The organism is Bacillus sp. Brlt_9, assembly GCF_051948935.1.
Classification (GTDB): Bacteria; Bacillota; Bacilli; order Bacillales; family Bacillaceae_G; genus Bacillus_A.
Genome location: NZ_JAYJLO010000003.1, coordinates 686,345 through 743,381 on the forward strand (window position 1 = coordinate 686,345; position 57,037 = coordinate 743,381).

Annotated in this window: 63 protein-coding genes (1 of these 63 only partly in view); 25 read left to right on the top strand and 38 right to left on the bottom strand. The window is 31.7% G+C overall.

Annotation, left to right across the window (positions count from 1 at the left end):
- From VF726_RS16175 to VF726_RS16190, 4 genes are all read right to left on the bottom strand, one after another.
- A protein-coding gene (locus VF726_RS16175) for a lytic transglycosylase domain-containing protein (protein WP_440170019.1) crosses the window boundary here: on the bottom strand, window positions 1–646 show its 5' portion. 182 nt of this gene lie to the left of the window's left edge; 646 of the gene's 828 nt are visible here — the first part of the coding sequence; it begins with the start codon at window positions 644–646; the stop codon falls past the left edge of the window.
- A gap of 81 nt (window positions 647–727) precedes the next feature.
- On the bottom strand, window positions 728–1,534 hold the full coding sequence (locus VF726_RS16180) for a flagellin N-terminal helical domain-containing protein (RefSeq protein ID WP_440170021.1): 807 nt from the start codon (window positions 1,532–1,534) through the stop codon (window positions 728–730).
- Window positions 1,535–1,744: 210 nt separating this feature from the next.
- On the bottom strand, window positions 1,745–2,575 hold the full coding sequence (locus VF726_RS16185) for a flagellin N-terminal helical domain-containing protein (protein ID WP_440170024.1): 831 nt from the start codon (window positions 2,573–2,575) through the stop codon (window positions 1,745–1,747).
- 176 nt (window positions 2,576–2,751) lie between these two features.
- On the bottom strand, window positions 2,752–3,558 hold the full coding sequence (locus VF726_RS16190; protein ID WP_440170027.1) for a flagellin N-terminal helical domain-containing protein: 807 nt from the start codon (window positions 3,556–3,558) through the stop codon (window positions 2,752–2,754).
- Window positions 3,559–3,781: 223 nt separating this feature from the next.
- On the opposite strand from VF726_RS16190, the gene VF726_RS16195 reads away from it, so the two are divergent.
- Window positions 3,782–4,120 (top strand): hypothetical protein, encoded by a 339-nt coding sequence (locus tag VF726_RS16195; protein WP_440170029.1) that lies wholly within the window; start codon window positions 3,782–3,784, stop codon window positions 4,118–4,120.
- Between the two features lie 28 nt (window positions 4,121–4,148).
- Here the strand turns inward: VF726_RS16195 and VF726_RS16200 are convergent, their stop codons facing one another.
- Window positions 4,149–4,985, bottom strand: a complete 837-nt coding sequence (locus VF726_RS16200) for a hypothetical protein (protein ID WP_440170031.1) — start codon at window positions 4,983–4,985, stop codon at window positions 4,149–4,151.
- Between the two features lie 224 nt (window positions 4,986–5,209).
- Here VF726_RS16200 and VF726_RS16205 point away from each other — a divergent pair, with 224 nt between their 5' ends.
- From VF726_RS16205 to VF726_RS16240, 8 genes are all read left to right on the top strand, one after another.
- A complete protein-coding gene (locus VF726_RS16205; protein WP_440170034.1) occupies window positions 5,210–7,618 on the top strand; it encodes a transglycosylase domain-containing protein in 2,409 nt (802 codons plus the stop codon).
- A gap of 106 nt (window positions 7,619–7,724) precedes the next feature.
- Window positions 7,725–8,108, top strand: coding sequence for a hypothetical protein (locus tag VF726_RS16210; RefSeq protein ID WP_440170036.1), 384 nt, complete (start codon window positions 7,725–7,727; stop codon window positions 8,106–8,108).
- 29 nt (window positions 8,109–8,137) lie between these two features.
- Complete coding sequence (locus VF726_RS16215; protein ID WP_440170038.1) at window positions 8,138–9,160, top strand: M23 family metallopeptidase; 1,023 nt, start codon at window positions 8,138–8,140, stop codon at window positions 9,158–9,160.
- A gap of 84 nt (window positions 9,161–9,244) precedes the next feature.
- The gene (locus VF726_RS16220) at window positions 9,245–10,654 is read left to right on the top strand and encodes a PhoH family protein (RefSeq protein WP_440170041.1); all 1,410 of its coding nucleotides are present in this window, start codon (window positions 9,245–9,247) and stop codon (window positions 10,652–10,654) included.
- A gap of 172 nt (window positions 10,655–10,826) precedes the next feature.
- Window positions 10,827–11,864 (top strand): type IV pilus twitching motility protein PilT, encoded by a 1,038-nt coding sequence (locus tag VF726_RS16225; protein ID WP_440170043.1) that lies wholly within the window; start codon window positions 10,827–10,829, stop codon window positions 11,862–11,864.
- A gap of 33 nt (window positions 11,865–11,897) precedes the next feature.
- The gene (locus tag VF726_RS16230) at window positions 11,898–13,583 is read left to right on the top strand and encodes a glycoside hydrolase family 13 protein (protein ID WP_440170046.1); all 1,686 of its coding nucleotides are present in this window, start codon (window positions 11,898–11,900) and stop codon (window positions 13,581–13,583) included.
- Window positions 13,584–13,671: 88 nt separating this feature from the next.
- Complete coding sequence (locus tag VF726_RS16235) at window positions 13,672–14,058, top strand: hypothetical protein (RefSeq protein WP_088363972.1); 387 nt, start codon at window positions 13,672–13,674, stop codon at window positions 14,056–14,058.
- 130 nt (window positions 14,059–14,188) lie between these two features.
- Complete coding sequence (locus VF726_RS16240) at window positions 14,189–15,475, top strand: glutamine synthetase family protein (protein ID WP_440170049.1); 1,287 nt, start codon at window positions 14,189–14,191, stop codon at window positions 15,473–15,475.
- A 304-nt stretch (window positions 15,476–15,779) separates the two neighbouring features.
- On the opposite strand, the gene VF726_RS16245 is transcribed toward VF726_RS16240, so the two are convergent.
- Window positions 15,780–16,640 (bottom strand): S8 family serine peptidase, encoded by an 861-nt coding sequence (locus VF726_RS16245; RefSeq protein WP_440170052.1) that lies wholly within the window; start codon window positions 16,638–16,640, stop codon window positions 15,780–15,782.
- A 93-nt stretch (window positions 16,641–16,733) separates the two neighbouring features.
- Window positions 16,734–17,468: a S1C family serine protease gene (locus VF726_RS16250; protein WP_440170055.1), complete on the bottom strand. Its 735-nt coding sequence runs from the start codon at window positions 17,466–17,468 to the stop codon at window positions 16,734–16,736.
- A 63-nt stretch (window positions 17,469–17,531) separates the two neighbouring features.
- Here VF726_RS16250 and VF726_RS16255 point away from each other — a divergent pair, with 63 nt between their 5' ends.
- Window positions 17,532–18,014: a VanZ family protein gene (locus VF726_RS16255; RefSeq protein WP_440170057.1), complete on the top strand. Its 483-nt coding sequence runs from the start codon at window positions 17,532–17,534 to the stop codon at window positions 18,012–18,014.
- Window positions 18,015–18,040: 26 nt separating this feature from the next.
- Here the strand turns inward: VF726_RS16255 and VF726_RS16260 are convergent, their stop codons facing one another.
- The 11 genes from VF726_RS16260 to VF726_RS16310 form a co-directional block, all read right to left on the bottom strand.
- Window positions 18,041–20,053, bottom strand: a complete 2,013-nt coding sequence (locus VF726_RS16260; RefSeq protein WP_440170060.1) for an HD family phosphohydrolase — start codon at window positions 20,051–20,053, stop codon at window positions 18,041–18,043.
- A gap of 48 nt (window positions 20,054–20,101) precedes the next feature.
- Window positions 20,102–20,539, bottom strand: coding sequence for a hypothetical protein (locus VF726_RS16265; protein ID WP_440170063.1), 438 nt, complete (start codon window positions 20,537–20,539; stop codon window positions 20,102–20,104).
- On the bottom strand, window positions 20,526–21,602 hold the full coding sequence (locus tag VF726_RS16270) for a glycosyltransferase family 4 protein (protein ID WP_440170066.1): 1,077 nt from the start codon (window positions 21,600–21,602) through the stop codon (window positions 20,526–20,528). Before VF726_RS16270 ends, VF726_RS16265 begins: the two co-directional genes overlap by 14 nt.
- Before the next feature lie 2 nt (window positions 21,603–21,604).
- The gene (locus VF726_RS16275; RefSeq protein WP_440170068.1) at window positions 21,605–22,306 is read right to left on the bottom strand and encodes a WecB/TagA/CpsF family glycosyltransferase; all 702 of its coding nucleotides are present in this window, start codon (window positions 22,304–22,306) and stop codon (window positions 21,605–21,607) included.
- Window positions 22,307–22,410: 104 nt separating this feature from the next.
- The gene (locus VF726_RS16280) at window positions 22,411–23,667 is read right to left on the bottom strand and encodes an oligosaccharide repeat unit polymerase (RefSeq protein WP_440170071.1); all 1,257 of its coding nucleotides are present in this window, start codon (window positions 23,665–23,667) and stop codon (window positions 22,411–22,413) included.
- An 18-nt stretch (window positions 23,668–23,685) separates the two neighbouring features.
- Window positions 23,686–24,981 (bottom strand): nucleotide sugar dehydrogenase, encoded by a 1,296-nt coding sequence (locus tag VF726_RS16285; RefSeq protein ID WP_440170073.1) that lies wholly within the window; start codon window positions 24,979–24,981, stop codon window positions 23,686–23,688.
- 11 nt (window positions 24,982–24,992) lie between these two features.
- Complete coding sequence (locus VF726_RS16290) at window positions 24,993–26,057, bottom strand: glycosyltransferase family 4 protein (protein ID WP_440170075.1); 1,065 nt, start codon at window positions 26,055–26,057, stop codon at window positions 24,993–24,995.
- A gap of 59 nt (window positions 26,058–26,116) precedes the next feature.
- Window positions 26,117–26,551: a hypothetical protein gene (locus tag VF726_RS16295; RefSeq protein ID WP_440170077.1), complete on the bottom strand. Its 435-nt coding sequence runs from the start codon at window positions 26,549–26,551 to the stop codon at window positions 26,117–26,119.
- Window positions 26,552–26,626: 75 nt separating this feature from the next.
- Window positions 26,627–29,347 carry a hypothetical protein gene (locus VF726_RS16300; protein WP_440170080.1) on the bottom strand — a complete coding sequence of 907 codons (2,721 nt, stop codon included), beginning with the start codon at window positions 29,345–29,347 and terminating at the stop codon, window positions 26,627–26,629.
- Window positions 29,348–29,352: 5 nt separating this feature from the next.
- Complete coding sequence (locus VF726_RS16305) at window positions 29,353–30,036, bottom strand: hypothetical protein (RefSeq protein WP_440170082.1); 684 nt, start codon at window positions 30,034–30,036, stop codon at window positions 29,353–29,355.
- Between the two features lie 83 nt (window positions 30,037–30,119).
- Complete coding sequence (locus VF726_RS16310; RefSeq protein WP_440170084.1) at window positions 30,120–30,575, bottom strand: hypothetical protein; 456 nt, start codon at window positions 30,573–30,575, stop codon at window positions 30,120–30,122.
- A 32-nt stretch (window positions 30,576–30,607) separates the two neighbouring features.
- On the opposite strand from VF726_RS16310, the gene VF726_RS16315 reads away from it, so the two are divergent.
- Window positions 30,608–31,180 carry a hypothetical protein gene (locus tag VF726_RS16315; protein ID WP_440170087.1) on the top strand — a complete coding sequence of 191 codons (573 nt, stop codon included), beginning with the start codon at window positions 30,608–30,610 and terminating at the stop codon, window positions 31,178–31,180.
- Window positions 31,181–31,189: 9 nt separating this feature from the next.
- On the opposite strand, the gene VF726_RS16320 is transcribed toward VF726_RS16315, so the two are convergent.
- Complete coding sequence (locus tag VF726_RS16320) at window positions 31,190–31,495, bottom strand: hypothetical protein (RefSeq protein ID WP_440170089.1); 306 nt, start codon at window positions 31,493–31,495, stop codon at window positions 31,190–31,192.
- 100 nt (window positions 31,496–31,595) lie between these two features.
- On the opposite strand from VF726_RS16320, the gene VF726_RS16325 reads away from it, so the two are divergent.
- A complete protein-coding gene (locus VF726_RS16325) occupies window positions 31,596–33,239 on the top strand; it encodes a putative polysaccharide biosynthesis protein (protein ID WP_440170091.1) in 1,644 nt (547 codons plus the stop codon).
- Window positions 33,240–33,279: 40 nt separating this feature from the next.
- On the opposite strand, the gene VF726_RS16330 is transcribed toward VF726_RS16325, so the two are convergent.
- The gene (locus VF726_RS16330) at window positions 33,280–33,843 is read right to left on the bottom strand and encodes a hypothetical protein (protein ID WP_440170094.1); all 564 of its coding nucleotides are present in this window, start codon (window positions 33,841–33,843) and stop codon (window positions 33,280–33,282) included.
- Window positions 33,844–34,037: 194 nt separating this feature from the next.
- On the opposite strand from VF726_RS16330, the gene VF726_RS16335 reads away from it, so the two are divergent.
- Window positions 34,038–34,430 carry a hypothetical protein gene (locus tag VF726_RS16335; RefSeq protein ID WP_440170096.1) on the top strand — a complete coding sequence of 131 codons (393 nt, stop codon included), beginning with the start codon at window positions 34,038–34,040 and terminating at the stop codon, window positions 34,428–34,430.
- Window positions 34,431–34,439: 9 nt separating this feature from the next.
- Here the strand turns inward: VF726_RS16335 and VF726_RS16340 are convergent, their stop codons facing one another.
- From VF726_RS16340 to VF726_RS16365, 6 genes are all read right to left on the bottom strand, one after another.
- Window positions 34,440–34,646: a hypothetical protein gene (locus tag VF726_RS16340; protein WP_088362783.1), complete on the bottom strand. Its 207-nt coding sequence runs from the start codon at window positions 34,644–34,646 to the stop codon at window positions 34,440–34,442.
- Window positions 34,647–34,759: 113 nt separating this feature from the next.
- Complete coding sequence (locus VF726_RS16345; protein ID WP_440170099.1) at window positions 34,760–35,164, bottom strand: hypothetical protein; 405 nt, start codon at window positions 35,162–35,164, stop codon at window positions 34,760–34,762.
- Window positions 35,165–35,190: 26 nt separating this feature from the next.
- On the bottom strand, window positions 35,191–35,952 hold the full coding sequence (locus VF726_RS16350) for a hypothetical protein (RefSeq protein WP_440170102.1): 762 nt from the start codon (window positions 35,950–35,952) through the stop codon (window positions 35,191–35,193).
- A 101-nt stretch (window positions 35,953–36,053) separates the two neighbouring features.
- Window positions 36,054–36,500 (bottom strand): hypothetical protein, encoded by a 447-nt coding sequence (locus VF726_RS16355; RefSeq protein WP_440170104.1) that lies wholly within the window; start codon window positions 36,498–36,500, stop codon window positions 36,054–36,056.
- Window positions 36,501–36,536: 36 nt separating this feature from the next.
- Window positions 36,537–37,493, bottom strand: coding sequence for a tetratricopeptide repeat protein (locus tag VF726_RS16360; RefSeq protein ID WP_440170106.1), 957 nt, complete (start codon window positions 37,491–37,493; stop codon window positions 36,537–36,539).
- A gap of 63 nt (window positions 37,494–37,556) precedes the next feature.
- Complete coding sequence (locus tag VF726_RS16365; protein WP_440170109.1) at window positions 37,557–37,940, bottom strand: hypothetical protein; 384 nt, start codon at window positions 37,938–37,940, stop codon at window positions 37,557–37,559.
- A 225-nt stretch (window positions 37,941–38,165) separates the two neighbouring features.
- On the opposite strand from VF726_RS16365, the gene VF726_RS16370 reads away from it, so the two are divergent.
- Window positions 38,166–38,903 carry a GDSL-type esterase/lipase family protein gene (locus VF726_RS16370; protein ID WP_440170112.1) on the top strand — a complete coding sequence of 246 codons (738 nt, stop codon included), beginning with the start codon at window positions 38,166–38,168 and terminating at the stop codon, window positions 38,901–38,903.
- 8 nt (window positions 38,904–38,911) lie between these two features.
- On the opposite strand, the gene VF726_RS16375 is transcribed toward VF726_RS16370, so the two are convergent.
- On the bottom strand, window positions 38,912–39,268 hold the full coding sequence (locus VF726_RS16375) for a toprim domain-containing protein (RefSeq protein WP_440170114.1): 357 nt from the start codon (window positions 39,266–39,268) through the stop codon (window positions 38,912–38,914).
- 166 nt (window positions 39,269–39,434) lie between these two features.
- Between VF726_RS16375 and VF726_RS16380 the strand changes: the two genes are divergently transcribed.
- Both VF726_RS16380 and VF726_RS16385 read left to right on the top strand, forming a co-directional pair.
- Entirely contained in the window at window positions 39,435–39,722 is a 288-nt protein-coding gene (locus tag VF726_RS16380; protein ID WP_440170117.1) for a hypothetical protein, read from the top strand.
- A 118-nt stretch (window positions 39,723–39,840) separates the two neighbouring features.
- Window positions 39,841–40,026 (top strand): hypothetical protein, encoded by a 186-nt coding sequence (locus tag VF726_RS16385; protein WP_440170119.1) that lies wholly within the window; start codon window positions 39,841–39,843, stop codon window positions 40,024–40,026.
- 100 nt (window positions 40,027–40,126) lie between these two features.
- Here VF726_RS16385 and bacA read toward each other — a convergent pair whose 3' ends face one another.
- A complete protein-coding gene (gene bacA, locus VF726_RS16390) occupies window positions 40,127–40,921 on the bottom strand; it encodes an undecaprenyl-diphosphate phosphatase (RefSeq protein ID WP_440170121.1) in 795 nt (264 codons plus the stop codon).
- A 381-nt stretch (window positions 40,922–41,302) separates the two neighbouring features.
- Here bacA and VF726_RS16395 point away from each other — a divergent pair, with 381 nt between their 5' ends.
- Both VF726_RS16395 and alr read left to right on the top strand, forming a co-directional pair.
- Window positions 41,303–42,091, top strand: a complete 789-nt coding sequence (locus VF726_RS16395) for a hypothetical protein (protein ID WP_440170124.1) — start codon at window positions 41,303–41,305, stop codon at window positions 42,089–42,091.
- A complete protein-coding gene (gene alr, locus VF726_RS16400) occupies window positions 42,084–43,232 on the top strand; it encodes an alanine racemase (RefSeq protein WP_440170126.1) in 1,149 nt (382 codons plus the stop codon). The genes VF726_RS16395 and alr overlap by 8 nt, the downstream gene beginning before the upstream one ends.
- 101 nt (window positions 43,233–43,333) lie before the next feature.
- On the opposite strand, the gene VF726_RS16405 is transcribed toward alr, so the two are convergent.
- Window positions 43,334–43,594: a hypothetical protein gene (locus VF726_RS16405; protein ID WP_440170129.1), complete on the bottom strand. Its 261-nt coding sequence runs from the start codon at window positions 43,592–43,594 to the stop codon at window positions 43,334–43,336.
- Window positions 43,595–43,712: 118 nt separating this feature from the next.
- On the opposite strand from VF726_RS16405, the gene VF726_RS16410 reads away from it, so the two are divergent.
- On the top strand, window positions 43,713–44,033 hold the full coding sequence (locus VF726_RS16410; RefSeq protein ID WP_440170131.1) for a hypothetical protein: 321 nt from the start codon (window positions 43,713–43,715) through the stop codon (window positions 44,031–44,033).
- A 110-nt stretch (window positions 44,034–44,143) separates the two neighbouring features.
- Window positions 44,144–44,365, top strand: a complete 222-nt coding sequence (locus tag VF726_RS16415; RefSeq protein WP_440170133.1) for a hypothetical protein — start codon at window positions 44,144–44,146, stop codon at window positions 44,363–44,365.
- An 89-nt stretch (window positions 44,366–44,454) separates the two neighbouring features.
- Here the strand turns inward: VF726_RS16415 and VF726_RS16420 are convergent, their stop codons facing one another.
- Both VF726_RS16420 and VF726_RS16425 read right to left on the bottom strand, forming a co-directional pair.
- Window positions 44,455–45,057 (bottom strand): hypothetical protein, encoded by a 603-nt coding sequence (locus tag VF726_RS16420; protein ID WP_440170136.1) that lies wholly within the window; start codon window positions 45,055–45,057, stop codon window positions 44,455–44,457.
- 36 nt (window positions 45,058–45,093) lie between these two features.
- A complete protein-coding gene (locus tag VF726_RS16425; protein WP_440170139.1) occupies window positions 45,094–45,630 on the bottom strand; it encodes a hypothetical protein in 537 nt (178 codons plus the stop codon).
- 125 nt (window positions 45,631–45,755) lie between these two features.
- On the opposite strand from VF726_RS16425, the gene VF726_RS16430 reads away from it, so the two are divergent.
- The 3 genes from VF726_RS16430 (at window position 45,756) to VF726_RS16440 (ending at window position 46,971) form a co-directional block, all read left to right on the top strand.
- Entirely contained in the window at window positions 45,756–46,106 is a 351-nt protein-coding gene (locus VF726_RS16430; protein WP_440170142.1) for a PilZ domain-containing protein, read from the top strand.
- A gap of 121 nt (window positions 46,107–46,227) precedes the next feature.
- Window positions 46,228–46,515, top strand: a complete 288-nt coding sequence (locus VF726_RS16435; protein ID WP_440170145.1) for a hypothetical protein — start codon at window positions 46,228–46,230, stop codon at window positions 46,513–46,515.
- Window positions 46,516–46,623: 108 nt separating this feature from the next.
- Window positions 46,624–46,971 carry a hypothetical protein gene (locus VF726_RS16440; RefSeq protein WP_088362802.1) on the top strand — a complete coding sequence of 116 codons (348 nt, stop codon included), beginning with the start codon at window positions 46,624–46,626 and terminating at the stop codon, window positions 46,969–46,971.
- Window positions 46,972–47,043: 72 nt separating this feature from the next.
- Here VF726_RS16440 and radA read toward each other — a convergent pair whose 3' ends face one another.
- Window positions 47,044–48,426, bottom strand: coding sequence for a DNA repair protein RadA (gene radA / locus VF726_RS16445; RefSeq protein WP_440170148.1), 1,383 nt, complete (start codon window positions 48,424–48,426; stop codon window positions 47,044–47,046).
- A gap of 111 nt (window positions 48,427–48,537) precedes the next feature.
- Between radA and VF726_RS16450 the strand changes: the two genes are divergently transcribed.
- Window positions 48,538–52,413, top strand: a complete 3,876-nt coding sequence (locus VF726_RS16450) for an exonuclease domain-containing protein (protein ID WP_440170151.1) — start codon at window positions 48,538–48,540, stop codon at window positions 52,411–52,413.
- A 45-nt stretch (window positions 52,414–52,458) separates the two neighbouring features.
- Here VF726_RS16450 and VF726_RS16455 read toward each other — a convergent pair whose 3' ends face one another.
- The 6 genes from VF726_RS16455 to VF726_RS16480 all read right to left on the bottom strand — a co-directional run bounded on the left by VF726_RS16455 (window position 52,459) and on the right by VF726_RS16480 (window position 56,403).
- Window positions 52,459–52,854, bottom strand: a complete 396-nt coding sequence (locus VF726_RS16455) for a hypothetical protein (protein WP_440170154.1) — start codon at window positions 52,852–52,854, stop codon at window positions 52,459–52,461.
- Window positions 52,855–52,879: 25 nt separating this feature from the next.
- A complete protein-coding gene (locus VF726_RS16460; RefSeq protein WP_440170156.1) occupies window positions 52,880–53,257 on the bottom strand; it encodes a hypothetical protein in 378 nt (125 codons plus the stop codon).
- Window positions 53,258–53,363: 106 nt separating this feature from the next.
- Window positions 53,364–53,915, bottom strand: a complete 552-nt coding sequence (locus VF726_RS16465) for a hypothetical protein (protein ID WP_440170159.1) — start codon at window positions 53,913–53,915, stop codon at window positions 53,364–53,366.
- 192 nt (window positions 53,916–54,107) lie between these two features.
- Window positions 54,108–54,860: a hypothetical protein gene (locus tag VF726_RS16470; protein WP_440170161.1), complete on the bottom strand. Its 753-nt coding sequence runs from the start codon at window positions 54,858–54,860 to the stop codon at window positions 54,108–54,110.
- Between the two features lie 260 nt (window positions 54,861–55,120).
- A complete protein-coding gene (locus VF726_RS16475) occupies window positions 55,121–55,507 on the bottom strand; it encodes a hypothetical protein (protein ID WP_440170164.1) in 387 nt (128 codons plus the stop codon).
- Window positions 55,508–55,659: 152 nt separating this feature from the next.
- A complete protein-coding gene (locus VF726_RS16480; RefSeq protein ID WP_440170166.1) occupies window positions 55,660–56,403 on the bottom strand; it encodes a hypothetical protein in 744 nt (247 codons plus the stop codon).
- A 236-nt stretch (window positions 56,404–56,639) separates the two neighbouring features.
- Here VF726_RS16480 and VF726_RS16485 point away from each other — a divergent pair, with 236 nt between their 5' ends.
- On the top strand, window positions 56,640–56,870 hold the full coding sequence (locus VF726_RS16485) for a hypothetical protein (protein ID WP_088362811.1): 231 nt from the start codon (window positions 56,640–56,642) through the stop codon (window positions 56,868–56,870).
- Window positions 56,871–57,037 lie beyond the last annotated feature (167 nt).

The following is a 57,037-nucleotide window of genomic DNA, read 5'->3' on the forward strand; positions in this document are numbered from 1 at the left end:
ATGAGTTGTTCACACCTAACCATTTAGCTGTTTCAGGCATAAGTTGCATCAAGCCTGTAGCTCCGCTGTGAGAAACATCATTAGGATTAAAACTAGACTCTGTATTAATAACTAATTTGATAAGATCGAATGGTACATTATACTTGTTAGACATTTCATAAATAATTGAATCATACTGACTGTATTGTTTTAAGTGGCTGGAAGAGGGGACTTTTGAATTCGTATCTATGCTCTTATTTGTAGATGTAGGAATTACAGTTTGTGAATCAACAACATTTGTTTCTTTATTGTTGGATGTAGTTGTAGGTTGAGTAGTGGGTTCAGTAGTTTTTTCACTATTGGAATCAGTTATTGGAGGTATAGTGTTTTCTATATTTTTATTATCTGTAGTTTTGTTATCTCCATCTGAGTCAGTGGTTGTATTTGATTGAAATTCGTTAATTAATTGTTGGTATGCTATTTGTTGAAAATCGTGCTGTGGAAAAATATTTTGGTCCGATTTATAACTTGACTTAAGCTCTTTTGCTCTAGCCTCTACAATTTCCAAAAACTTTTCTAATTGTTCATCATCTGGTTCTGAAATAGGTTCACTTTTATCATTATTTGAAGTTTTATTTAGTAATTTGATATCATCTGAGATTTTCATAAATTCCTCCTTGTTCATATAGTCTTTACGTCTATTAGAGGTAAATAAAAAACGCCCTTCTTAGAAGAGCGTTTTTCACAATTAACCTTGAAGTAATTGCATAATGCTTTGTGGTTTTTGGTTAGCTTTTTGAAGCATAGCCATTGAGCTTTGGCTCAGGATTTGAGCACGAGTTAAGCTACTTGATTCAGCTGCCATATCTGCATCAGAGATACGAGATTTAGAAGCTTCAGTGTTTTGAATAGATAATTGTAAGTTATCAACAATGAAGTCAAGACGGTTTTGGTTAGCACCAAGCTCACCGCGACCTTTTGAGATTTTATCTAATGCGCCATCGATAGCTTTAATTGCAGCTTTTGCATCAGTTCCTACATCGATAGAATCAATGCCTAAAGCAGCAGTTTGTACGTCAGTTAAGTTAACTGCTAATGTGTCATCGAATTTATCAGAGATGTGAAGAGTAACTGATTGAGTGCTTCCTAATAGAGTAATACCGTTAAAAGTAGTAGTAGTTGCGATATGATCAATCTCTTTAGCTAATTTTGTCATTTCGTCTTTAACAGAACCTTTGTCTGTTGCAGAGTATGTATCGTTATCAGCTTGGACAGATAATTCACGCATACGTTGTAAGATATCAGCGATAGTACCCATTGCACCCTCAGCTGTTTGAATTAATGATACGCCATCTTGAGCGTTACGTGTTGCTTGTTTCATACCACGAACTTGGCTGTTCATTCTTTCAGAAATCGCTAAACCTGCTGCATCATCAGCAGCTGTATTGATACGTAATCCTGAAGATAAACGCTCCATAGCTTTAGATAAATCATTATCGTTAATACGCATTGCATTACGTGCTACAAGTGAACTAGTGTTAGTATTAATATACATAAGAAGGATCGCCTCCATTGATTTGGAAATCTGTATTAAGTTAACGGAGGCTTTTTGAAATACTTAAGAAAAAAAATAAAAAATATTAAAGCGAGCAAATTATTTGGGTTTGTAAAGGCGCGGTAAAGCTTGTTGTATTGCTATTTAATAATGAAGATTTTTATCTAATAAAATGAAAAAATACCACCGGAGTGGTATTTTTCTTCTTCATTAACCTTGAAGTAATTGAAGAACTGATTGAGGCTGGCCATTAGCACGAGCAAGCATAGCCATAGTAGTTTGTTGAAGAACTTGAGACTTAGTTAAGCTGCTCATTTCTGAAGCCATATCTGCATCAGCAATACGTGATTTAGATGCAGCTGTATTGTTTTTAGCGGAAATTAAGTTATCGCTAATGAAGTCTAAGCGGTTTTGAGTAGCACCTAAACCACCACGAGTTTTAGAAATTGAATCTAAAGCTTCATCAACAATTTTAATTGCTTTTTGAGCACCATCAGCAGTGCTAACGTCGATAGCGTTAACTTTTCCAGTTGCTCCGCCTAATGCTGTTGAACGAACATCAGTAAGCGATATTGCTAAAGTGTCGTCTGCTTTATCAGAAATATGTAGAGTAATGGTAGCGTTTGTACCATCTAGTAATGAAATACCATTAAATGAAGATGTATTTCCGATATGATCAATTTCTTTGATTAATTGACCAATTTCACCTTGGATAGATGTTTTGTCAGTACCAGAGTTAGTACCGTTATCAGCTTGAACAGCTAACTCGCGGACACGCTGTAAAATGTCAGAGATAGTACCCATAGCACCTTCAGCTGTTTGAATAAGGGAGTTACCGTCTTGGGCATTACGATATGCTTGCTCCATACCACGAACTTGAGCACCCATTCTTTCAGAAATCGCTAAACCTGCTGCGTCATCTGCTGCACTGTTAATGCGTAGGCCAGAAGATAAGCGCTCCATAGTTTTAGATAAATCGCCTGAAGCTTTTGTTAAGTTGCCACGAGCAACTAAAGAAGAATAGTTAGTATTAATAAACATTCAATAAACACCTCCTAAAAAGAGTGAAGTCAGAAGACTTCTAGTTGATTTCTGAAGTGTTTATAAATAGTTAAAAAGGAAAGTCAAGGGAAAAAGACAAATTAAAAACTCTATAAAATTCTGTCGTTTAAAGGTAAAAAAGTACTTTAGTCTTTTTAGACTAAAGTACTTTTTTATTAACCTTGAAGTAATTGAAGAACTGATTGAGGTTGGCCGTTAGCACGAGCAAGCATAGCCATAGTAGTTTGTTGAAGAACTTGAGACTTAGTTAAGCTGCTCATTTCTGAAGCCATATCTGCATCGGCAATACGTGATTTAGATGCAGCAGTGTTGTTTTTAGCAGAGATTAAGTTATCACTGATGAAGTCTAAGCGGTTTTGAGTAGCACCTAGAGCACCACGAGATTTTGAGATCGTGTCGATAGCGGTATCAACTGCTGTGATTGCAGCTTTAGCGTCTGCTTTTACATCAAGAGTAGCACCTAATAAAGTAGCAGAATCTGCTTTTACTAATGAAACGCCTAGAGTATCATCAGCTTTATCAGAAATATGAAGTGTAACAGTAGCATCTGCACTTAATAATGAAATACCATTGAAAGATGCAGTTTTAGCGATGTGATCGATTTCTCCAACTAATTGTGTAATTTCACCTTGGATTGAATCTTTGTCAGTGCCAGAGTTAGTACCGTTATCAGCTTGAACAGCTAATTCACGAACGCGCTGTAAGATGTCTGAAATAGTACCCATAGCACCTTCAGCTGTTTGAATTAATGATACGCCGTCTTGAGCGTTACGGTAAGCTTGGTCCATACCACGAACTTGAGCTCCCATTCTTTCAGAAATCGCTAAACCTGCTGCGTCATCTGCTGCGCTGTTAATGCGTAGACCAGAAGATAAGCGCTCCATAGTTTTAGATAAATCGCCTGAAGCTTTTGTTAAGTTGCCACGAGCAACTAAAGAAGAATAATTTGTATTAATAAACATTCAATAAACACCTCCTAAAAAGAGTGAAGTCAGAAGACTTCTAGTTGATTTCTGAAGTGTTTATAAATTTGTAGATATAAAAGTCAAGTAAAAATAATAAAAAGTGGATCTATAAATTACTTATAAATTAGCTCTTATAGTGAATTCACAAAAATTTATTCAAAAAAATTGATTTTTAAATCACTATTTATTAGCATCGTTCTCGTGAAGGGGTGGTGGAATAATGATAGTCACCGGATTTAAACCAAATGAAGAAAGAGCATATAAAGTGGTCAGAGATTATTATACATATTTTCACAAAAGGGAAGGTGTGTTGTTTGTTCTTTCTAACGAGGATGCACAACAAACATTTTCTAGATTCTTACCTAGGGATCAAATGAATAGTAATTATGAATGGAAAAGAGTAAATTCAGGAGACGTACATTATGTTACGGCGGGAATTGAAAGTGGCAGTGAATCTAAGCTAATAGTAGAAACGGGTTTTATCAAAGTTAAAAGTCGATTTTCTCAAAACGAAAAAACTTATACGTATCGCAGATATAGATTTATACTAAAAAAGTAGTCTCGAGGTAAATCCGAGACTACTTTTTTTACGCAGAAATTTCTTGTTCGTTAGTTTGATAATATAGATAGGCACCTGTTTTTAATTTCTTTGTTTTAGCATCTACTGGAGCACCAAGTTCTTCAAAGAACTCAATATCTGCATTGCTTTCTAAACGGAAAATGTAGGAACTATCAATATATTCTTTCAAACGCTTAGGGAAATTTTCTGTTTTATTAAATGAAAGGAAAATGTCGTGTTTTGCAAAATCGAAAATCTTGGAGAATAAGAATAGGTGACCATCTCTCCACAAATAGTTAATATTAGCGGATACAACGGTTAAAGAAGGGAATTTTTGTTGGAGTCTATTTAAAAGTAAGAACGTAAGGACTCGAGTCTGTATACTATGTAATCCTTCGGTTTTTACAATAACAATATCATTTTCTTTAATTTTATTAATTTCATCTTCAAGTACGTTTTCTTGTTTTGACTTTTTGAAGTTTAAGAAGCGTCTAAGTTCTTTTACTTTCCCGTTTTCATTAGCGTTCCACCCGTTTGCTGCACGTTTTAAAGCTTCTTCAACTAAATCTTTCATTTTAAAATTTTTCCAATGATCCATACCGGCCGTATCTTTTAAAACTTCGGTACTACGAGTGGCTAGAAATTGACTATATTCGATTAAACCAGCGTTTATCGCAATTGTGTCAGTATAATCCATAGGCGATAAGAAGGGATCTATTAATCCTATGTTTAAGGTGTTTGTGCCCACGTCATCAAATTCGTTTTTATAGTCCAAAATGATAATAGGTTTATTCATTGATTGTAATTCATCTTTGATTAGTTTAACTTTACCAGATTTCGTTTTTCCTACGGCTAGTTTTATCATCGGAATGCACCTCACGTATATTAGTAAAAGAATTATATGATTCTTTATTTAATAGAAACAACAGAAGATATTTTTATTTTTAGCAGGTATGAAAATTTTTTTTGTAAATGATATAGGGATTAAAATTTCGGTAGTCCTGGTTAAACGGATTTAAGGAGAGTTGATTGACGTGAAAAATAATGATAAATTCCCTTAAATTTATTGTAATTGGAGGAAATACATAAATGGGTATTCGTAATACCACAGGCAACATTTTTAAAGCCGCAATTACTGGTGTTTTAGTAACGGGTGTTGTCACATTTTTGGCAACAGCCATAGTAGATCATCGTTTTGCGTCTGTTAAATTAGATCGAGAAAAAATGAGCATTGAACCAAAGCCTACAAGAATTTTTGATGCTTCTGGAAACAAAATGGCTGAGTTTGAGAAGGATAGAAAAGAAATGACTCCCTATAGTGAAATTCCAAAGGAAATTATAGAGGGTGCGGTATCAACAGAGGATAGAGAATTCTTTAATCACTCTGGTGTGAATGTCCGAACTATTTTTCGTGCACTCTTAGTTAATATTAAATCTGGTTCTTTTGCTCAAGGGGGAAGTACAATTACCCAGCAGCTTGTTAAAAGGGTTTATTTAAATCCCGGAAAAACGCTAGATCGTAAATTACAGGAAGCGGTTTATTCTACAGCTGTTGAGAAGGAATACTCTAAACAAGAGATAATGGCTCTTTATTTGAACCATATCTTCTATGGGGAACGTGCATACGGAATTAAAAATGCAATTAAAACTTATTTTGGTCAAACTTTAGAAGAGTTTAATAAACAAGATAGAATTGATAAAATTGCAAAATCTGCATTGTTAGTAGGTATTCCAAATGCTCCAAGTCTATTTGATCCATATTTACAGCCTGAAAATTCAATGAAGAGAAGAAATACTGTACTTACCAATATGTATGTAGAAGGTTATATTACTCAGGCAGAATATGAAGCAGCTAAGAAAAAGGATTTCCTAGTATTAAAGAAAGCAAATCTTGATACAGGTAATGAGAAGATTAGATATCCTGAATATGTGAGTTATGTTTTATCGGAAGCTGGTAAATCATTAGAAATGCCTGTTGAAGAAGTAATGTATTCTGGATTGACAATTTATACTTCTTTTGAACCTGAAGTATATAAAGCAATGCGTAAACATATGGAGGATGGTAGCTTATATCCTTCTAATGCTGGAGATGGTAAAAAAGTAGAGGGAGCAGCAGTACTGGTTAACCCTCAAAATGGAGAGATTTACGCGTTAACAGGTGCGAGAGAAAAGGTAGACAACTTCTTATCCTTTAACAGAGCTTTCCAAGCAAAAAGACAGCCTGGTTCAGCTTTTAAACCTTTAATTGCTTATGGTCCTGCCTTAGAGACAGGTAGATATAGTCCGTATTCAACTGTTCCTTGTAATGCTTCATTCCCTAATTATAGCGTAAGAGATCACTCTTGTTGGGGGCCGAAATCAATGGCTGAAGCTTTAAGGGTGTCAAATAACGTACCAGCAGTATGGATGCTACAAAAAGTAGGTATAGATTATGCTAGATCATATGTTGAACGTCTTGGAATTAAATTAAGTCCTAATGACAAATATCTTCCTATTGCATTAGGGGGTATTGATAATGGTGTTACTCCTTTAGAATTAGCGGATGCTTTTCAAGCTTATGCAAATGGTGGGAAACGAGCAGAAGCACATACGGTTCGTAGAATTGTAAACACTGTTGAAGAAGTAATATATGAGCCATCATTACCTAAACAAGTAATTAAAGAAAAAGGCGCAAATCAAATGAAATCTATGCTGAAAAGTGTAGTAACGAGTGGTACTGGTAGAAACGCTTACGTTCCAGGATACAGTATTTCTGGTAAGACCGGAACAAATGAATTACCGGGCGGTGGCGGAAATAAAGATATTTGGTTTGTAGGTTTTACAGAAAACCTTGTTGGTGTAGTATGGATGGGATTCGATCAATCTGATAGAAGTCATTATATTGCTACTGGACAAACATCATATATTTCTGCAACAATGTTCCAAAAAATAGCGAAAGATACATTAAACATTTTACCTAAGGTGAAGGTAAAGGAGAAAGATTTAGAGAAGATTTCAATCAACTTATATCATAATACTGAAGGAAATGAAGTCTCTATTGAATGGAAAGATCAACCTGGAATTAAATACGAAGTTTATCGAGATGGTTTGATGATTGGTGATAGTTTAGATGGGAAGCATAAAGATGCTGATGCCCAACCGGGAAAAAAACATAATTACAAAGTGTACGGATTTGACGAAGAATCAGGTGAAAAAGTAATAGAAAGTAACGAAACTACAATTGAATTACCAAAGGTTGAAGTGAAAAAGCCTGAAGAAGAAACGATAAATGAAAATGAGAATAATCAACAAGAAGAAAAAAATAATGAAAAAGTGACACCTGAAGGCAAGGATACTGAAAAAGTACAATCTAATGATAATGAAGTAAACAATCCGGAAAACAAACCAGAAAACAAACCAGAAAATAAACCGAATCCAGAAGAAACTTCCAAAGAAAATAAGACAGAAGAAAATAAAGTCCAACAAAATCCTGAGCAACCAGCCGAAATTAATCAATAGTAAGAAGAGAAATAAAAAGCCTAGCTTAGATAGAAGCTAGGCTTTTTGTTTTTAGAAAAGGGTTATGTAACAAAACAAGTAATAGCAAAATAAAGGGAGGCAAATTATGAATAAAAGTGTAGAGGTACTGAAAAGGTGGCATATAAAAGAACCGAAAAACTACCAAGCTTCGGTACCACTTAATAAAATCAACCAATTTTTTTGTATTAAGGAAAAGAGTGTTCCTGTTAATGAAAAACGAATTGAGTTTCTTTCTAATTTAAATAAGGAATGTAGTAGTTCTATAAGAGTGGATAATAGAGGATCGGGACGATATTTCTTCAAAGCCGGACGTTCTGCTTTAGAAATATTTGTGCTTGTTGAAGACAATGAAATTAAAATTGAACCTTTTATCTTTTACAATGAACACGAAATTAAGAATGATATTCAAAAAATAATATACAAAGAATACATCATATTTTGTCTTTTAAAAAAGTGGGGACTACAGTAGTACGTTTTTAATAACAAAGTGGTGATAGTATGAAGAAATTAAGTATTCTCCTAACTAGTATTTATGTAATTATTTATCTAATTTATCCAATTGATATGCAAGTGAAAACAAAGAATCAAGAACATATAAAAACAGATGAAGTTCCCTTGAAAATAGTTGATGGATACTTTGTATTGGAAGATGGCAAAGTAGACAGTAGTGATCGCGAATGGGGAGATATAAATAATTTGAATTATATGGTGTACAAGGATTTAGATGGGTACATATATATTGACGGTATTTTTCATAAAGTAGATGCTCATTGGAAAAATGGTGAGTTTTATATAAAAGAAAAAGATGGTCTTGATTTATTTAATCTTAAAAAAGTTAAAGACAAATATTTTAATAGTAAAAAAGATATTGTAGGAAGTAATGTTTGTAGACAAGTAGATAAATTAGATGTTCTTGAAAAGTTAAGTAACCCTAACTTACCTATAAAAAATGCATATATCACAAAAGAACCTGGCCAGCTACCTGGTGCAAATCGTGACTATAGAAATGGAAAGCACGAAGGTTTTGACTGGTATCCGGGAGCAATAGGTACTGAAATATCAAATAAAACAAAAGTATATCCTATATATGAGGGTACTGTTGTAAGGATAGCAAAAGATTTTAAAGAGTTAGATTCAACTTATAGAGAAAATTTATTAAAAGAAGCTGCAAGAATTAAGCATACTCCTCAATCTACATTAGACTTATTGAGAGGTAGACAGGTATGGGTCCAAAGTGAAAATGGTGTCCTAATTCATTATGCTCATTTGAGTAGTGTAAATAATAATATTAATGTAGGCGATAAGGTTACTGTTAAAGACTCTATTGGTACTGTAGGTAACTCTGGAACAAGTAACGGAGCGTTACACACTAACGAAGATTTACATTTACATTCTGATCTGGTTGTTTGCGGAAAGAATTTTTGGGAATATGGAGAAAAAAGTGAAATGATAAATTCACTAATAAAAATATTTGATGTAAAAAGTAATAAAGTAAGCAATCATACAAAAAGCGAAGCCTAAGCTTCGTTTTTTTTCGTTTTCTTTTAGAAAGGGATACTTATAAAAAAATATAAAGAATTGTGTGAAAAGAGAGGAGAGGATGAATTGAAAAACTACTTTTTAGATACAAATGTAATTTTACACGATCCAAGCTCTGTGTTTCGATTTCCAGATGGTAATGTCATTATTCTAGATACAGTAATGGATGAGATAGATAGTAAAAAGGGTTTATTTACTGAGGCTGGCAATAATGCTAGAGAATTTTTCAGGTTTTATACAAGTATACGGAATAAAATAATTGAAAATACAGACTCGGATGTTATTGAGTTAGAAGCGGGTGGAACATTCCAGGTATTATCTAATATGTCCTTAGATAAAGGGGATTTAGATTATGGATATAGTAAAAATGATAATATAATTCTTTCTTCAATAATTAAAATCACAAGAGATAATCCAAGTAATGAATATGTTTTAGTTACTAATGATGGTGGATTATTAGCAAAAGCTGATGCGGTAAATAGATTGTTTAGAAAGAATGGGCATAAAAACTTTTCAGTTGATATCTATGATAATGATAGATTAATTGAAACGGTTGACTATATCCATAGAGGTTATCACGAAGTATTTGTTGACCAAGACATATTGAATGAATTATATAAGAATAAATTTATGGACTATACAGAATTTAAAAAAGGGATTTATCAAGGTGAAGGTATGTCTAATTTAAAGGATGTATTTGTTGGGGATTTCTTTATTTGTAAAAATGCAATGAAAAGTGAGGGGCAATTTACTGGAAGATTGGTTTTACATAATGAAAAGAAAGTAATTAGGAAAATAACAACAGATGGGCCAATAGCAGTAAAGAATATTGAGCCACGAAATATTCAACAAAAAATGTTCCTAGATTTATTACTGGATACTGAAACAAAAGTAGTTTGTTGCATAGGTAAAGCAGGAACAGGGAAGACATTAGAAGCGATAGCTGCTGGGCTTTATCAGATTGAAGAGTTAGGAATATATAAAAAAATGCTTGTTGCTCGTCCTGTAGTGGCTATGGGAAAAGATATTGGATATTTGCCTGGGGAAAAAGAAGATAAATTAAAACCTTGGATGCAGCCGATATATGACAACTTGGAGTATATATTTACGCAATCCAATAAAGGTAAAGGCGGGGTAAATGTTGATGAAATCGTAGAGGGGATGAATCATTTAGAAATTGAAGCCCTTACGTATATTAGGGGAAGAAGCATACCTGATTCATTTATTATTATAGATGAAGCGCAAAATTTAACTCGCCACGAAATAAAAACAATCCTTACTAGGGCGGGGAAAGGAACTAAAGTTGTGTTGTTGGGTGATCCAGAACAAATTGATAATCAATACTTAGACTCTATAAATAATGGACTTACATTCGCTACAGAAAGAATGAAAAATCAGCCTATTGCAGGAATTATTAGATTAGAGAAAACTGAGCGTTCTGAACTTGCTGAATTAGCAGCTGAGTTGCTTAAATAAAAAAGAATTGTACATATCCTTGCGCGAAAGCGGTCATATCATTATGGTGCGAAAAGTTAAGGACTACATAAAAGGAGGAGGCTTATATTAATTAAGCCTTCTCCAATTAATATGTATGTTTTTGGAACACTTCAGTTACGGAGTGGCTTTTTTCCCTAGTGGAGGTAATGGTATGACTAAAACTAAATTATCCGAACCGAAAAATATGTTCGAGGAACTATTAAAAACAATGGTAGAAATCAATGCAAGTGATTTGCACTTAATACATAATAACCCTGTGTGCTATCGAGTAGATGGTGATGTAATAAAAACAAAAACATTCATTAAAGGAAAAGATGTATTTAAATTGTTAATTGAGAGTAAAGCAATTAATGATTACCACATTAATAACTTTCACGAAGAGAAGGCGGCTAACTTTGCATACACGTATTCTGGAATTAGATTCCGTGGGAACTTATCGCAATCTAGAGGGGAATACACTGCTGTTATACGTCGATTAAGTGATAAAGTTATTCCGGTAGATGCTATCGGGTTACCTGATAAGGTAAAAGAAGAAATTAATCGTTCATTTGGATTAATACTTGTTACTGGCCCAACCGGAAGTGGTAAAACTACTACGTTAACTTCTTTAATTGACCACATAAATGAAACTAGAAAAACTCATATTACAACTTCTGAAGATCCAATTGAGTTTGTGCATAGACCTAAAAAATCAATAATTACTCAAAGAGAAGTAGGTATGGATACACCGGATTTCGCTTCAAGTATGAAAGATAGCTTACGTAGAGATCCAGATATCATTCTTATAGGTGAGATGAGAGATTTAGAAACTATTGAAAATGCTTGTGTAGCTAGTGAAACAGGGCACTTAGTATTCGGAACGTTACATACAAATACAGCGATGTCCTCTATAGATAGAATAGTAAGCGTTTTCCCGGTTATGCAACAACAAAATATACGCTCACAGCTAGCAACTAATATAAGAATGGTTGTGAATCAGCGATTATTCCCGAAAATCGGTGGAGGACGTGTACCTGCATATGAAGTTATGTTTCTAAATAAAGAGATGAGAAGGGCGATCAGACAAGATCGATTAGAAGACTTAGAGGACTTAATGGAGAAATACAAGGATGAAGGAAACATATTAATGAAAGATTCTATTCAAGAATTAAAAGATAAAGGTATTATCGATCCTGACCTAGTTTATTAATTTGTAAAATATATAGCATTTAGGAGGCAAGTGATGAAAAGACAATGGTGGAAAGAAAGTGTGATTTATCAAATATATCCAAGAAGTTTTAACGATTCTAATGGTGATGGAATAGGTGATATTAAGGGAATAACAGAGAAACTAGATTATTTAAAATTACTAGGTATTGATGTGATTTGGTTATCTCCTGTATTTAAATCACCTAATGATGATAATGGATACGATATATCAGATTACAAAGATATAATGACTGAATTCGGCACAATGAAAGATTTTGATGAAATGTTAAAAAAAGCTCATACAAATGGGATAAAAATAATGATGGATTTAGTAGTTAATCATTCCTCAGATGAGCATAGTTGGTTCGTTGAATCTAGGAAATCTTTAGATAATAAATATAGAGATTATTACATTTGGAGAAAAGGGAACGAAAATGGTGGTCCACCTAATCGATGGGGCTCTGCATTTGGTGGCTCTGCTTGGAAGCTTGATAAAGAAACCAATGAGTACTTTCTTCATTTATTTAGCGAAAAACAACCTGATTTAAATTGGGAAAACCCTAATTTACAGCAAGAGATTTTTGATATGATGAAATATTGGTTAAATAAAGGTGTAGACGGATTTAGAATGGATGTAGTTAATTTCATTTCAAAAGATCAACGTTTTCCAGAGGGGAAAGGTACCGGTGAATTTACAGATGGTTCTCCATATTTTATGAATGGACCTAGAATTCACGAATATCTCAATAAAATGAACAAAGAGGTATTAAGCAACTATGATACTATTACAGTGGGGGAAATGCCTGGTGTAAATATAGAGGAAGCAAAGAATTATACTGGCGAACACAGAAATGAATTAAATATGGTATTCCATTTTGAACACGTAAATTTAGGTGACGGCAAATATGGAAAATGGACACCTGAGCCTTGGAGACTAACAGATTTAAAGAAAATATTCACAGAGTGGCAAAAAGGGTTGGAATCTGAAGGTTGGAACAGCTTATATTGGAGTAATCACGATCAACCTAGAGCAATTTCAAGATGGGCAAATGATTCTGAAGAGTATAGGGTGATATCAGGTAAAATGATAGCAACTTGTTTACATATGCTGCAAGGTACTCCTTATATTTATCAAGGTGAGGAAATTGGTATGACTAATGTTTCGTTTAGTAATATTAAGGATTATAGAGATATCGAAACCTTAAATGCATATGAAGATTTAGTTACAAATAATAAGCTATCTAAGAAAGAAATGATGGCCGGTATACATAAAAGAAGTAGAGATAATGCACGCACACCGATGCAATGGACTAATGAACAAAACGCAGGTTTCACTACAGGTGAACCTTGGATTAATGTGAATCCAAATTATAAAGAAATAAATGTTGAGCATAATATAGAAGATAAAGACTCTCTATTTTACTATTATCAAAAATTGATTAAAATACGCAAAGAACACCCAATTGTTACATACGGGATATACACTCCGATAATGGAAGAAAGTAATCAGATTTTCGCCTACGAACGCCAACTAAATAATGAAAAGCTATTAGTTATTTGTAACTTTACAGAGAATGAATGCGAGTTTATTTCGGATAGAAGAATAGCGTATCAAAGTAAAAAACTATTAATTTCTAATTATACCGAAATTGATGGGAATGAAATTGATAATATTATTTTAAAACCGTATGAAACACGCGTATATATATTGAATATTTAAGGGCTCATTTATTGAGCTCTTTTTTTGTGTGGAAATCCTTTTAAATCATTCGAAAATCAATATAAGGATGTTTAGGAGGTGGGTATTAATGAGCTCAGATTACATACAAGAACTAACTGATATATATGAAAGATATGAGGAGAAGAGAACAATCATAAAAGCTAATCAAGATGAAGCGAAAGACCTTAAGAATATGATGATAGAAATTATGCAAGAAAAAGGTGTAGACACTGCTGTCGTAGCTGGTTTAGACGATGATGCTGTTGAATTAACTCTTCAAATAGTTGAAAGAGAAGTTATAGATAAAAAAATGATTGCTGAGAAATTGGGTGTCCCTATGAGGGAACTAAGTAAATTAGAACAGTGGGTAGCTTTAACGAAAGAAGGTAAAATTACCCCTGAAATGATAGAGGATGCAAAATTTACGGAAGAGAGAGAGCAATTTTCTGCGAAACCATTTAAAGAAGAAGTTTAAAAAACTTCTTCTTTTTTCTATGTCAGGTTTTCTTACATAAGAAAAAAGGGAACTGATCAAATCTTTAGAACAAATAGATAATCAATTAGAAGTAAATAATTTTATATAAATTAAGAAGGGTAGACTTATTATGAATCAAAAAGAAGCGTTAACTAAATTACAAGAAGCAGAATTTATCCGTTTGGTGTTTACAGATTTAAAAGGAAATTTAAGAGAAGTAGAGTTATCTAGTACACAGGCACAAAAGATTATTGATGGAGAAGTGATGTTTGATGGTTCTTCTGTAGAAGGATTTTCAGGTATAGAGAATAGTGATTTGTATCTGATACCAGATTTAAGTACGATTAAAGAATTGCCAATCACATTAGAAAGAGGAAGAAATGTCGTACTTGTTATATGTGATGTCTATTCTCCAACTAAAAAACCAGACTTAAATGATTCCAGAGTTGTTTTAAAAAAGACGCTTGAGAGAGCAAAAGAATTAGGTTATGTAGTGAATGTGGGCGCTGAGCCTGAATTTTTCTTGTTAAAAGAAGATCGTACACCAGCGGATGACGCTGGATATTTTGAATTGTCCTCTTGCGAAGATGCTGAAGATTGCAGAAGAGATATTGTTAAAAATCTAGAAAGTCTAGGATTTAACATTGAAACTTCACATCACGAAGTTGCTCCAGCTCAACACGAAGTAAATTTTACATATTCTGAAGCTTTAAAGGCAGCAGATAACATTCAAATTTTTAAAAGTGTTGTGAAACGAACTTCTAGACAGCATTCATTAAATGCAACGTTTATGGCTAAACCAATTCAAGGGGTAAATGGTTCAGGTATGCACTGTAACATTTCATTATTTAAAAACGGTGAAAACATCTTCAAAGGTGACAAGGAACAATTATCACTAACAGCTAAACAATTTATTGCAGGTGTATTAAAATATGCAAGATCCCTTGCTGCAATTACTAATCCAACAGTTAACTCGTATAAGCGCCTTGTACCGGGATATGAAGCGCCAGTATATGTAGCTTGGTCTAGTAGTAACAGAAGTTGTATGATAAGGGTACCAGCTTCAACAGGAAATGCGACACGTATTGAAGTAAGAAATCCAGATCCTACATCTAATCCATACCTAACATTAGCTGTTTTAATAGATGCTGGTATTAAGGGGATTATTGAAGGATTAGAACCACCAATTGAACAGAAAGAGAATATATTTAAATTATCAATTGATGAAATAAAACGTTTAGGAATAGATATTCTACCTGAAGATTTAAGAGAAGCAGTTAATGAATTTAAGCAAACTTATCCTTCAAAAGAAATAATAGGTGAAAATCTATTTGAATCTATTATTAAAAGCAGAGAGAAAGATTGGACCGAATATCGTTTAGCGATTTCGAAATGGGAATTAGATCGATATATGTAACAATACAGGGCCACTCTAGTGAGTGGTCTTATATTGTTTTCAGGGAAATCTGTTTTTCTCGACAAATATATTATAAAAGGGGTGAAGATATAGTGGATACTGTAATTAACATTGGGCTAACTGTACTAGGGGTTCTTGGAACAATTCTATTAATTATGGGTATAGTTTTAACGAGCATTATGAGTATAATGTTTATAAAATTTTATAAGTTTATAAAAAAACAAAGCAAAATATTTGATATAGTAGGTAAGTTAGCAAATATAACGTTTCGTAGAAAATAAAAAAATAGCAGAAATATATTCTGCTATTTTTTATCGCTATTTGTAGTAATGAATGTATCAACAATCAAGGTGAATTCATCCAAACTTACCTTATCTTTTGAAGTGAAATAATAGTAAAAATCTTTACCCTGAATTAAAGCTCTAGGTAGTAGTGAATTTCCTTTTTTCATTATCCATTTGGTAATAATTAAATCTCCTTGTTCGTATTGATCTAGTTCGCCGTCTTTAGTGTAGCCCTTTTGTTTATCCTCATTTATATAGTTATTTATTTCATTTTCGAATAAGAATAATGCAGATTTTTTATGAATGTAATTTACCTCTTTGTGTTCTTTTTTATTAATTAGAATACCTTCTTTTGGCATTTCCCATTCTTCTGGATATAGAAATGTTAATCCATCATTAGAATGATATATGTTAACAGGTTTATTATAGTTAGCTAGTGCGGTATCCTGTATTTTGTTATTATTGATATTAGAACTATTAATATCATTGATATTCTTATCATTATTTTTTAAGTTTTCTCCTAAAGATGCTAGCGTAACTTCATTTTTCAAATTGATTTTCTCCAGTAAATTTAGTGTTTCTTCTGTATTCATCTTCTTATTAATTCGTATGCGGTAGTTATTGATATCGGGTAATTTATCTATAATTTCACCGTTAATTTCATTTGTAATTTGTCTAATTTGGTCTTCACTCGTTCCATCCTTAAACACAATTACTATCTCATTTGTATTATGTGTCGAATTAATCTCCTTAAGAGGATCGGCAGTATTATTTTCCGAGATGGTTGATAAAATCTGAATTGGACCAAAATACTTATAAAAACAAAAAGCTGTAAGTATTAATAACATAAGTACGATTAATAATAATATTTTATCTTTCATAATTAAGCTCCTAAAATTTTTTTCTATTTGTTATTTCAAATAATTGAAAGAAAATCATTTAAAAAAGAACAGGAAATCCTATTCTTTAAAGGTTTACCTGCTCATCTTTTCTAAATGTTTTAATATAAATTCACTAGGAACTGCGAATGAAATACCTGTTGAATCTTCTAACATAGAAGAAATAATCCCAATTACTTCACCTTGTTGATTAAGTAGGGGACCACCGCTATTTCCGGGATTAACATTAATGTTTGTTTGTAATAAGGTTTCATCATAATCTCCACTTTGGAAAATTACATTTTTATCAATATTAGAGATGATTCCGTTACTAAATGAAAATAAGAAATCATAAGGGTTTCCAATTGTATACACTGATTGGCCAATGGAAGTTCCTCTAGAGCTTAATTTAATCTCTAACCCAGGAATGTCTACTTTTTCTTTTAATTTAAGAAAAGCAATGTCGTCATCTGTGTTTGAATATACTGTTTTTGCTTCGAATTTTTCTTTTTTATTATTAATTAAGGTGTAAACCATTTTCTTAGAAGGGACAACGTGTTCATTAGTAACTACAAATTGTTCATTGTTGTAATTTACTACAAACCCAGTTCCGCTTGCACCAGCACTTTTGTTTTTCGAGTCAGTATAAATTGCTAAAACCGATTTAACAGAATTGTTATATAGACGATTAATATTGTTTGATGTGACTTTTGTATTATCTTGAGGGGTTACAATGTTAGTAATTGATTCTTCTATACCTGTGTTGCTAAATATAATGCTACCAATAGATAGAGCGGCAAGCATTCCTACGGTTACATAAAAACTTTTCACTGAATCACCGCCTTTCAATATGAGCACCATACTTATTTATAATGAAAAAATCAACCAAACTGTTTGAAAAAGGAGGCGCTTAAACTGAGAGTAATTGCTTTTTTTATTGTATGTATTATTACTTACCTTTCAAATACCTCAGGGTTAATCATTTCAGACATTTCGACTTGGCTAAATCCAGCAAGTTATGAAAATGTCACAATATATGATGTTTTTAAAAAGGGGAGTGTGTTCTATTCTCCTTGGTCAGATGTAAGGGATCTAGAATTCTATTTACATAAAATGAGCCATTTTATCTTCTTTGGTATGTTAACGCTTTGTTTGTTTTGGGGTAACAAAGGTGTTAAAAAATTTATATTAAAGTTTGTCTTAATTTTTGGATTTGCTTTAATAGATGAAATCCATCAATTTTTTATCGTTGGAAGAAGTGGGAGATTAGCAGATGTTATATTTGATATGTTCGGGGTAATGTGTTTCTTATTCTTAATAACAATCGTGTTAGGGATAAGAACTCTGACGTATCGAAAATTAAGTTATAGAAAATAAAAAGCAGCATAATTAAATGCTGCTTTTTATTTTTCTACTTTATCCGTTTGGTATTTAACTCTTTGATGGTGCGTTGCGTATATAGCTGAAGAGAACTCTTCAATACATATTTCAATATCTTTTGTACTCAATTCACAGTCTTTTAACACACCTTGTTTAATTTTTTTATAAATAAAATCTCTTATTTGTATTTCTAACTCTTCAATAGATTTAAAATTTAAAGAACGAGAGTAGGCTTCAGTAGAATCAGCGAGTAATAAGATACCTTGTTCTTTTGTTTTTGGCGTTGGTGTTTTATATCTAAAATCATCAATTGTAACATCTAGGTTAAGTTCTAACGCCTTTTGATAGAAATGGTATAGAACTGTATCCCCGTGATGAGAATAGATTACATCTATTACCTCTTGTGGTAAATTATATTTTTTACATAGCTTAACGCCTTTTTCTGAATGTCCAAGAATTATTTTTGCACTTTCGAGAGGATCTAAGTTGTTGTGGATGTTGTTAGTAGGACTAGAATTCTCTATAAAGTATTCCGGATTTTCCATCTTACCAATATCGTGGTATAAAGCACCTACTTTTAAAAGTAAGGTATTTGCTCCTATTCTTTTTGAAGCGGACGAACAAAGGTGTCCTACATTACGAGAATGATCATAAGTACCTTTAGCTTTTCTGTATAATTCCTCTAGAATTGGATGATCATATTTATTAAGTTCAGTTAATTTATATATTGTTGCCATTCCAAGCATATTCTCAAGTAAAGGTATTAAGCCGTTTGCAATAATACCTGAAATTATACCGGCAGAGATTAATTGCAAGGAATCCTCTAAAATGAAACGTTGCTCAAAGGAATAGAATAATATGATGTGTGAGAATGATACAATAACTCCAAGAATTGAACCAGTTTTAATAGCGTCAGTAAACCTTCTAAAGTCGTGATACAAGAATGATAGACTTAAACCAACTATTAAGCTTAGTAGCATATAAATGAAGTCATCACCGTTAATTAAAAATCCAATGAATATGGATGCCGCGATAACAAACTTACGACCCCAAAAAACTGCAAATACAATAAGTGAAGTAATAAATGGCACTAACAGCCAAAAAGTACCCTGTAGTAACTGAGATAGGAAAGTAACACCTGCAATTAATAATAGGGTGAAGACGTATTTACGCATAGATGAAAATTGTTCACCTAAGAATCTTGCACAGTATAGATGGAATAATAGCGTAAATAGTAGAATGTTAGGATACTTTAATAGGAAATCCGACCAATTGAATTTCTTATTTATTAAGTCGAGTGCTTCTAATTTTTGAATATGCTCTTCAGTAATTTTATCGTTTTCACGAGCAATAACTTCTCCTTTTGTTATTTTTTTATAAACAGGAGTCAATTTATCAAGAGTTTCCTTTTTCTGCTTAGTAGTTTCATCGTCGTTCAATACTTCGTTAACGATTATTTTCTCGCTGATTTTAGGAACTAAATCTTCCCTTATCGCTGAATTAAATAAATAAAGGCTTGAATCATTGATTAATTCTTCTTTAATACCTTTTAAGTTTTCTTGTCTTGTTCCTAAATCATAAATTCTTTTAAGTTTATTTGCTAAATATTCTCTTGAACGAGTTAAATCGTCTTTTGAAATTTTTAATATTCTTCTAAGTTCGTTTTCAGAGAGACTGTAGGGGTTCTTTAATGATTTTATTACTCCCTTGAAATCAAACTCTTTTGACTCCTCCATTTTGGTTTTTACATCTAATAGTGAGTCATAAAAACTATTCAGTTCTTTAAGTTGTTCATCAGACACTTTTAAATCACGATCATATACATTTTTTATTTCTTTTAATGCTTCTTCTTTTAAATCTTGTGTCGCCTTTTTATCGATATAAGTTGCTGATTTTGGTGCAATTATATCATTTTGTACAATACTATCTAATTGTACTTTTGAATAAAAAAAGCTAGAGGGCTGTGAACAAGCTAGAATTAACAAAGAAAATAAAAAAAGTACAGTTAAGTGTCTAAAATTCATTAATTTTTTCAATTTGACACCACCCAAAAAAATAAATAAGAGAGGTAATTCCTCCCTTATTTATTCGTAAGTTTTTTTAGTTTTCCCATTATTTATTGAAAAAGTAAAATCATTTATCACTTTTTCTAATTCCTCGTTTGAGATCTTTTTGTTAGGGATCACAATTGTTTTACCGATTGATATTTCCTCGTTTGATAGTAATTTAAAGGTAGAAGAGGAATTAACCCCATTTTTTTGTTCGACTGTTTGAGTACCAATTATTTTTCTAAGTTTTTCATCCTTAGGAGTAAAGGTTACCGAAACGTCGTAACTATCATCACGAGAATTTGTAATTTTGAAACCAACGTATACTGAGTTTTCATCCTTATTAAGTTTAGTGATTGATGTAAATGGTTTGATATCGATTCCGTCGAATTCACTTTCCTTATGTAGGATATCACACCCCGTAAATACAAATAATAGAGTAGATATTAATATAAGAGTTTTAATTATTTTCATTTTTTATTCTCCTATTTGAGGGAAACATACCGATTCTTCTTGCAATTAATTGGAAAAATACTAAGTAGAAAACTAGTATAAATATACTAAATTCTAATACCAATTTAGTTGAAAGAAAAGCACCTATAGCAAAGAATAGGCAGAAGGAATATATAATCCAAACAGTTACTCTATGACTAAAACCCATTTGTAGTAAGCAATGGTGTAAATGGAATTTGTCAGGCTGGAAGATAGGTTGTTTCTTTAATTTTCTTCTAACCATTGCATATAGAGTGTCTGAGATTGGGATAAAGAAAATTAGAATAGGGGTAATAAAAGAAGTTACAGCAACCTGCTTCAATTCTAAAACTGATAATGTGGCCATAAAGAATCCGATAAACAGAGATCCAGAATCCCCGAGGAAAATTTTCGCAGGGTGAGAGTTAAAGAAGAGGAAGCCGAAAAGTGTACCGCTTAGCATTAAAGACAGAAACGCGACTAAAGTATTTCCGATTGATAGCGAAACTATAAAGAATGTAAGTGAAGATATAGCTGCAACACCGCTTGCTAATCCATCAAGGCCATCAATTAAATTAAAGGCGTTTGTAATCCCTACGATCCATAATACAGTGAAAGGTACTGCTAATATACCTAACTGCAAGTGTTCTTCAACGAATGGTATATTAATAAATTGAATGGAATGTACATTTATCGCGAAGTAAGTTGCTATTAGAATCTGTACAATAAACTTTTTCTTTGCAGAAAGGTTAAAGCGGTCATCCATTAGTCCTAAAGAAAATATTAATGCGCAACAAATTAACAGGTGGATAAAGATAGGATTTGTAGTCGGATCGTACATATACTCCATAAATAAATAGGTAAAACAAAAAGTTAAAAATACAGAGATTCCACCGGAACGCGGCATTATTTTCGTATGAACTTTTCGAGGGTCAGGTTTATCAATTAACGAAAATTTCAAACCTAATTTAATAGCAAGTGGAGTTGTTAAAACTGATAATACTAAAGACATTAAAAATACGGATATGTAAGGGACTATATTTATATCATTTATCATAAATGTCATATTTATTTATTCCCCGCTAAGAATTTAACTAACTTTAAAATACGAACAATTCTTTTCGGTTCGATTAGTACTCTGTATAGCCATTCTAGGCCAATTTTCTGCATCCATTTTGGAGCTCTTTTTAAGTTACCTGATACCACATCGAAAGATCCACCTACACCCTGGAAAATTGAAACGTTCAATTTCTTCATATTCTCTTTAATCCAAAGCTCCTGTCTAGGGCTACCTAAAGCAACGAATAGAAAATCAGGATTTGCTTGATTAATGGTATCTATAATTATTTGATTATCTTTTTCATATCCATCGATTGTTCCTACAATGTGAAGACCGGGATAACGTGACTCTAAGACTTCTTTCGTTTGCATAGCTACACCAGGTTTTCCGCCATATAAGAAGACTTTTTTGTTATTTAGTGAAGAGAGTTCACATAGTTGCTGGAATAAGTCACAACCTGTTACTCGTTCTTTAATATTTCCGTTTTGCTTCTTAGAGAGATATACAACTCCGTATCCATCAGGAATTTGGTATGTTGCACTATTTAAAAGCTCTTTTAGTTCTGGATCCTTTGTCCCGTGCATTATTTTCTCTGGATTAATAGCAACAATAAAGGATTGTTTTTGTTGCTCGATATCCTGTAATAACTGTTCTTTTAATTCAACGTATCCAAGTGTGGTTACGTTAAATCCCCTAATATTCTCTTTCATAAAAGCTCCTCCTAGTTACAAATAAGAATTCTTTATGTTTATTTTTCTAAAAAAATAAAAAGCCTTTAAAAACATAAAAAAGAAGCGGTGTAATCCGCTTCTTTTTAAATAGTATTTTTTTGTTTGATAATGCTGTGTGCAATCATTGCGATAAAGAATGCAAAGAAAATGACATCTAAGAATCCAGTGTGGATTGAGATTACTAACAAAACAGTTAAGAAGGAATAAGCAATTTTATAATTAGATTCACCAGTAGATTTTAAGCGATTATAAATTGTGCTTAATAAGAATGAGCAGAAAGCTACACCGATCACTAAAAGAACATAGCCGCCATCAAGGAACAACTGTCCTAATAAACTAGGAGTTGTAGTTCGACCTTCTCTTGTAACAGGGATACCGTTATTTGATAAATGGTTTACTTTCTCAGTAACAATTGTACGTGGTGATTTGTTTTCTCCAGGTAGAATTGTTTTTAGTGCAGCTAAATGAAGTTGACCTTTTAAAGTACCGTTTTCGTCTGTGGATTGAACTATTCTACTAAGAACTATTTTTCCGTTTACAAATTCTGCGGTAATTACTCGGTACCATTCTGGCATCTTATTTACTTTTTTAATGTTTGTCTTTGTTTTTGTGTCTAACTTTACTTCTTCAACGGGGTTATTGTTAAAAGCGACTGTTTTATCTTCATTCACAACTCTCATATGTCCGAAGAGGGAGAACGAAACAGAAACGATTGTTAAGAACAGTACAACCCATTTAATATTGAAACGTTTAAAGTGGTAGTGGAAGAATAGAACTAAAGTAAAAACAATCATAAACAGGTTGGTTCTATATCCGATTAATACATATAAAGATAAAACTACTAAACTTGATATAAGTAATAGGATAATTGATTTCTTTTTACTTAAATTTTTCCTCGAAATGTATTCTGTAATTAGGATTAAATATCCAAACCAGAAAAATGCAGAAAGAAAATTTAATTTTGGATTGATATTTCTTCTAATAGATTCATCTAAAAGCCCAATTTGTCCAGTTAACAACATATAGCTTAGACTTGCAAATCCAATAACCGTTACAGCAATTACACCAAGGATAAAGAATTTAGAAATCCAAGAAACAGAAATGCTTGGTAACATAACATTTTTCTTGTTAACAAAATACCAAACAATATAGTAAGTGATTACTGCTGTAAAAATTAAAGGGTATGTCGAAAACTCTAAATCAAATAATTTTGAACGATGTCCATCAAATATATTCCCAAAGAAATGATAGAAGAATAACACAAGTGGGAAAAAGATTGAGGGAGAGAAGAAGTCGATCTCTGATAATCTTTGATGGAATGTTTTAATCTTTTCAGTCAAAAAAATTCACCCTTTATATTAAAAATAGTTGATTTCGATATCTTCAATGTGATTTTTTTTGAAGAAATGTTTTGTGTCAAAAATGAAAGCATCTTCTTTCATTGAGTTACGTAATTTTTTAAAATCTAAATGTTTCATTTCCTCTTGAACGCAAAGTACAATCAGCACATCTGCGTCTTTAACTGCTTCGTATGCATCATTTTCTTTAAAAGGGTAAACAGTAGGTACGGCAGGGTCAAAAGCTTTTGTTTCTTTAGCTTTTTTGTGGAATAGCTCTGTAACAAATACAGGAGGGCTTATTCTGTCATCATTTGAGAAGTCTTTCATTGCTAATCCGAAAACTGCAATCTTAGCTTCAGAAAGTGCTTTACCTTTCTCGGTCAGTTTCTGTTCGATTGTCTCAACGATTCTTGTAGGAATTTGGTCATTATAGAATCTAGCTTCTCTAGTAATAGATAAATCATCTAGAATACCAAGTTCTTTTGCTTTCGGTACTAAATAATGAAAAGCGTTTGGTAGGCAATATCCACCGACACCAGGACCTGGTGTTAATAAATTCACTCGTTTATGAGTATTTGCCATTTGAATTAATTCGTGTGAATCAATTCCCATTTTTCTAGCCATCGTTGCATATTGTTGAACCATAGCAATATTCACATCGCGTTGAGCATTCTCTATAACTTTAGACATTTCAACGATTTCAATAGAAGAAGCGATGAATGTATCAGCCTTTGTGACAATCGTTAAAACTTCCTCTGCTTTTTGAGCGCTTTGTTTGTTTACGCCGCCGATAACTAGTGGCATTTCAATAAATTCTTTAAAGGCTTTACCTTCAGCAATTCGTTCTGAAGCATAGGCAAGATAGAAATCTTCTCCAGCTTTAAGGCCTGAACGTTCAAGAATAGGTTTAAAGTATTCATTTGTGAAGCCTGGAACAACTGTACTACGTAAAATTACAAGGTCGCCTTTTTTTAGGCGTTTTGATAGATCGTTAGCAACAGAGTCAATTGCTCTTGTATCAAGGACAGAATCTTTAACTGGGATACCTACTGTAATAATATATGTACTAACGCTTTCTGGTAGGTCTAATAGATTAGAATGTGCTGAATAGCGCTCGTTTCTAATTTCAGTCTTTAAAATTTCTTGGATAGATAAATCATCAAAACCTTCTTTATGATGTGTTAATCCTTGATTAATTTCTTTTACTAAATTTTGATTTACATCTACACCGTAAACTCTAGTATTGTTCATAGAAAAGCTTAGGGATAAAGGTAGACCAACAAATCCTAAACCAATGACAGAAATCTCTTTCAAGAAAATCACTCCTATAATTTTTTATATACATTAAGTATTTTATTTATTTGTTTTTCAAGAGTGTGGCCCTTAGATTTTTCAAAACCTTTAATAGAAAATGAGTTTTTTATACTTGGGCTATTTTGAAGTTCCAAAATTTTTGTAACAAATTCATTTGAATCGTTTAAATCGATTAGAAAACCATCTTGATTGTCTTCAATAATTTCAGGTACACCGCCAACGTTATGTGATAATACGGGAGTTCCTGAAGCAATACTTTCTAATGCTACTAAACCGAAAGCTTCTCTTTTTGTTGGGAAAACAAAGATGTCTGCTGCATTAAACCACAGTGGTACTTCGTTTTTAGGAATAGAAGGATGTAAATACACATTTTCGTATTCCTCATATTTTTGTTGAATACGTTCTTGTTCTTGACCTCCACCAACAATAATGAATCTAATTTCTTTATTGTCTTTTAATTTTTCTACAATATCCTCGAATACATCGATACCTTTATCTTTTATTAATCGCCCTAAATACAGCACATTAAATTTATCTGTTGGAAGGTGAAGCTTAGTTTGTGATTCGTATCTATCTCTAGGTTTAAACAATTCTGTATTTACGCCACAATGAATTGAATGTACTTTGTCCTTGTGTTCTGGGAATCTATTAATGAATTCTTTTTTCATATAATCACTTACTAAAATAATTTCGTCGGCGAATGGGAGTATTTTTCGAAGTAACTTATCTTTTCTTTTACCGCCCTTTAATAAATCGCTACCGTGGAATGTAAAAACTATTTTTTTCTTGAAAATAAGTTTTAGTATCGGGGCAACAAATGCAGTAGGGAAGACATAGTGGAAATGATAAATCTTATTTTTAAAATTAAATGCTGAAAGGACTGTTCTGCTCCATAAAGACAGGTACTTGAAAAGCGCTCTCTTTTTGTTACCTTCAGCTCTATCGTAAGAAACGATTCTATTAATTTTTAAACCCTTTTTTTCTAACTCTTCGGTCTGTTCTTTAACAAATGAACCATACACTGGATCCTGAAGAGAGGGATACATATTTGATATAACTACAATTTTTTTATTCATTTTTTCCTCCAAAAAAAACACTCAATAATAGAGTGTTTTAAAATTTTCATTCTAAACCTTTATTTATTTTGTGTTTGTTCAATTTGTTGTTGAATGAAACCTTTTAAGAAGGAAACGTCAATTGTATATGAATTATCTTTAAACCAAATTGTTGCCTTGTTTTCATTAGAAACGCCTTCTAATTTAAATGAAGTACTCTTTATTGTGTATTTTTTAGTCTTTTGATCATATGTAAAATCAGCATCTTTTAATTCTTCGTTAATAGTTGGCTGAATAGTATTTTCAACAAAAGTTTTTGTTGCGGCTATCGGTTTTTGTACATTATCAACAAAGTTTGGTCCAAAAATACCTAAGAAACCAAGAACTGCTACTACTACAACTATAGTGATAATCGTAGAAAAAATATCAAGTACAAATGGTAAAATAACAAAAATTACTATGCAAATAAGAATTATCACAAGCAAATGGTCCAATATAAAGCTAAGCATCTGCATCACCTCTTTTCTTTAAAGATTATATTTACTTTTTTAATAAATACAAAAAGAGAGGAGAATTTCCTCTCTTTTAGCTTATTTGAAAATTGGTTTGCCCCAAGTGTAGCCTGTTCTTGATTCATTAGATTGGTAATAATATTTGAAGTTTTCGTTTGCTTTAAATTCAAAGGTATATTTACCAGGATTCAGATATGGGATTTTAGTGTTTTTGATAGGATATGTTACTTTAGAAACATTGTAGCTTGAAGGTTTTTCGTGTTTTTTAATAGTGTCTACGTTTGGTAGGAAGAATAGTATTTCATCACAACCATATTGATGCTTCATATCTAATTGAGTATTACTGTAGCAGGTATTAGGAATGTTGTAAGAAACAGTTCCAAGTGCTATAGTTTCTCCTTTAGATCCATTTGTTTTGTTTTTATAAACTTCAAAATCAAATGTTCCACCAGTTGGCATATATCTACCTTTTTCTAGATATAAGGAACCGCCATTAGCTGTAGATGCTGGATAGATTGCTGAATCGAAATCGGGAACAGAATCTTTGTTTTCGTTTAGTGTGAATAATTGTGAGAAGTGATTAGGATTTTTAATATTTGCTTCTGGTGTGTTAACAGAGTATCTTGGGATAGGAGTAGGGAAGAAGCGGTATAACACATAGTGGTAAGCTTGCATTCCGCTTTCTACAGTAGTAGAAGGATAAGTAGGGTAGTGTCCATAACAAGCTTTAATTGGATTGAATCCACCGTTTGTATTAAAGTAGTTGGATAAGCTGTGATTCACGTTTTGACATTGAGTTGCTGCTACACCAGGACGTGGAGGGAAATATGCAGTTGTATTTTCATCACTATTATCAGTATATTTTGGGTTTCCTTCGAAATCTACTTCTGTGCCGTAATGTGGAATATCAGCAGTGATTCGGAATTGTACTAATTGATAAGTATCCTTGTATTGATTTCTAACCCATTCTAGGAAAATACTACGGTCGATATTGAAGTATTGGTTATCATTATGAGGAATGTTATAGTTAAACGTTAGTGTTTTCACTAAAGCATCATCACTAGTTGAAGTTGTGAATTTTGTATCATAGATATTCACCTTGAATTCTTTAGGATAACTTCCGCTTCTGCAATCGGAACCTGAGCAAGTATTAGAAATTGTTTTAAACATCATATTTTCTACTTTTACTTTCACGTTACCAAATTCGTTATTTGAGCTATCGTTTGAAACAATGATGTCAACAGCAGCATTAGGGTTTCTTACAGTTACATTGTAAGTATCACTGTTATCTGATGGATCTTCATCGTCATCAAATCCTCCTGTGACTTCAGCGATATAAGGTACCTTGCCTTCATAATTTTTAACGACAGGTGTTTTTACAGTATCGCTTCTAGTAGCACATTCGCCTACATCAAGTGAAGAGATGGTTCTAATATCTTTAGGGGAATTAAATCCTGTTTCAATTCGCACGTTTTCTGCCTTAACATTGCTGTAATTACATACACGGTATGTCATAACAACATTTTGGTTGGAATGTGGGTAAACCGGATCGGAACCAATGATTTTGATGGAACCGTTAATAACTCTTTTGATAATCTTGAAGTCGCGATAAGAAATATTGTTAGACCAGTTATTTTCATCTCTTGGGTTTGTTTTATCTTTATTCACTTCAACATTGTAAGTTGTATTAGTGTCCCTAGAAACTTTTTTCGCTGTTTCTGTGATTGTATCGGAATAACAATCTCTTTCTTGTAGTGTTTTGTTAATAGTTTTGCTTTTCATTGTACTACCGGCTTCACCATAATGGATTACTGGGTTTTTTACAGGTAATTGACCTAGATTACATACTTTATAGTGGACATCGTATTTTTCTTCTGCCATCACTTGATCAGGATTTATACTAGTAATCTCTACAGATAAATCTCTAGTTTCTTGTAAAAATGCTTTATAAGGTGGTAAGTAGTATGATGCGTACCACCATTTACCCTTAGGGTAGCTAGCAGAAGGGCCTTTATAGTATTGAACTGAAAAAATACCAGCTGAATATGCATTCGGGAATTGAATTACGTTTGCATAATATTGTAGATTTGTACCAGTCATATTATGACCAAGAGCTGTATTATTTTGTGTGAAATATCCTCGTTTACCTAATACACAACCATCTACGCTTCCACAAGCTTGTAAATACATTCTATCAACTGCTCTATCTAACTCTTCAGGTCTATTACGTACCTTGCCTATACTAGGGTCATAATAGTCAGGTTGTAGATTACCTGGTGCTATTGGTTTAGGTACATCGTTATCAGGATTAGTATTAATGTCATTTAAAAGTTGCTGGTTTTCCCAAGGTTGCCATACAAACGGCTTAATACCTATATAGTTATATTCAGGTTTTGTATCTGGATATAACGGGTTAGGGAGAAGGGCACCTTTTTCTGTATAACCTAAGAAATTTGGTTGACCATCTTGCCAATCTTGAGAGTCAGTTCTATCTGAAGAAACAGAGTTTGGACCACCGTAAACAATTAAACACTTGTTTAAAGCATAATCTTTCTGAATCGTAAGAGTTCTATTTTCTCTGGCAATGTATTTCTCATACGGTACATTGATTAAATTTAAATATTCACGAAATCCTGAATCTGTATCAACTTCGTTTATTCTTGATCCACTTGGATTACAATCGAAAAAATCTAAATGATTTGATGCGGCTTTAACTTCATCATAGGTTGGAGTTAAAGAGAAACTGGCAAGTATGCCTAATGTAGCAGATACAGTCAATAAAACTTTATGCTTAAACAAAACAATCACCTCCTTTTAGAATAGAAGTATACACCGCCCGCAGAAATAACAATAATTAGAATCAAAACATAATAAACAGGGTTTTCATACCAATGAATTTCTAATTTGTCGATTAATTTCTGCACGTCTACATACAATTTCTCTTTATCTGTGTGTGGTACATACTTTGTGAATTCCTTGTCTTGAATTTGCCCAGATAATTCTTTTTTTTCTACGTTAGTTAACTTAATAGCTTTTTCATTGTTTATGTAATCTAATGCGAGGCTTAAATTATCTGCGATTGTTGGACCATATTCATCGGATACGCTAATTTTAGAACCTGGAGTCGATTTAATGAATTGAATTAATAATTGTTCTTGTCCCTGTAAATTATTTAGCTTATCGTAAGAAGCAGCTAAATAGGCAGTTGCTTCTGCTAATGGGTTTGATTTATTATTTTTAACCTTATTTGAAATTGAGTCAGGAACTTTAATAAAATCGATGTAGGGTTTATTAGTATCTTTATACTTAAAATATCTAATGATATAATGTCCGTCATACTTTTCCTTTTCTAAAATTAGGGATTCATATTTAAACTTAGTTGTTAATGATTTTGTTTCTTTCTTTTCTATATTTTCTGCTGCTAGAACAGTATAACTCGACTGTAGAAGAAGAGAAGAAGCAGCTAATAAAACAAATAACTTACGCACGTTGATCACCTCTTTTAAGTGAATTCGAATTATCTATATAAAATATATGGACTAATAGAGTATTTTCAAGCAAAAAACTCTTTTTATATTAACTCTTTTAAAACAGTTGTATTTTTAATTTTGATGTTTTGGTGAGAGATTAACTTATTTTGGATTTCTTGCTGTGGCATAGAACTATAGACCGTAATTGGGATTCCTAATTTATTGAGTTGCTTTAAAAGTAGTAACTCGTCCTTTGAACCATCATATACCTCTACTGCAATTTCTATAGGATTGCTTTTTAAACATTCCTCATATATATAGTTAATAGTTTTCTTTGTAAGGACAATTCTTTGTGGATCTCGTAAAAGGCCACTTTTATAGAGTTTTTTTCTTTTCTGTTCCTTTAATTGTGTATAAAAATGTTGGCTTTTATTTTTAAGATCGAAAGTAATATACCTTAACATTAAAGGTTCAACAGTAAAATCTGATTTAAAGAAGGAACAAAAAGTATAGTGAAAAAACATACTATTAGACAACAGTAATAATTTTGGTTTCATATGTGTGCCCCTTTCTATATGGAGGTGGTTAATTGTTAGCTTATGCAATGGCTATTGTAGCTTTCGTTATTCAAATTTTTGTTTCGAGTATGTTTGCAAAATGGATAAAACCATTAAAAGAGAAGGATATCAAGATAAAAGAGCAAATGGATTCGCATTTAAGCGAATATGAAAAAGAGAGTAATATAGAACCAATTGGTATTTTCAGACTTAGAATGTTAGGCTTATTTGCTAAAATGGAAGATGAGAATAAAAAGGAAGAAATTCGTGAAAAAATGAAAGATGTAGTTAAAGAGCAAGAGGGAAAGCCGATGAGGTTACTATCATTACATTTTCTTTCTGTGTTGTCGTCTGTGCTCTTTATTTATTTCTTAATCTTTTTCTTTAATAGCGAACCTATATTTTGGTTAGGAATTATAGTGAACATACTAGTAATGTTTTTTTGGATTTCAAGAAAAAGATGGTTCTTTTCATTAATTTTCGGATTAGTGGGTTTCTATCTATATCCTAAAATGAGTGGACATCTTGTTTTTTACATTGGATTAAATATGGTTAAATTTATAATTCAATATTCAAAAGGAATAAAAAATAAGAAGAGTGAGTAATCACTCTTCTTATTTTTTTGATAAATATTCTTCCAATATCGAACAGTATTCATCTAATTGCTCGCGTTCTTCATCAACAACTTGGTTTCGTTTTCTTATTTCAAAGAACAAATCAGCGAACTCCCTGATTGATAATACTCTGCTGCTAGGGGAAGGAGGCTCTATTTCTCCTGATGCTAACACTTCGAAATCTAATTGTTTAGCTAACCGGATAAAATCCTCTACAGGACCATCTATTTCTACAATTCGTAAATTGCAATACATATGTTCTAAATAATAGTAGACATATTCTCTTTGCGCTAGTAAAACTCTCATATTAAATTACACCTCCTAAAACTATTAAAACTTTAGAAGCTAAATATTATTTTCCTTTAATTATTTGTTCTGTTGAATTTATCATAACGAAAAAAATAAAATGAATACGAAATTCTTAAATAAAGTGTTTGAAAGGGATGATGATGTGAAAAATTCGTTTCTGAGAGGAACGTATATGCTCACCGCAGCAGCATTTATCGTTAAAATATTTGGTTTTATTTATGTAATTCCATTTGTAGCGATGGTGGGTGAACAAAAATACATATTATTCGAGTACGCCTATAAGCCATATATAATTTTATTATCAGTGGCTACTTTAGGGATACCAAACGCGGTGTCGAAATTCGTATCTAAATACAGAGAAAAAGGTGATTTTCACGTCATTAAAGCCTTGTTGCATTCAGGGACAGTAATTGTAACTATAATGGGGGCTTTATCTTTTCTTGCTCTTTACTTAGGGGCTGATGTTGTCGCTTCTTGGTTGATTGATCCAAATGATAAAACAGGGAACTCCTTAGAAGATGTTTCTTATGTAATTCGAATGATAAGTTATGCTTTAATTATTGTACCTCTTCTAGCAATGACAAGAGGATTCATTCAAGGTTATCAATCAATGGGTCCTACTGCAATTTCTCAGATAATAGAACAAATTGTTCGTATCGTAATTATTTTGCTAGGAACATATTTAATTGTAAATGTTTTTAATGGGACTGCGGTTCAAGCTGTAGGTTTAGCCACATTTTCAGCATTTATTTCTGCCCTTGTAGCATTGTTGATTGTTTTCTGGTATTTAATGAAGCGGGATTACAAATTGAAAGGTGTAAAAGGAGAAGTTTCTTATCTTAGTTTGTATAAAGAATTAGTGATATATGCGATACCTTTTGTTTTTGTAGGCCTTTCAATTCCGCTATTTCAAAGTATAGATACTTTTATGATCAATAATGTATTAATGACCAAAGGGTATCATTTGGGTGAAGCAGAAACTATTAATGCGCTTGTATCATTAATACAAAAAATTGTAGTAATTCCTGTCGCATTAGCTACCGCTTTTAGTGTTTCGTTGGTTGCATACATAACTAAATCATATCAGGGAAATAGAACAGATGAGGTTAGGGAACATATAAACCAAGCCTTGAAAGTATTAATGTACTTTGTCCTACCTTCAGTTGCTGGTATGTTAATTTTAGCCCGTCCGATTTTTACAGCTGTATATGGAACGACTCACATAAATGATGGTGGACAACTTATGGCGTGGTATGCAGCGAGTGCATTCTTTTACTCAATGTTTTCAGTTACTTCTGCAATTTTACAAGGGATGGATCAACAAAAATGGGTTGTTTATAGCTTAATTGCCGGTATTGTTGTTAAAATTGTAACAAACTATCCTTTAATTCTTGTACTTAATGGAGAGGGAACGGCGATTTCTACTTATGTTGGATTTGCAATTGCAATAGCAATTCAGATGTATTTCATTCAAAAAATCGGGAAATATAAGTGGTCTGAAAATATTAATGCGGTATTAAGTATTATTAAACAAACTATTGTTATAGCATTAGCTTTACTTCCGTTAGGTTTCGCGTCATTTTATTATGATTCATATATAGCTCAAGCAAGTCTATTAATTATAGGTTTATGTATCGCGGGAATGATATATTTAAGTCTTTCGTACAGAAACGAGACTTTGTTTGAAGTCATTCCTAAAGTAAAAGTAGATAACTTATTAAAAAAAATTAAAGTAAAATAAAGAAATAAATGAAGCATCGGAAGATTATCCGATGCTTCATTTATTTCATTGTATTGTTTACAAGCGCTAAACCAAAGTTTACGTAGTCTGGTTTAATAATGTCAGTAATATAAAATTTATCTTCTTGATAATAGAAATCGATAATTGCACCATTTTCATACATTGAATGTTTTCCGTAAGGAACTTGAGTGTTTTTAAAGGAAATTAAATGTGGAGGTATTCCTAGATTACGCATCTTTAAAGGCAATTGTTCATTTAAAAATACTTTACGGCCATCCTCGTATGATTTTAGAAAGCTTGGTCTTGAAATATCATTAATTGCATCCTTAGCGGGATTGACAGCTCTGCGTTCAAATACGTTTAATCTTTTTATATCGAGATAAATAATCTTATTCGGCTCTTCAGCTCTTATTCGGAATAGAACGTTTTGTTCTGCATAATAGTAGGTATTTTCTTTTTTTCTTATTCGGGATATTAAGCGAGTTGTTGCTCCTAAAAAGATTCCTTGATGAAGTCCTATTTCAATAGACTTTTTTATTGTTTCTTCAGTTAAGTAAATTTCAAATTTTGTATTATTAAATTCGAAATCTTGGATTTGTTTCATAAAATCGCACCTACTTCTCTCTGTAATAGTAGATTCATTATATTAGGTCAAAATTAAGAAGAAAATAGATGAAGGGGAAAATAGATAAGAACATTTTTGGATTATTTACAGAGTCTTAGTTTGTACTTTTGAAGTTGAACTTGCATTTTATATAGTTCTAAGTATAACCAAGGGATAAAGAGGGGGAGATAATTATGGACTACTTTTTTGAAGATCGCTTCTACTTTCTTGAAAAATCTCAGTATTTTCATAAGAAAACAAGTTTCAAAAAAATAACCCCAGAAGGGTGTTCTGAATCAACTGTGGACGAGGAAGTAATCTATAATACTTATACCTTTTATTATCAAGAAAACTCTAATCAGGCTGTTGCGGAGATACTAATTCCTATTCGGTCCCCTTTAGAGAATGTAAAATGGAAATATACTCAGTTAAATGGAACAACAAAAAAACCGGTATATCAATCAAAAAATGGAGAAATACTTAATATGCCTGTATGGTTTCGTTTACTTATTATAGAAGTGTTGAACATTTATGAACAAACCGTGATATTATTTAGGTGTTTTGCGCCAGAAAAAAAACAAAACTGAAATAAATTTTCAGTTTTGTTTTTCTTTTAATAACATCATATATTTTTGTAATCGGAAAACGTCATTCATTATTTCATTTTTAAAAATAGAAATATATGCTTCAGTTTCTTCTTTTAATTCTTTATTTAAAATTAATTGCAAGCGGAATTGTAATAAACGGTCAATTTTTATAAGTTCTTTTACTACTTTTTCTTCATATACTACGGAAATATTCATTGTGATTCCCCTCTCAATTGTGTATAGAAATTATAAGTAATAGAATGGTCAAATGGAAAGGGGAGGGAGGGACAAAAGTATTTTTGGCATAAAAAAAAGGGTTAACCCCTTTTTTAGATCAGTCTAAAACATTTCTTTGTATAAAATAGGTATTTTAGAGAACGATTTAAATAATGCTTGTTACTTTCACCATATTCCAAAACGAACAGAAGTCTTTTTTTATCTTTTTTAGAAATCAAATTACCGGACCAATAACTAATTAAAGCTAAACGTAAAACTTCTAAATAATAATATGGATAGATTACTGAAGAAAATTTTAAATGATAAGAATCATATTTTTCTCCAGTGTAACCTATAATTTCACACTCTAAATGAATTGTATTGTTATTTATTTTTACCTTATTAAATTTAGTTTTAACGGGTTCTCCAGCTAATGAGACCTGTTCTTTCTGGGATTTTAATGATTCTTTAAAGCATTCATCTATAAATAGGGAAAGTTCATTACTAATAACGGGCATAGAATAAACACCACCAGTTTGTTTTATTAGATTAGACGATAAAAAATATATAAAATCAAGAGTAGACTAAAGATAGTTAATAAGGAAATCCAAACATATGGGATTGATAGATAATTTATGAAATCACTAAATAAACTAGTGTTCTCTAGACTAGAAACTGTTTTACCTTTTAAACTCTTCATTGTCCCTTCGTTTATGTTTGAATTTATATTTTTTTGTGAGGAAGTAAAAGAGTTTTTGATTATTTCGGCTTCAGTAGTAAGTGATTCTTTATTATCGAAATGATAAAATTCAAATTCAATTAAGGTACCATTTATATTTCTCCAAAAAACAGTTGTATTAATTTCTCCAAATTGAGATGAGGTTTGTTTTAATTTAAGTTCTATGGATCCATTAGATGGATTTATTTTATATGATTCTATTTTTCTACCTAACTCAGTAGAAACAGGATTCAACTCTCTAGTGATATTCTGCCTTTTTTCAGGAGTTGTTTTCACATAATTAATGATTTTTTGATGTATCTGATATTTTTTGTTATCAGGTTTTAAATGTCTAATATACATTTGTGAAGAACCGTCACGTTTTATAAAGATTGCGGGTGAGCTTTTACGTTCTTCTGGTGATAGATTTCTTTTCATTTCCTCCGAAAAAATAGTCCAATCATTTGAAAAAGAAATGTTGTATTTTAATTCTTTGTTGTAATAAGTGGGATTTTCTTCTGCCTTGATTGTATCTTGGATCGAGTAAATTCCTACAAATAAAAACAAAGATAAAAAGAGTTTCTTCATTTAAACCCCTCCTTTATTCAGAAGTCTTATATGTATTTGGTTATTAAAAGTAAAGGAAATGAGTAAAGAAAAAAGCTCCCTAACTTAATTAATTAGGCAGCTTAATTTCTAAACTTATTTTTTGTGGTGAAATCAATTTTAGTTTCTAACGATTTTATTTTCCATACATCTTTTCCGGTTGCTACAAAAACAAATTCTTGTATTGTGTTAAAGCTTTCATATTTGTCGTTGTTGTCTACACCGGAAATAGTAATAGATGCTGTAACTGAAATTCTATCCTTCGTAATTGTGTTAAACGAAATTTCATTAACTTTGTAGGAGTGATTATAGTTTTGAAAAGTATCTCTAAGTTCATTATATAAACTGTAGTACTGTTCGCTATCTCTATCTATTTGTTTCATAGTTCCGTCAATATTTTCTAAAAGTAAATTTTCGTAATAGGCTTCAATTTCAGTTCTAACAAGATTCTTTGCTTTTTCAGTGTCAAAAGAGCAAGCAGAGAGTAATAGACAGCAACTTGTTATAAAAACTATTAATGTTTTTTTCATTGTTAATCTCCTAGTTATAGAAATCTATGAGAAAGACTATTTTTGAACGTTAGGTTTATTAACAGGCTGTTGATTTGCTGGTTGCTGAGGTGTAGGTTGAACAGGTTGTTGACTAGCCATTTGTTGTTTTTGTTGTTCTTTTATTTTATTATCCATAGCTTTTATGAAATCTAATGTATTTTTAATATCCCTAACCTTTTTGTCTTCCGTATTCTTTTGACTCACGTATCCACCCATATCGTTTTGAACCTGTAAGAATAGTTTATTATGTGCGTCTGGTGATAGATTTCTAGCAATATTTTTAAATTGTGCAATGTCTGATTCTGCGCTTGCTGAGATTACACTAGAAATATTACTTTCTGCACTCACCATATAATCAAAGATTGTACTATTAATTTCTAAGAATTCTTTTTGTTTAGTTTTAAAAGTTTGTTGGTTAATTTTCTCTCTAATCTTAGAAACCTCAGGGAACAAAGTATTTGCAGTTGTTTTTAAAGATGCTAAAGGAGCCTTTCCAGTTTCAACGGCGCGTATAGAAGAATCCCATTTATCGACCAGTGCTTTAGAATCTATATAAATACTTTCTAGATATCTAGCATATTCGTCATATTTTTTTTGCTCTTTATATGATTTGTTGACTGTAGCGTATGCTTCTTTAACAGATTTATCATCCGGAGCAGCTGCTTTTGCAATTTTAATATATTCCATTGCTTTATCGAAATCTTTTTTATCAAAAGCTTCATTTGTTAATTCTTTTGCTTTTTCCACTAAAGCAGTATCGATTTTTTCGAACCAAGTATCTACATCATTATCATCTTTATGTTTTTGTGAATAATCGTTGAAGAATTCTCTAGCTTTGATTAAACTTTTGTAATCACCTTTTTCATATAATGTAATCCCTTTTCTATACTCGTCTTTTTCATCAGAGCATCCAACAAGGGCAGTAAGTACGATTGAACTTGAAAGTATAGTAAGTATTGATTTTTTTAACATTTTGCTCACCTCATATTGTAAAAAAATGAAAGTCTTTTGGTTATATTACTCAAGAATTATTAGTTAGGGTGCTAATGGAAGAAGATATTGATATATAAATACCTCAAACTCTCTTATCGTCTTAAATTTTACTGTGAAACTAATATTTGCATCAGGAGGATATGGGATATTAAATGTATTGCAGTATTTTTCTAGTGCATTATCTAATAAAGGCTCATATTGCTTTTTCATAGTAATAAACATATCTATTTCAGAGTCATTGTAATCACAATATATAATATTAATTTCAGTAACTTTTCTATATGCGATCCCTTGGATTTCTCCGCTCCCTAGATTTTGTTTTATAGCTCTCCAATCTCCTAGTTCTATCTGTTCATCTTTGTATGTGTGTTCTGCCGTGAACTCACATAACTCTTTAAAACTTTTAATAAAGCGTTCCGCTTCCATAATACATACCTCCTATTAAAACAAAACAGTTATAGAAAATAACAAATGCTACTGTCTAATTATAGAGATGAATGGGGTGTATATTGATTTACTAACGAAGGATATTATATTGATCCATAGATTTATTAGATAAAAAATCTGAAATTCTTTTATAAAAGGTCTTATATCAGTATATTAGAGAAAGTTCACTTTAATATTTATTGAGAGGAGAGTGAATTAACGAATATGATTAACAAAAAGTCAGCTACACTGTTAACTACACTTATAACAGGTCTAACAGTTTACTCTTTCTATCACGCACAGCGCATAAATGCAAGAAAGAGAAGCGATAAAAAAATTAAAGAAAAAAACACGAAAATAAAGGGGATTACTATATTGGGAGATTCTGTAGCAAGGGGTTACGGATCTAAAATAGGTGGGTTTGGGCATAGTCTTGCAGAAATGATTAGTAGAACATCACAAGAAAACATTTGGATTAAAAATTTTGGTATTGATGGATTAACTTCAAAACAATTGCTAGAAAAAATTAATGAAGGTAGTTTTGATGGCAATTTAAAAGAGTCGGATCTAATTATAGTAAATATAGGAGGTAATGATTTATTAGAGTTATATAAACAAGGTGGGGAAATAAAGGTTATTAAAGATTTCTTTACGGTTAGAAGCCATTTTAAAACTAATTTATCGTTAATCTTTAATAAGTTAAGTGAACTTAATCCAGATGCTCTAATAGTATTTAATACCCTATATAATCCTATTAAAGAGGATAGCGAATTTTATAGAGTTGCAGATATATTAGTTCGGATGTGGAATGGTGTATTGTCGCGTTCTAATCATATTTTTGTAGATACCTTTTCGTTATCTAAGGCTGATGATATTTGGTCGGATGAAGTACATCCTAATGATTTAGGATATGTGGAATTAGCAAATCTAATTTATAATCGACTTACTTTAAAAAGTCCTTAAAGGACTTTTTAATTTGCGATGTTAATTTTGTTTTTTAAAAATGTATCTATTAAATATTTGTTGCTGCAATATTCAACTCCATATTTATATCCTCTTTTTTTTAAAACTTTGGCTTCATCAGGATCTATGATAATTCTCTCTAGGGAAGGGAAAGAAGAAGAAATAACCTTAGCAATTTTATCACCAGCGTCATCTGGGTCTGTTAATATGTATACTTTTTCACAGGTGTTTAAAGCGAATTCAATATCAGTAATTTGTTCTTGCTTATAATTAATACCGTTTAGAACAACGAAATATGTTTTTTCTTTTAAAACCATCTTTAATTTCTTCACATCGTTTCTTCCTTCTACAATAAATCCAAGCATAATATACCTCCTAATTGAATTATATATTTTGTTTTATTTGCTATATGTTAAATACCTTCATTCAGTAGAATCAAAAAAACAAAAAATAAAAAACGTTTTATTTTTTTTACACCTCTAATGCGATGTAAACTACAATAAAAATATATAAAAATAAGAGGTGATCTTTTTGTCAACAGTCATTACAAAAAAGTCTATTAGTGAAATTATTAGTGAGAAGGATGTACTTACAAAGTCGGTTTACAGAGAAATAAAGAAACTTTTTGAGGCACATAAATATGTGTACATAAAAGATTATGTTGATATAAAAGACGCTAAAGGGAAAATTATGTTTGTGGGACCAAGATTCGCAACAGTAAAAATGGAAAATGGTTATGAAGTTGCAATAAATTATGGTGGTATATTAGACAATCAAAGTCAAAAGGGTTCTGCTGTTTCTTTAATTGAATTTATGTAAGTAATTTCAACTCTTGAAGCTGGTTTGTCCAATAAGACAAAATAGAACTTTAGTGGAGTATAAAACATATTATTAGTTATACTACATTTCTGTATGATTAATAACTTAGGAGATATAAATGGAAAAAAGATACGAATGCTATCATTGTAATGAGTGTCCAACAGAAGAAGAATGGAATGAACATAATAGAGTATATATTTTAACTTTTGGCAGTGACCCTTTACCTGAAGGTCTTGAGGGGGGTAGGTTTGATTGCCCTAGATGTGGCGAGTATATTTGTGGCGAAGATCTCGCTGAAGTTTAATAATATACAATTATTGAACAAAAAAACAGAGGGATAGATTCCCTCTGTTTTTTTATAACCCTTATTTTAAATTACAATAGTAAATTTCGCTCAATATTCATTAGAAGATGATAATAGCAAACACGATTGCTAATAAAATACGATATATTGCAAACGGAGTTAATTTAACATTTTCAAGGAGTTTTAAGAAAGTAGAAACCGCGAACATTGCTACTACAAATGCGGTAATGAAACCAATAGCAAAAATAGCTATGTCATCTGTTGTTAAATATTGATAGCTTTTTAATAAATCTAACCCAGACGCTGCGATCATCATTGGTAGTGCGATAATAAATGAAAATTCAGCTGCTGCTGTATAACTTGCACCTACTAGAAGACCGCCGGAAATAGTTGATCCTGAACGTGAGAATCCTGGATAAACTGCTAAACATTGAAATAGGCCTATATATAAAGCTTGCTTATAAGTTAATTCATCAATGTTGTTTGCAGTAATTGTTTTTTTCTTTTTTTCTGCAAAAATCATAAGAAGTGCCCCAAGTATCAATCCTACTACAACAGTTTTCGGAGAAAATAAGTATTCTTTAATAAATCCGTGTAGTAAAAGACCAATTAAACCTGCTGGAATGATTCCTAAGATAATATGAATAATATTTAATTGTTTTTCGTTCGTTTTAATAGATTTAACATTAATTAGAGAAATTAATTTCTTTCTAAATAATACGGCTATTGCTAGTATTGAACCTAACTGTATGACAACTTCAAAAGTCTTAGCTTTTTCGCCTGTAAAATTCATTAAATGTCCGGCTAGGATTAAATGCCCGCTTGAAGATACAGGTAGGAATTCTGTTATCCCTTCAATAATCCCCATAATTAACGCAATAATATACTCACTCAAATAATTCACAACCTTTATTTTTAATCCAATTTTGTTTTCATTAAATTACATAATCTCCTTGTAATAAGTTTGTTTTTTTCATTCCTCATTTAATATTCACCATTAGCTATTTTCTAAAATTGATTTAAGAGAATTTGTATACAAATATAAATAGTTCTAGAAAAGGTGTATTTTTAGTGGAAAAATGACAAATAAACTGGATAAATCAGAAATAAAGTTAGAAATTTGAATCATTTCCATATTGAAAACGAATTTATGGGAAAAGAATTGTTTAAGTCAAAAAAATAATATTTATTTGATGTTTAAAAACTCTGTATGGTGAGAATAAAATAGGAACAGAAAATAGATTAATAAGTCTTGTTGGAAACGGGAGGAAGTAAGATGACAGTTTTATATGGAGATTATGAATGTCGTAAATGTAATAAAAATCAAAAGGTGATGCACGAAATAAATGATGGAAATGAGCATTTAGTGATGCCTGGAGATAAAGCGGAGGTTACTAAGGAATTTGAATATAAATGCGAAATGTGCGGTCAAGAAGATAGTGTATTCGTTCTAATAAAAGAGGAAGCATTTGTTGGATTTATCAATGTAGATCAGAAAGACGAAGCAGAAAATTGGAACATTCCTTTAAAAGAAGAAGTTTTAAAAAAATGGGCCGGAGAAAAGTCGAACGTCTTTAATTCAAGTGTTGATTTTAAAGAACAGCCGTTTGAGATAGGTCAGGAAGTGACAATGGGAGCAGAAGAGATTACAATAAAAAAAGTCTATCGAATGGAATGGGTAGAAAAAGATATGGATAAACGTTTAGAATTCCCTCGACCTGAGACATACTGGTATGAAGTTTCAGCACCTAACGGACGAATATTGTGGATGAAAGTAGAAAGTTGGGACGAAAATAATGTTTTTGTATCAGAAAGTGGAATTGTCGTTTCAGATAAGAATGAAGTGATTGAAGATATATCAGACAATCCTGAAAAGGTTAAATTGGTTTATGAAAGTGAATGGTTTGGTGGAAGAGAAATAGAGGCTTATCAATATATAAATGGTATACGTATTCTTGTTACCAATTACAAGAAACAGATTGAGATGGATATTTTTGAAGATACCTTTGAAAGTGCAATGAATGTGATGGAAGAAAATATGGAGTTAGGTGTATTTAATGAATAATGTAAGTGACTTTACAGAAGATTTAGAGCTGGAAGTTGGTCGTCCGACACAACTGAAAATTGATTTACAACAATATCGAGAGAATATAAAAATGATACAAAGTAATGTGAAAACGAAAGTAATGGCTGTGATTAAAGCGAACGCTTATGGTCACGGAATTTCTTCAATAGCTAAAGCAGGAGAAGACTTGGTAGACTTTTTTGGAGTAGCTGTATTAGAAGAAGCTATGCAAGTTCGTGTCGCCGGCGTCGAAAAGCCAATATTAGTTTTAGGTTTTGTTAATCCTAATCAATTGCCATATGTGGTGTCGAAAGGAATACATATTCCGATTTATTCTTATGACCAGTGGTTAAGTTGGAAGCAAGTAGTAAGGAAATATAAAATTAAAGAAAACCTGTGTGTGCATTTAAAAATTAATTCTGGAATGAATCGTCTTGGGTTTAAAGATGAAACTGAATTACTAAAAGTGGTTAATGAAATAGATTTGGAAAGTGGAGTAGTGATAAAAGGTATATTTACTCATTTTGCTACGGCTGATATACCAGATCATTTATTAATTGAGAAACAGGAAAGAACATTCTTAAATTTAATCGATAAGATTGATAAACGAGGTCTTATTATACATATCGCGAATAGTGCTTATGCATTGAGTAGAAATAATGCTAATTTATTTGATATGATTCGTGTGGGCGCTTCAAGCTATGGGATATTGCCTGATCCATTGTTGAAAGATAAATTAAGTGTTTTTCCTAAACCTATATTAAAGTTAGTAACACGGATTGTTGCTGTGCAAACTTTAATGGAAGGGGATTGTGTTGGTTATGGAGCAACATACAGTGCTCAAAAGAACGAAAAAATTGGAATTATACCTATAGGATATGCTGATGGTTTGTTACGAAGATATACAAAGGAATCGTATGTCTTAATTAATGGTGAAAAACGAAAACTGGTTGGTCGTATATGTATGGATCAAGCGATGGTGTTATTAGAAGAAAAAGATAATGTTTGGGATGAAGTGGTAATCTACGGTAAACAAAAAGGGGAAGAAATCACCCTAGAAATGGCTGGAGAATGGTCGGATACAATTAATTATGAAATAGTCTGTTTGCTGTCGGAAAGAATACAGAGGGTATATAAATAGAATTTAATTTTTGTTATGGAAGCAGTAAAAAGGTTGAACCGTAAATAGGTTCAACCTTTTTATGTACCTTGTAAAAATATTAATGTAAATTATAGCTTTTTTTACTTATATCCGTCAGCAGCATTAGATACACCGGTCACAGTAAAGTCGTATTTAAGCGTATATAAATCAGTTGAGCCATTATCTAAAGTAACGCATTTTGGTTGATAGTTTTTGGCCGTTGCTGTAACTTGATATATCGCTACACCTTTATAAGAACAATCGGCAGCGTTGGAAACAACACTAGTAGAGAAGAAAGGTGAGGCAAGTGTTAAAAATGAAAAACTAAAAAGTAATTTCTTCGTTGTATTTAAAACGTCCATATTTATCACCTCCGCCTAAAGAAATATAATTATTTTTCTTACAAAGTGTAGTTTTTTTACGAATTCTTGTTATACATAAATTATTATTTGTTGTAAAAGTTTGGAGAGGAGGAGGGGCTTGTTTTATTTTGAAGAAAAATCGAACTTAAAACCTAAAGATGTAGCTATAAAAATAAATTGTACTTCAGAAAAAGTAAGTGAATGGGCGAAAGACTTGGAGAGATACGGTATTATCAAGTTTGCTAGAACTCCTTTTGGCTCCTTAATGTTTAAAGAAAGTGAAATAAAAATAATTAAAGAGTATGGAGATTTAAAAACAGTGATCGGAAATCCTAGAGATGCAATAGATATTTTTAAAGAAACCGATGTAGTACCAAAGGATAAAGAGGATATGGAATGGTCCAAAAAGTTAAATAATGCTATTTGGAGGAGACATTAATAAATTCTTTTTTATATTTTTATGGTAATTTATAAAAAAAATATTGAATAAAAAATATAATATATGATATGATATCTCTCGTAAAGAAAGGCTAAATGGGGGCGCATACTATGGGACTGAGACAACTAGTTGAAGTAGAAGAACCCAAAGGTTTTGTGATATTTTTTGGACAAAAGCATCCGGTTACGTGGGAAAGAGAAACAGAAAGATATGTATATAAGGTTAGACGTGTAAAAGAAGAAAATGAAAAATGGATTACTAGCAAAAAAGTATTTGATGAAAAAATGGATAAAGAAGAAATATATTTAATGAACGGAAAAACATATCGTTAACTTAGTTAAAGACAAACCAAACATAATTACAACCAAACATAAATCAATTATATTTTATTTACATAATAAAAAGGGCAACTAGTGAAGTTCTAGTATGCCTTTTTTATGTTAGTGTTATAAATCTTTAAAAACAGTTGTTCAAATGCATCTTTGTTTAATTCTCCTTCTGCATTAGATTTTACGAATACAGGTATCTGCCTGTCGCCGAGTGTAGTTATTCCATATGCTTGATATGATAATGGAATTGTTGCTTCTAATGGAACAACAGGAATTAAACTGTCGAAAAATAAAACAACTTGTTCGGGTTCTATCACTTTATCGTAAAAAATGATTGAGTGCTTACTTGTTGCTAGATTTGATAAAATTTCCTTATATTCACCGGTTAATTGTTTTGTACTAGTAAGTATTATTGAGGGCTTGTTTAATTTATATAAACCATCTTTACTAATATGAATATATTTAGCGAAATCTGAATTTCTAAATGGGGATTCATTTAATGTGTAAACTTGAACAGGTGCTTTTGGGATTTCTCTATTAGAAACACTTGCAGGTAAAGAAACATTTTTCGGCTCGGGTTTATTGAAGTAATGGGAATAGATAAAGTAAGAAATAAAAGATATTAAAAGTAAAATGAATAATGAGATGAATCTGTAAACTGCAATCTGGTTGCTAAAGCTTAATTTTTTGAACAAAGAAATAACACCTCCCTGATAACAAAAAAATACGAATCAAAATTTTGTATTCTGATCTATCCTCTTTTGGAAAATACCTAACTCAATCTGACAATCTAAACAAGCAACCTTCTGATACAGAAGGCTGTTAGAACTGAAATCCCAATTTCCTTCTCCGCGTCCCCAAGAGTTAATCTTCTCATATAATTTAAAATGAATGGGTTGTTTACATATTGCGCAGCCGCACTTCTTATTAGTATTATTGCTGTTATTATTGTTTTGTTTGTTTTTATTAGATTCTTTTTTAGCTGCATAACGTATGCCATTTTCTACTTTTTCCACACTCAAAAAACCTTGTAGTTCTTTTTCGAAAATTTTATTGTAAGCGAATTTCATAGCATTTTTAAAAGGCTGTTCACCAGTATTAAATCTATGAACAGATATTTTTCCCTTTGTGCCTAATTTACCTGATTGAAACATAACTTGTATATCGTTGTATCCTAAACTTATTATTTCTACATTAAAAAACTTAAATTCTCCACGATTAAAGTCGAGATACACGAGCTCTTTAGGTGAATGTATTTTTGATACCAAAGAGAACACCTCCCTGGAAACATACTAATTAGGCAAGGGAAAAAAACAAGAAAAAACTAGTGAAAGATTTAGTAAAAAAGATAAAAAAGTATATAATGCTAAAATTAAAGCGGAGGGGGGATAAAATGGAAAATCGACGTGAATTCTATAGACTTAGTTTATTTGGTGAAGAGGATATTACGATTGTTTATTCAGGCGGTAAAGCTATTGGTAAGGTGATAGACCTTAGTGCTACAGGTGTTAGTTTTGAAACTTACTATGAAATAAACTTTAAAATCGGGGTTGTTGAATTTGAAATTAATGACGTTAAATTTAGTAGGAAAATCGAATTAATCCGTAAGAAAAGTTTAGAATCAGGACGCACTTTTTATGCCACTCATTTTGTTGAGTTTACCGAAGCTGATAGGAAGCTATTGTTTCAAAAGTTATTACAATTAGATGCTAGAAAGAGATTGGGTACTAATATGGAAGATTAAAACAGATACAAAAAATGTATCTGTTTTTTTATGTTTTCATTTTTGTTTTTTTGTTTTTTTTAACAAAAAACAGAAATTTAAACTATAAATATCCATAGATAGTATTGAAAGGATGAGAAGATTGGAGATTGTAAAAAAAATTTACAAGAATAGTCTGGTCATCCAAGAGAAAAATCACTTTGGTAGACAATTTGTATTCCGCTTTGAAAATAATTACGGATTATCCGTAATAGAGCAAATTGAAGGAGCTGGTCCAAAATACAATATTGCAGTAATTAAGTTTAATGAAAAAGATAGAAGAGATAATGATTATGAAATTGATTACAAAAATAAAATAGCGACAAATGATGTCTTAACAGATAAAGAAGAAGTGATTAAGCACTTAATAGAATCTGTTAGAAGTTTGTAAATCAAAACAACAATATAGAAAAATACATAAAAATAAAACATAAAAAACATAAAAAACATAAAAAACATAAAAAACATAAACAAAAAACTTACTAAAGGAGTGTTCGAAATGGAACAATTGAGATTTGAAGAAAAAGGAACTTGGTTATCTTTAGAAGTAGATGTAGAAGATTTTCGATTAATGTGGAAGTCAAACCAAAATGATTATAAGAAGTGGCCAGAAGGTATTTCTAAAGAATATGCTAAGGCTTTACTAGACGTTTCAAAACAACTTGATGATCAAGACAAACAGTTAGAATTATTTTTCGAGGCAAAAGGTATCGTAAAAAAAGGTAGATTATTTAAAGAGCTATTTCGTGGTATCAATTGGGATTATAACGATATGGATAAAGAATATATTGCAGAAACAAGACAGCAAGCTGCTGTATACTATAACAATCTAGTTGTAGGAATGTAATGTACAAAATAATGGCTTTATAAAATAAAAGAACTCATCACTTATGATAAGTTCTTTTTTACAAGTTAAAGTTCATTTAAATAATAGTTTAATGCATTCGTTTAAATCACTTACCGGAGTTAAATTAATTTTTAATGAATGATTGCTTAACTGAGAAAGACTACCTCTAGGAATTATTGCTTTAGTAAATCCTACACGTTCCGCTTCCTTTACAAGTTGTTCGATTTTACTCACAGGACGCACCTCACCAGCTAAACCGACTTCACCAATTAAAACAATATCCTGATCAATAATTTTGTTTGCGTTAGAAGAATAAATAGTCATAGCTATACCTAAATCTGCTCCGGGTTCTTTTACAGCTATTCCACCTACAACATTTATATAAATATCTTTTGCAGATAATTCTCTAGCACCACATTTTCTTTCTAGAACTGCTGTTAGTATTTTGAGACGGTTATGGGGGAATCCTTCAGAAGTTCTACTTGGAAAGGCATTCTGGAAAACTGGAGGAGAAACAAGGGCTTGTACCTCTATTAAAAGTGGCCTACTGTCACTAATACATATTACTCCTGATCCGCTTGCATTTTTAGGCCTGTTTTCTAATAAGTATTCTGAAGGGTTTGGAACTTCTATTAAACCTTCATCTACCATTCGAAATACACCTATTTCTTGATTAGAGCCAAAACGGTTCTTAAGAACTCTAAGTAATCTAAGATCACTGTATTTTTCTCCTTCTAAAAATAATGTGGTGTCAACAAAGTGTTCTAACTTTTTAGGACCTGCAATTTCATTATCTTTTGTAACTTGCGAGATAATAAAGATGGTAATTCCATTTTCTTTAGCCAAAGTTAGTAACCTATTAATACAATGTTTTATTTGAGCAATGTCACCAGGATCACCTGATATATTTGAGTCGCCTATAGCGTTTATTGAATCTAGTATCATTAGTTTGGGTTTAATTTCTAATGCAGCTTCTTCGATTTCATCTATATCGCGTGAATATAATAATTTTAAGTTCTCTTTGGATTTTATATTAAGACGGGTCATTCGTTTTTTTATTTGATGTACAGATTCTTCACCTGATGCATATAAGACTTTATGAGAAGAGGCTACGTTATCTGATGCTTTTGAAAGAAGTGTTGATTTACCGTTTCCGGGAGACCCACCTATTAATACTAATGAACCTTCAACAATATAACCTCCTAATACTCTATCAAGCTCCGATATATTACTTGAGAATCCTTTTTCTATAACACCTTCTTCAACTTCATTTAAACTAACAGCTTTTTTGTTAGTTTTTTTTATTGTTTTAGAAGATTTGGTTTGTTTTTCAGGACCGATAAAATATGATTCTTCTTCTAGCGAATTAAATTCACCACACGAGAAACACTTGCCGCCGAATTTATATGTTTCGTTACCACAAGCTTTACAAACAAACTTTGTTTTCTTTTTCATAACAACACCCTTTTTTATTTTTTATCTAATAAATTATTATTGATAAAAATAAATAAAAAACCGTTTATTTATGTTATTATTAATTTCCTAAAATTATAAAGGGGTGGTTCAGTGGGTAACTATACAATCTCAGACATTATTTCGAATAATAAAAGCCTAAAGAATGCTGAAATAGAAGTTGAGGTTATTGAATTAAATTATAGGAGTACGAAGAATGGTTCTTTGATTATTGACGGTGTAATTTACGATAAGACTTCATCTATGTATCTGTCATATTTTGATGATGTGAAACCGGATTATACAGTGGGAGATATTATAAAATTAAAAGGAAGTGTAGCTCCTAATAAGTTCAAACAATGGGAGCTTACGTTCAAGCCTAATAAAGATGGAATAATTAAAACAGGAAAAAGATCTGAGAAAATTTATGATGATGGTTCTGAAGAACACCGCGTAGAATTACAGACATTTTCTTTTATGACAGCAAAAAGAGGGGCAGTACCTGTCAAAAAATATTTTGAAACAGCTAAAGCTCTAGGACATAAGGCGATTGCGATTACAGATTTAGGAGTTGCTCAGGGATTTCCTGAAGCATATTCAGCATCAAAGAAAACAGGTGTAAAAGCAATACTAGGAATGACTGCGTTAATGGTTCCTGAGACTGTACTTGTGTATAACGATGATAATAGGGGGTTAACCAAGGATATCGTAGTGTATGACGTTGAAACAACTGGATTCTCTGCACGTAATGATTACATTATTGAAGTGGGTGCTGTAAAAATCTCAAATGGAAAAGTAGTAAGTACTTTTCAGAAGTTCGTTAAGTCTCCTAAAAAGATTAATGGAAAAATAGAATCTTTAACTGGTATTACAAATGAAATGTTAGATACAAAGGGAGAAGAACCCGCGAATGTTTTACAAGAATTTAAGGATTTCGTAGGAGATGCAATGTTAGCAGCTCATAACGCTTGGTTTGATTTGTATATGCTAGAAGCAGCGTATGACCGCGTATCAATAACTCCTCCAAAATTAGTAGTTATTGATACGCTAAAAGTATCAAGGAAGTTAAATCATTCATTAAAATCTCACAGATTAAGTGCATTAGCAAAGAAATATGGTGTTTCATTAAAGAATGCCCATAGAGCTTGTGATGATGCAGAAGCAACTGCTAAGATATTTATTCAAATGGTTGAGCAATTAAAAGAAGAGGGGATCTATACAACTTCTCAGTTGGTGAATTATAAAAAGGAACTAGACGTATTTATTGAATTCCCTGATGAAATGACTTTATGGGTAAAAAATAAAAAAGGCTTAAAAAACCTATATAACATTATCTCTGAATCACATATAAACAATTTGTCAAAGATGGGTAGTCCCACTGGTTCTAACCGCCCAATGGTATCTTGGGAACTATTAAACAAGTATCGTGAGGGTATAATAGTTGGTTCTGGTTCGCATTTGGGAAGATTGTTCAATTTAGCCTTAGAGAAACCGGATCATTTAATTGAACAAGAAATTCAAAAGTATGATGTCATAGAGATACAGCCGGCAGAAATTTCAAGTCACTTGTGGCACGCAGAAGATCCAAAGACTGATAACAAAGAAAATATTTCAAAGGCTTGGGAAACCATTTATAAAACAGCAAGGAAGTATAATAAATTTGTAGTAGCTTCATCACATTCTCATTACATAGATGAAGAGGAATCATTATTACATAACATATTAATTTATTCTCAATTACCCCCTAAACGGGAACATAAGATAAGGAAAGGGAAAATGGACTTTCCTTTCGGCTTGGCCCATTTAAGAACTACTAAAGAAATGCTTAATGCGTTTCCATACTTATCGAAAGAAGAAGCTGAAAAGGTTGTAATTGAAAATACAAATATTTTCGCGGATCAAATAGAGGAGATATCTCCTATACCTTTAGATGAAAAAGGAAATCCTGAGTTATTCACTCCTAAGATTGATGGGATTGATGATAAGTTTAGGGAATTAGCGATGGAGAATGCATTAAAGACTTATGGAAACCCTTTGCCTGACATAGTTGAAAAAAGGTTAAAGAGAGAGTTGGATTCTATTATTTCTAACGGATATGCAGTAATCTATATGATCTCCCGTGATTTGGTTAAGAAATCGCTAGAAGATGGGTATCTTGTAGGTTCAAGGGGTTCTGTCGGTTCTTCTTTAGCTGCTACAATGACTGAGATTACAGAGGTTAATCCTTTACCACCTCATTACGTTTGTAAGAATTGTTGTTGGAGTATTTTCTTTGAGAATGAGGAACTGCAATCAGGATTTGACTTACCTTATTCATTTAAAGGTTTACTTGATAGTGAGTTATATACAAAAGAAGCAATAGACTACTTTGTTAATGTATTTATGTCTTCTTTTGATGTAGAAGATAGAGAAAAGATTATCGATTCAATGAAGCAACATAATGAAAAAGTTTGTCCAAAATGTAAAGAGAAAAAATTATTCTCAGATGGGCAGAATATACAGTTTGAAACGTTCTTAGGTTTTGATGGTGACAAAGTACCGGACATTGATTTGAATTTTTCTTCGGTGTATCAAAATAGAGCTCATCTATATACAAAAGTGCTATTCGGTGAAGAGAATGTATTTAGAGCGGGAACGATTGGTACTGTAGCCGAAAATACAGCCTTTGCTTCTGTTAGAAACTATTATAAAAACCACGAAGTTCTTATTTCAAAAGCTGAGATAAGTAGGTTATCTTCGAAAATAAATGGTTCCGGAAACACTACTGGTTCTCACCCGGGTGGTATTTTAGTTTGCCCTAGTTATATGGATATGACTGACATTGCACCCTATCAATATCCGGCCAACGATCCTGAGGTGGAATTTAGAACAAGTCACTTTGATTTTCATTCTATACACGATAATATTTTAAAACTGGACATTTTAGGTCACGATGCGCCTACACTTTTAAGATATGCAAAAGATTATACTGGAATCGATCCAAGGGATGTTCCTCCAGCTGATCCGGATGTATTGAAGTTATTCTATGCACCTGAAGAGGTCTTAGGTTTTAATCCAAAGGAAATCGGTGTAAAAACTGGTACTCTTGGATTACCCGAAATGTGGACAAGGGTTGTACAAGATGTTATTTCAGAGACAAATCCTAAGACATTCGGTGATTTACTTACCTTGTCTGGATTAACACACGGTACAGATGTGTATTATGGGAATGCACAAAAGCTGATTGCAGATGGTACGTGTACAATACGAGAAGTTATTGGTTGCCGCGATGATATAATGCGTTTCTTAAGAAGTAAGGGAATGAATCCATCTTTAGCGTTTATTATTATGGAGGCAGTGCGTAAAGGGAAGGGGTTAACTTCCGAATGGGAAGAAAATATGTTAGCTAACGATGTACCGGATTGGTATATTTGGTCTTGTAAGCTTATTAAATATATGTTTCCTCGTGCACACGCAGCTGCATATGTATTAGATGCTACTCGAATGGGTTATTACAAATTGAATTATCCAATTGAATTTTATGCATCAATAATGTCGTCGAGATATAATGATGAAAATGTCTTTGAGTTTCTTTATGATGTAGAGGGAACAAAAAAACGTATGGAAAAAATGGATGAAGAGATCAAAGAATTAGAAAAGAACGGTGAAATAAACCCAGCTAAGAAATTAAAACGTACAAGGGCTGCTATGAACGTTGTTTTGGAAGCGAAATTGAGAGGAATCAAATTTGGGAAGGTTCAAATTTATAAATCGCATTCTTTCCGATACTTAATTGATCCAGAAACGAAAGAATTAATCCCACCATTCTCTTCTATAGATGGAATAGGTAAGACTGTTGCGCAAAAGCTATACGAGGAGAGAAAGAACGGTGTGTTTAAAGGGTTGAAAGATTTGAATAAAAGAACAAAAGCAGATACATCAAATATAGAGGCGTTAAGAGCAATGGGATGTTTAAGCGAAATAGAAGAGATACAACCAACACTATTCTAACAAAAAAAGATAGCGATTAATTTGCTATCTTTTTTTGTTACCTAATTAACCTTTGTTTAGCCTCAAACTTTCCGCTTTGTAGTATGAAGGATATCGTACAGGCAGGAAAGAGTATCGTAGATATACTGAAGGAACAAAGGTTAGAAGTATTTCATTTAAGATAATATCAATAGTTTCGGAGAACGACGCTACTAATTTTTTAGAAAGCTTTTGTTTAGGGATAGATATTTCTAAATTACTCGAAACGTAAATTCTATTAGTATAAAGCATAATTGAAATTGCAGAAACGTAATAACAAATTCCTATTTTTGATGTAAATTGAAAGGTAATTTGATTAGGGTAATTTTTAGACACTTGTTTAATGGCTGAAAAAGTAATTCCATTAATGTCCTTAAAGTATTCTTTTAAACTGTCAAAGTGAAAAATAAGTTCGTTTAGCATAAAGGTTCCCCCTATATTCAAATCATTATGAAGGACATTGGGCAAAATGGACTGGATAGCAGATTACACTGTGCATAATACGTACATATATATCGGGCATTATGTTAGGTAATAGTTCGTTTTGGATAATACAAATAGATGTAGAAATCATTTTATATAACTCTTTTGTATATGGTCCTGAAGTTAGAGTTTCATCAATAATTGTTTCTCTTCCGTCAAAAGAGATGTGTATATTAAAGTACTTAATCTTTTGTCTTTGGGTTATATACTTAAAGCAAAATTTCACTCTATTGCCGGAATTGGTTAGATCTATTTGTGATCTTATAGCAATTAGGTTCAACGAAGAAACATCGTTAAAAAAATTATTTAGTTCCTTTTCTTTTCCTACTAGTGAAGCAAGCATTATTAGCCTCCTAAACATTGTTGTAGTAAAAGTGTACTGTAAAAGAAGAGTGGATCGGAAAAAAGAAATAATAAAAAGAGCCACCTAATGAAAGGAAGCTCTTTTCTTATGATGCTGCAAACAAAAAATTAAAATATATCTCGGGTCTGTGTAAAGAAAGTGTATTAAGTAATTCTTGTTTATACTTTTTTACATCGCTTGCTGAGATGTTTTTATTGCCAATGAATAAATCTATATCATTGAAGGCTTTTATATAATCACTAGCAAGAGGTTTGTGGAATGACAACGCGTTAAATGAGTATGTTGCTAAACCATCTAAGAATGAAGTGAAGACGAACAATTTTGCAGAATTCTCATAGCTAATATCTTTTAAAAAAGAAAAATATTCATTAAAGAATGCATTTGTTTGTTCGACTCTTTTGGTAATAACTTCACTTGAGCTGATACTAAGTTCTTTAACGAATTCATCGTATGTATATAAATAATCTAAGCTATTTTCTAAGATTTCAAGTTTATTTTGATGTTTGGCAATCAAATAAGCGAAGCAAGACAAACCTCTGATATGTTCATTTGATTTTCCATTATATAAGAAGGGGATATTAGAGAAAGGTACAAAAAAAGCCTCGAATTTTTTTAATGCGTCTGAAGTATTATTCATATTGGTATCCGTCCTAAACTTTGATAAATAATTGTTATAAATTTGTGCAATAGAATTATATGCATAACTTTACTGGATTGGAATACCCTAAAGAATTAATTTGAATTATTTTTAGAGATGTTACAAGCTAGTTTTTCGTATGTGCAGAAGAATTAAAAAAAGACTTGTATATAACAAGTCTTTTTAAATTTATCAAGAAGAACACCAAGACTTAACATAAATGCTAAGAGGTTTAAAAAGTTTCGCAAGGAAAGTACTCCAGGCATCCATAATTGCTAAGTATGAAGATTTGTAACCTTCTGTATTGAAGACTGGTGAGTATGCTTTTCCAAAGAAATCACATTTATTTACTATACCTAGATCAGTTAATACTTCAACTAATTGTTTTGTACCTGAGCCACTCATACAAAAAGCTCTGCCTTCGTAATTAAATAGGTCGAGTGGTGTTTCGATTAAATCTTTCTTTTTCACTTCTTCATAAAACGCTAAAATTTCTTCTTTCTTTTCCAAAATCTCTGCTTTAGTAACTCCTTTTCGTCGTTTTGCATTTTCTGACTTTGCACGTCTTTCTTTGCTCCAATACGGGCCATCTGGATATTTTGTTGTACTGAAGGTTTGTATCATTAATAGGGTGTTATCTAATCTATCTAGATTTTCCATTACAATATCTATTAATTCACTTCTAAGTACAATTAATTCCTTCGTTTTAATATTGTCAGAAGCTTCAACTGTAATAAAACTATCTTTTTGATATTTCTTTATATAGAAGAAGAAATGAATGAGTTTACCTTTCTTTGTGTATACTCGTAAATAGAAACGGTATCCATAACCAGATTTGAAATCTTGCTGTATCACTTCTAGTGAAAAGATATTCTCATATTGTTTAAACATCTCATTCCAAGTTGTAGTTAGTACTTCTTGTTTATTGTTAATTGCAGTAGTCATTATTATTCCTCCTGAGGATTCCTTACCCGATTTTTTAGAATAATAGCATAGAAAACTAATATTTATTAAAAAAGTAAAAATAGGTAAAAAGAATACGACTTCATATATATAGATAAATCCCGTTGTTAAGGTTATAAAATCATTTAAAAAAAGACTTGCTATATACAAGTCTTTGTAAATTTATAAACGGAACTAAATATAGAGACATTCCTTCTCGCGAGAATCCCCACTTAAGTAACTTTATAGGTATGGTCTAATTATTAATATCTATTTTCGATTGAATAGTATGAATCAGGATATTCAGTTCTTTTGAACATTGTTGTAAAAATCAATGACGGGTGTAAGTGCTCAATATTTTCAATAACTTCATCTAACATATCACTCAAAAGTATCTTTAATTCTTTGGTTTTGATATTAGATCCGAATTTAACAAAAACTCCTCCTGTAAAAAGTGATTTTTGTAATGTGATGGTTGTATTTACAGATTTTCCTCTTTTAGTTGTGATACTTATATTAAAGGCAAAATATAATTGTGATACTTTGGCTGTCTGTGAGAGTATCGATTGTATTGCAACGTTTTTATATTTTTCTAGTAAATGTGTCCACGCAACCTTAAGCTCCTTATTATCCTTGTTGAATATTGACATTATAAATCTCTCCTTATATTCCATTTCCGAATTTTTAAGACTATATCATAATTTTTTATTGGTTATTTAAAAAAACAGAAAACGAAATAATGGTTTCCTTCATAAGAAGAGAAAATAAAAAAAGACTTGTATTTACCAAGTCTTTTTGTGATTTATAAACAATGCCAAGTATGAATATAGATTCTTAAATTCTTAATAATAGAAGAAAGAAAAGTTTTCCAAGCATCCATAATAGCTAGATATGAAGACTTATATCCTTTACTTTTGAAATAAATTGTATGGCTAGTGCCATTAGCAAAACAATCATCGATAATATTTAATTCGGTAAGTAAGGCTATTAAATATTTCGATCCTGGACCGTTGATCATAAAACTTCTGCGTTCGTCATTAAATTCATCTATCGGTCTTTCTGGTAAATCTTCTTTTTTAATTTTTTCATAGAATGAAATGATATCCTCTTTCTTTGCAAGAACCTCCGCTTTAGTAACTCCTTTTCGACGTTCTACTTTTTTATAGCGATCCTCAATTGCGATGTAGGTGTCGGGATATTTAATTTCACTAATCATCGTTGTGAAGACTAGTGACGGGTGAATATGCTCTAGATTATCCAATACCACATCTAACATTTCACTTGCGAGAGTCTTTAATTCTTTCGTTTTAATTTCAGGTCCAAATCCTGCAATATATGTATCACCAAGACTTGGTTTAAAAAATGCTAATGTAGTATTTATATACGCGCCCTTTTTAGTTTCTATGTACAGATGTAATCTGAAATATAATTGAGATACTTTTTCTGCTTTAAAATCTATGAAATAAATTTTTACATTTTTAAATTCTTTTAATAAATGTGTCCACGTTACCTCAAGCTCGTCTTTTTTGACTGATAAAGTTTTCATTATATATTCCTCCTAAATTTCCTTTTCCAATTTTTTAAGACTATAGCACATCATTACGTAAGTTTTAAAAAAGAACAGAAAAACTACATAGTTTATAGACAAAAATAAAACTTTGAATATGAACTTAACGGTGATAAAAACAGCGGTGTAGTGGTATATTCGAAAAATTTACATTTTTGATTGAAATACCCTAATTATCGATTATAAAGTAAATAGTTCGAGAAGGAGGTGTAGTTATGATTAAAAACTTAATGAACAAATTCGTAAAAGAAGAAGATGGGGGTTTAGTAGAGTATCTCATTCTAATTGCAATCGCAGCTGTAGCAGCAGCACTTTTATTCCCAACTCTTCGTAAGAATTTAGTCGGTTGGTTTAATGATATGGTTGGTAACGTACAAAAAGGCATTAGTGGTGATAAATCTGCTACTCCTGGTGCAGCTAGTGGTACTGATATTAAAGGATGGTAATGAATACTTCCGTATCTTAGAATCTGTCCGAAAATAACATTCAACCTATCAAATTTTAAATGATAGGTTGAATGTAAATTAATTATTTGATTGAAATAATATAGAAATGAATTATAAATGAATTAAGAAAACCGAAAGGGGGCGTAACTATGATTAAAAACTTAATG

Excerpts from the sequence above, each read along its gene's own strand:
- VF726_RS16180 (WP_440170021.1), bottom strand. The coding sequence starts at position 1,534 with ATGTATATTAATACTAACACTAGTTCACTTGTAGCACGTAATGCAATG.
- VF726_RS16185 (WP_440170024.1), bottom strand. The coding sequence starts at position 2,575 with ATGTTTATTAATACTAACTATTCTTCTTTAGTTGCTCGTGGCAACTTA.
- VF726_RS16190 (WP_440170027.1), bottom strand. The coding sequence starts at position 3,558 with ATGTTTATTAATACAAATTATTCTTCTTTAGTTGCTCGTGGCAACTTA.
- VF726_RS16195 (WP_440170029.1), top strand. The coding sequence starts at position 3,782 with ATGATAGTCACCGGATTTAAACCAAATGAAGAAAGAGCATATAAAGTG.
- VF726_RS16200 (WP_440170031.1), bottom strand. The coding sequence starts at position 4,985 with ATGATAAAACTAGCCGTAGGAAAAACGAAATCTGGTAAAGTTAAACTA.
- VF726_RS16205 (WP_440170034.1), top strand. The coding sequence starts at position 5,210 with ATGGGTATTCGTAATACCACAGGCAACATTTTTAAAGCCGCAATTACT.
- VF726_RS16210 (WP_440170036.1), top strand. The coding sequence starts at position 7,725 with ATGAATAAAAGTGTAGAGGTACTGAAAAGGTGGCATATAAAAGAACCG.
- VF726_RS16215 (WP_440170038.1), top strand. The coding sequence starts at position 8,138 with ATGAAGAAATTAAGTATTCTCCTAACTAGTATTTATGTAATTATTTAT.
- VF726_RS16225 (WP_440170043.1), top strand. The coding sequence starts at position 10,827 with ATGACTAAAACTAAATTATCCGAACCGAAAAATATGTTCGAGGAACTA.
- VF726_RS16230 (WP_440170046.1), top strand. The coding sequence starts at position 11,898 with ATGAAAAGACAATGGTGGAAAGAAAGTGTGATTTATCAAATATATCCA.
- VF726_RS16235 (WP_088363972.1), top strand. The coding sequence starts at position 13,672 with ATGAGCTCAGATTACATACAAGAACTAACTGATATATATGAAAGATAT.
- VF726_RS16240 (WP_440170049.1), top strand. The coding sequence starts at position 14,189 with ATGAATCAAAAAGAAGCGTTAACTAAATTACAAGAAGCAGAATTTATC.
- VF726_RS16245 (WP_440170052.1), bottom strand. The coding sequence starts at position 16,640 with ATGAAAGATAAAATATTATTATTAATCGTACTTATGTTATTAATACTT.
- VF726_RS16265 (WP_440170063.1), bottom strand. The coding sequence starts at position 20,539 with ATGAAAATAATTAAAACTCTTATATTAATATCTACTCTATTATTTGTA.
- VF726_RS16270 (WP_440170066.1), bottom strand. The coding sequence starts at position 21,602 with ATGACATTTATGATAAATGATATAAATATAGTCCCTTACATATCCGTA.
- VF726_RS16275 (WP_440170068.1), bottom strand. The coding sequence starts at position 22,306 with ATGAAAGAGAATATTAGGGGATTTAACGTAACCACACTTGGATACGTT.
- VF726_RS16290 (WP_440170075.1), bottom strand. The coding sequence starts at position 26,057 with ATGAATAAAAAAATTGTAGTTATATCAAATATGTATCCCTCTCTTCAG.
- VF726_RS16295 (WP_440170077.1), bottom strand. The coding sequence starts at position 26,551 with ATGCAGATGCTTAGCTTTATATTGGACCATTTGCTTGTGATAATTCTT.
- VF726_RS16310 (WP_440170084.1), bottom strand. The coding sequence starts at position 30,575 with ATGAAACCAAAATTATTACTGTTGTCTAATAGTATGTTTTTTCACTAT.
- VF726_RS16320 (WP_440170089.1), bottom strand. The coding sequence starts at position 31,495 with ATGAGAGTTTTACTAGCGCAAAGAGAATATGTCTACTATTATTTAGAA.
- VF726_RS16325 (WP_440170091.1), top strand. The coding sequence starts at position 31,596 with ATGAATACGAAATTCTTAAATAAAGTGTTTGAAAGGGATGATGATGTG.
- VF726_RS16330 (WP_440170094.1), bottom strand. The coding sequence starts at position 33,843 with ATGAAACAAATCCAAGATTTCGAATTTAATAATACAAAATTTGAAATT.
- VF726_RS16335 (WP_440170096.1), top strand. The coding sequence starts at position 34,038 with ATGGACTACTTTTTTGAAGATCGCTTCTACTTTCTTGAAAAATCTCAG.
- VF726_RS16340 (WP_088362783.1), bottom strand. The coding sequence starts at position 34,646 with ATGAATATTTCCGTAGTATATGAAGAAAAAGTAGTAAAAGAACTTATA.
- VF726_RS16345 (WP_440170099.1), bottom strand. The coding sequence starts at position 35,164 with ATGCCCGTTATTAGTAATGAACTTTCCCTATTTATAGATGAATGCTTT.
- VF726_RS16350 (WP_440170102.1), bottom strand. The coding sequence starts at position 35,952 with ATGAAGAAACTCTTTTTATCTTTGTTTTTATTTGTAGGAATTTACTCG.
- VF726_RS16355 (WP_440170104.1), bottom strand. The coding sequence starts at position 36,500 with ATGAAAAAAACATTAATAGTTTTTATAACAAGTTGCTGTCTATTACTC.
- VF726_RS16360 (WP_440170106.1), bottom strand. The coding sequence starts at position 37,493 with ATGTTAAAAAAATCAATACTTACTATACTTTCAAGTTCAATCGTACTT.
- VF726_RS16365 (WP_440170109.1), bottom strand. The coding sequence starts at position 37,940 with ATGGAAGCGGAACGCTTTATTAAAAGTTTTAAAGAGTTATGTGAGTTC.
- VF726_RS16370 (WP_440170112.1), top strand. The coding sequence starts at position 38,166 with ATGATTAACAAAAAGTCAGCTACACTGTTAACTACACTTATAACAGGT.
- VF726_RS16375 (WP_440170114.1), bottom strand. The coding sequence starts at position 39,268 with ATGCTTGGATTTATTGTAGAAGGAAGAAACGATGTGAAGAAATTAAAG.
- VF726_RS16385 (WP_440170119.1), top strand. The coding sequence starts at position 39,841 with ATGGAAAAAAGATACGAATGCTATCATTGTAATGAGTGTCCAACAGAA.
- VF726_RS16395 (WP_440170124.1), top strand. The coding sequence starts at position 41,303 with ATGACAGTTTTATATGGAGATTATGAATGTCGTAAATGTAATAAAAAT.
- alr (WP_440170126.1), top strand. The coding sequence starts at position 42,084 with ATGAATAATGTAAGTGACTTTACAGAAGATTTAGAGCTGGAAGTTGGT.
- VF726_RS16405 (WP_440170129.1), bottom strand. The coding sequence starts at position 43,594 with ATGGACGTTTTAAATACAACGAAGAAATTACTTTTTAGTTTTTCATTT.
- VF726_RS16415 (WP_440170133.1), top strand. The coding sequence starts at position 44,144 with ATGGGACTGAGACAACTAGTTGAAGTAGAAGAACCCAAAGGTTTTGTG.
- VF726_RS16430 (WP_440170142.1), top strand. The coding sequence starts at position 45,756 with ATGGAAAATCGACGTGAATTCTATAGACTTAGTTTATTTGGTGAAGAG.
- VF726_RS16440 (WP_088362802.1), top strand. The coding sequence starts at position 46,624 with ATGGAACAATTGAGATTTGAAGAAAAAGGAACTTGGTTATCTTTAGAA.
- radA (WP_440170148.1), bottom strand. The coding sequence starts at position 48,426 with ATGAAAAAGAAAACAAAGTTTGTTTGTAAAGCTTGTGGTAACGAAACA.
- VF726_RS16455 (WP_440170154.1), bottom strand. The coding sequence starts at position 52,854 with ATGCTAAACGAACTTATTTTTCACTTTGACAGTTTAAAAGAATACTTT.
- VF726_RS16460 (WP_440170156.1), bottom strand. The coding sequence starts at position 53,257 with ATGCTTGCTTCACTAGTAGGAAAAGAAAAGGAACTAAATAATTTTTTT.
- VF726_RS16465 (WP_440170159.1), bottom strand. The coding sequence starts at position 53,915 with ATGAATAATACTTCAGACGCATTAAAAAAATTCGAGGCTTTTTTTGTA.
- VF726_RS16470 (WP_440170161.1), bottom strand. The coding sequence starts at position 54,860 with ATGACTACTGCAATTAACAATAAACAAGAAGTACTAACTACAACTTGG.
- VF726_RS16475 (WP_440170164.1), bottom strand. The coding sequence starts at position 55,507 with ATGTCAATATTCAACAAGGATAATAAGGAGCTTAAGGTTGCGTGGACA.
- VF726_RS16480 (WP_440170166.1), bottom strand. The coding sequence starts at position 56,403 with ATGAAAACTTTATCAGTCAAAAAAGACGAGCTTGAGGTAACGTGGACA.
- VF726_RS16485 (WP_088362811.1), top strand. The coding sequence starts at position 56,640 with ATGATTAAAAACTTAATGAACAAATTCGTAAAAGAAGAAGATGGGGGT.